A 47,788-nucleotide genomic window follows, 5' to 3' on the forward strand; every position below is an offset into this window, starting at 1 on the left:
AATATTATACAATACGCCATACACTCGCTTTAGATAATCTTCATTTTACCCCGCAAACCGGTTCCCCGGATTATGTTATATTTATAGTAATCAAAATAATCTCCCATGGCAAAACAAATGTCTGTCCTTCCCTTTACGGGAAAACTCGGTCCTCTCATCGGCTATAAGCGCAATGGCAACTACTTCCTGCGCTCCATGCCTGAAAGCGTGCAGCAAACGGCTGCTACCCGCCGCGCATCCCGGCGCTTTGGCATCGCCAGCAGGAAAGGCGCTTTTATCCGGCATGCTTGCTATCCCCACCTGGATATCCATTGTGACGGTGGCCACATCAATCGGCTCAACAGGGTACTCATTGCTGCCGGCGATCATCATGAAGCCATCACAGGCTTTCGCTTCAATCAGCATACCGCGGTAGATCGTTTCTTTCCGGTGGCTCCCCGGCTGTTCGGTAATGGAATATTAAATATTCCCGCACAAACGATCGTACAACATAAAGGTATTACTGCGCTGGAAGTAAAAGTGATCGCTACGCGTATTGATTTTATATCACGCCAGGTGGCCGGTAGCGAAACGGTTACACTAATAATAGACCCCGATACCACTTTCCAGGAAACAAATGTTTCACTGGATGTACCCGGAGAAGGTTCACTGGTGGTAGTTTTCCAGGTAAGAGCCCTATACAAAGATGGCCCATCGCGCAGCAGACAATACATGGCTGCCGATATTATTGCAGTGGCAGCCCCACAGGTACTCAAATATGCTCATAAACGCAGGTATCCAAAGCGGAAGATATTGCTTCCCGACCTTGCCTGTACACACGTATATCCGGCTATCATTCAACTGGAATAAAGCTAATTTGCCCCCGGAGATATTTTGATAAATAAACCCTCTATACCTGCTTCCTTTTAATAGTCTATCTCTTTCTGCAGCTACAGCCTGACACTGAAGCAGCCCTGCTATGGCCAGTTCCGACCTCCATCCATTTGCTGATACAATTTCACCGAGGTTATACATCCGGAACTCACCCCCGCATCAAGTCCACCTCTACTGCACTACTTCTGTAGGTACTAAGCATAGCCTCGGCGGAGCCTACATAATCACAATACACTTTTGCAGCTAATGATATGCAGCATATCTTAAAAGCCTATTTAACGACAACGCCGCTTACATCATATGATGTAAGCGGCGTTGTATTAATAAGTATTTATTACCGGGTCAGCAGGCTGACACTTCTTTTTTACTCAACTTAGGTTCCAATCCCAGGGTTTGCAGCATCTTCATATCTTCTGTTACACCTGGATTAGGTGTTACCAGCAGGGTTTGACGCTCTCCTGTAAAGATGGAATTGGCGCCTGCCATGAAGCACCAGGCCTGTTCAGATTCAGTCATTTCTATGCGGCCGGCTGTGAGGCGCACAGTAGATGCAGGCATTACAATTCTGGCAGTAGCAATCATACGCACCATATCCCATGCATCTATCTTGGGATTATCTTCCAGTGGCGTGCCTTTCACTCTTGCCAATGCATTAATGGGCACGGACTCCGGGTGTTTAGGCATGGTAGCCAGTGTGAGCAACATGGAAATCCGGTCGCGATGCGTTTCGCCTAAACCGATAATACCACCGGAACATACGGTAATACCTGCTTTGCGCACGTTATTGATAGTATTGATCCGATTATCGAATTTCCGGGTAGAAATAATTTCTTTATAATATTCTTCAGAAGTATCGAGATTGTGGTTGTAGGCATACAGACCTGCTTCCTGAAGGCGAATTGCCTGCTCTTCTGTGAGCATACCCAATGTACAACATACTTCCAGGCCCAGATCATTCACTCCTTTTACCATGTCTATCACGCGGTCGAAATCCTTGTTATCTCTTACTTCGCGCCACGCCGCCGCCATGCAGAAACGGGTAGACCCGGTTTCTTTGGCTTTTCTGGCGTGCATGAGCACCGTTTCGGTAGACAACAATGCCTGTACTTTAATATCCGTATGATACCTGGCAGCCTGTCCGCAATAGGAACAGTCTTCCGGGCATCCACCGGTTTTGATGGATAAAAGGGTACATACCTGTATTTCTTTGGCGGAATGCCGTTCCCGGTGTATGGTAGCTGCCTGGAAAACCAGTTCCAGCAAAGGCTGGTCGTAGATGGCCTGGATTTCTTCCAGCGTCCAGTCATTTCTGATAGCTGATGTCATCGTGCGTTATTGAGTGGATTATAAGTAGTGTATGAATATAGTTATGCGTACTGGTGCAATTCCTGGCCAATAGCGGCCATCCATAAGTCAAACAGCTGTTGTTCCAGCGTTTGAACGTGTTGTGCATGCGCTTCCCAGTCCGTAGCAAACCTGTTGAGCTGATTAATCATTTCTTCCAGGTGGCCTTCTTCTTCTACAATAATGGAACGTACCATCACTTTACTCTGCGCTTTGTCAAGGGCGGCCTGGTATACCGGGTAAAGCAGATCGGCACGGACTTCTATCGCATAGGTTACAAAGAGGTAGGCGGCATATTTCAACTGCTGCCCTTCCAGGCCGAAAGCAGTTTTCAGGTAACGGCAGGTTTGTACATCCAGTTGATGCAGGTAATGCCTGGTCTGGTTAGGTGCCAGCAGTTCCTGCAGCTGATAGGTTTTGCAGCTTTCTGCATCTATTTTTGCAATTTGCTTTTTCAGGTAATAGGCGTGGCGATGTTCTTCCGCCGCATGTTTCAGCTGGATAAGGTCTACCGTGGTAGGATGCTCACAGGCAGATATTTTCCTGGCGCCGGCATTCTCCATAAAGGAAAGGGTATTTAACCACCTGGCGTGCAGGAAATCGCTACCAACAATCTGTTGCAGTAAATCTTGCATATTTAACTTGTTTCGGTTCAAAAGTAGTCGCTTACCGGATGGTTCCACTAGGCCAGTTTTTATATTCCAGCTAGTCCGGTTGTTTTTACTTCTCTCCAATAACAATATCTATAGAGCTGTATTCGATTCACAGTGGCTCATCTTCCTGTTACAAACTTTAATTTCCCTTCTTTATATATTATATTAAAAACAATACAAAAGGTTTTTCCAGCAAATAAAATATCTTGCCGGACTATTAAACCGTCTTATTAATGATATCATGAGTAGTCCGCTTACTGTTCCATATAAAAGCTTTGTACAGATAGACCGGCAGTCAGGCACCGCTATCTATTTACAGATCGCCCACCAGTTGATCAACGCTATTCAGCGGGGCTTCCTGGTAACCGGCACCCGGCTTCCCGGCACCCGGCATTTCAGCGAACTACTGGAAGTAAACAGAAATACCATTGTAGCAGTATATGAAGAACTGGACGCCCAGGGCTGGGTACAAACAAGGCCCAACAAAGGCACCTTCATTATCGGCAAAATAGATCCCAGGCCCCAGAAGATCCGCAACGCCCAGGAGAACCAGTTGGCCCATTACCCAAAGGCAACCGGATTTTCTTTCCAAAAATCCAACCTGCTGGATAATCCCTTTGAACACTCTTCMTGTGAGTATGTATTCAATGACGGTACACCCGATATCCGCCTTACCCAGATCAGTCATTTATCCAGTCTATACAGCGCCAACCTGAAAAGAAAGAGTAACCATAAAAAACTAGGCTACTACAACCATGATGGCAGCGAATTTTTTAAGCAGCACCTGTCTAACTACCTGAATCAGTCACGCGGCCTCCATATATCCAAAGACAATATCCTGATTACACGCAGCACAGAAATGAGCGTATTCATTACTTCCGAAATATTATTATCCCCTGGAGATATTGTATTGGTGGGCTCACTGAGCTACTTTTCCGTGAACATGATTTTCCAGAAATCCGGCGCCACCATTATGTCTGTGCCCATCGATGAAGATGGTATTGATGTAGCAGCCGTACGTGATATCTGTAAGAAACATAAGATCCGGATGTTGTATATCACACCGCACCACCACTACCCTACTACAGTGACATTAAGTGCTTCCCGCCGGATTGCCCTACTTCACCTGGCCACGGAGTTCGGATTTATTATCCTGGAAGATGACTACGATTACGATTTTCACTACGACAATAGTCCCCTGCTACCCCTGGCCAGCGCCGACAGCAATGGCATGGTAATCTATATTGGTGCATTCGGCAAATCGTTGGCCCCCGGCTTCAGAACAGGGTTCATAGTAGCTCCGGAAAACCTGATGACAGAAATGAGAAAACATCTCGGCATCATCGACCGGCAAGGCGATGTGCTGATGGAACAGGTATTGGGAGAAATGATCGAAGCAGGAGAAATTCACCGCTACCTGAAAAAGTCGCTTAAAATATACCAGGAACGGCGGGATCATATTGTGGACATACTACAGGACCAGCTTCACGAATTCATTGACTTTAAAAAACCTGCCGGCGGACTCGCCGTATGGACCCGGTGGAAACAACCCATCAACCTCATGAAGCTAAGTAAAGCCTGCGCCAGGAATAACCTGTTTATTCCTAAAACCTTACTATACCAGCACAAAGAGCTTACGGCGATGCGACTGGGGTTCGGACATTTCACACTCCAGGAAGCAGAGAACAGTGTTCAGATATTGCGACAAGGAGTACTGGAACAATGGGGAAGCTGATTTCGTAGCTTTTAGCCATTAGCTTTTAGCTTTTAGCAAAATGCAGCGGAGATAAACATATATTATTGCCTGAAAGATGGGCCCCTTTCTCTTTTATGGCAATCTGGCCACAAGCCTTTCCGGCATATATTTCAGTATCCGGTAAATAACTTTCCATTTGATACCCGGTACGATGGTAAAACTATTACCGGCATTAACGATGGTACGGGCAATAAACGAAGGCTCCATCAGTAACGATTCCGGGAGGTCTAGTCCGGCTGTCATTTTGCTACGGATATATCCTGCAACGATCACGTTAACAATAATTTTCCGGGAAAACAGGTATTGTCTTAGTCCTGCCAGGTACTGCGTAAATGCCGCTTTCGTACTTCCATAAACGAAGTTGCTTTTACGTCCCCGTACGCCGGAAAGAGAGGATAATCCAATGATCCGTTCCAGGTGATCGTTGTTGCTATCTTTTATAATCAGATGAATAATAGATACGGCGCCTGCATAATGTACCTGCATCATCCGGTAGCTGCCTTCCCAGTCTACCAGCGCCTGTTCATTCGTTACCTGGAAACCGGCAGCATAAATAACAATGTGCGGTTTGGCAGGTAATGCAGCATAGAATGCAGCATGATCTTCAAAAGCAGTAGCATCAAAGTAGCAGATGGTCAGCCGGTTTCGGGGCATATTCCTAGCGTCCATAAATGACGCTATTTCCGTCGTGCTGCGGGAAGCTGCTATAACATAATATCCCTTTTCCAGGTACAACAGGATCACTTCTTTTGCTACATCGGAATTGGCGCCGAGAACAAGGACTGTTTTGGTATCGTACAGACTCATAGACCGTAAAAATAGTCAATAGATCTACAGCTTACAATGCCGGAGTGTAAAAGTGGCTATTTATTTGTTTCGTTGGAAAACGGGATAGTCGTGAACCTTAGTGCATGTTCGCCTTCTCAATGGTATGGATAATGCTGTCAGCATCAGCCTCTGCTGGCTGTATATTATAAAATAGTATATTAGGGATCTACTAACAGCGTAAGTATGAATATAACAAAGATCAAGTTAGACTGTCAGGACAGAACTTCTGTTGCATGGCAAAAGCTATGTGAATATGTGACCATTGTTGCTGAAGAGAGTAGAGCCGAATTTTCCCCGCTGGAGTTTCTCGGACTGGAGCTTTTCACACAGATATATACGCTCCCGGAAACAATTGCTACACTGAAAAGCGTAAAGAAAATGCGGTTATATGGGAGCCGGCTGAAAAGAATTCCTCCGGAAATCGGCCAAATGACCTCACTTGAAAATTTTGATCCGTATACATCCTATGACCTTTGCTGGTTTCCCTTTGAGCTTACTCATTGTAAAAATCTTAAAGACAGCAGGATAAGTACAAGAGCTTTATACGGAAATTACAAGAATAGAAAACCTTTCCCTTATCTGAAAGATAATCCTGTCAGGTATTTTGGTGACAAAGTCCATTGTAGTATTTGCAAAAAGGAACTGGCATATAACCAGACAAACCAAGTTTGGATAAGCCTTAAGATAGGGACGGACGTCGTCCCGTTATTGGTAAATTTGTGTTCACCTGAATGTGAGCAATCTTTACCAGTACCTCCACACGGCTATATTCCCCACCATCACAAAGGGGGAGCGGATTTGAAACAATCAAACGTAAACCCTTTTTCGCACGTAAAAAATCAATAACATTTACGCATTCAGGTAACATACCAAACAGACTAAATCCATCACAATATAAATAACTACGAAACATTCGTAGCTATTTATTATCTTGGGTATCGATAGGGAATTACCCTGTTCGAAAATGCCACGAAAAACACTCACCGTCTAAAGCTTTTAATACAAATGATTTACTTCATCAAGAAGCTTATCAAGCTATGTGTGCCCGTCACATTTGTCTTGTCCAGCCTGAATGTGAATGCACAGGAAGCTTTGCGGCAAGTGCAGCAAACAATTGATAAAATTGAAAGCTATAACAACTTCAGCTATCAATACATTCTTAAGCAAAAGGAATATACCAGTGATACCCTTGTAATACAATACAACGATATTTTTTCAAAAGCGCCTGAAGATAAGAATTTCGGTTATTTTTTTAACCGGGAACTTACCCTTCAGGACAGTAAGTTTCCTTCGGCGACTTTATACAATGGGAGAAAAGTAATGAGTATAAGTTATGCAGACAGCACTTATACCATGAAAGAAATCAATGCCCAGGCTATCCAGGGCTCACTGCTTGAATTCCTGAAAAATATAAAAGGTTTCATATCCAAAAGACCATCTGAAATGCTCAGTGATACCACCATCAATAATGTTACCTGTTCTCATTTAATTGTTAATACCTACGACACTATCATCAATAAAGAGCATCTTTATACATCTTTCAACTTATTCTTTGACAAGTCATCGGATATGCTAAACAGTGTAGTCATCAAATCAAGAAGTGCAGGTATTGGAAATGGCATCTCTGACTATTATTCGGCATCCCAATACTCCAACTATAAATTTAACCAGGACAATATTGATATTGCGTCCATGACGATCCCGCAGGGATTTCAGCAAGAGAAAAAGCGGCCAGCCTTGTTAGGTACAGGCGAGGTGGCGCCCAACTGGACATTATATGACGCGAATGGTAAAAAGATGTCTTTAACACAACTGAAAGGTAAAGTTGTAATGATGGATTTCTTTTTTATTGGTTGTGGGCCTTGCATGCGGTCGCTAAAGCCATTGAACAACCTTCATGAAAAATATAAAAACCAAAACGTTGCAATGGCCAGCATCACCGATAGAGATAGTAAAAAATCAATCCTGGAGTTTCAGCAACAATACAAAATCAAAAACCCTATTTATATTCATGCGGATGATGTAGTCAAATCATATCACGTAACTGGTTTCCCTACTTTCTATTTTATCAACAAAGAGGGAAAAATCGCTGCAATAATTGAAGGGTATGAAGATAATTTCGAAGAGAAAGCCATTTCGATCATTAATGATTTGCTTAGCAAAAAATAAATCCTGACAATTCAAACATTACTTAATGAACAAGTATATCGTACTGATATTTATAATTACTGCCTGCAATACGCCTGCGAGAGAAAAATTTAACACGATTGACTATGTTACCGTAGGTAAAATGATGGATACCATCAAGCCGCCGTATGTGATAGACCTTTCCAGGAATCACAAGCGGCTCGTGTTTATAGGCTGCGATCACAACAGGGATAGTACCCACCCCCAGTTTAAAGTGATAGAAAAATACTTTAACGATCTTCAGCCGGAGCTGGCCTTTAATGAAGGCGGACAGGTAGCCGACAGCGTACATTTTACCTCCCTGAACGAGGCCGCCTCCCAGAAAGGCGAAATAGGCGCATTGAAGTACCTGAGCGACAAAGCGGGTATCCATATGATGAATGGCGACGTGGACGACAGCACAGAGTATGCTATTACACTGAAACAGTATCCGCAGGACCAGCTATTACTTTATTACCTGATGGAACGCCTCGTCATCCCTTATCTATACGGCGCATATGGAAACGGATCGTTTGAGGAACTATACCACAATGCCATCGATAAATGGTTTATAAAAAATGGCTTCCCTATATCCGAAAAACAAAAATCCATTGATTATTTCAAACAACTATATCAGCAATATACCGGCGTGTCTTTTGAACTAAAGATCACGTCAGAGGTGGAGAAATTTGATTACATCAACGGCGGTGATTGCAGGTTCTGTGCCATTGGCAGTGGATCAAAAATGATAAGGGATAGCATATTGCTTCATAAAATAGATCAGGCCTTAGATAAATATAACAGGGTAATTATCACTTTCGGACATGGCCATGCCATAGCATTGAAACCCGCCTTAAAACAGCTGCTGGATAGAAAATAATTGTTACACCCATTTCAAAACACCAATGCAGTATCCGAAACGTTTCGGATACTGCATTGGCTTCAGTAATTCCAGCCTATCGCTGATGTTCAGGGACGGCAATCCATTCCGCGTATTTTGTGGCACCCAGGTAAACGGCCTTCTCGGGTGCCAGGGAATCGGTGTCCAGTGGTGCACCGGAATACAATGCTTTGGCGTCTGTTTTTACCTCATTATTTTTCCGGGTGGCCTGTGCATATTGACTGATCCATGCCCTCATGTCAAACTTTTCAGGTCCGCCAATTTCCAGGATGGTATTCACCGGTTTGGAAACAGCTGTTTGTGCCATGAAGGCGGCCACGTCTTTACTCGCAATCGGCTGAATATTGGCATCCGGTAAACGCACTACCCCGTCTGCCAGGCTCATTTGAAAAATGCCACCGGCAAATTCAAAGAATTGTGTGGCATGGACAATGGTGTAAGGTATGCCTGATGCTTTGATCATATCTTCCTGCACTTGTTTAGCCCGGAAATAACCACTTGCCTGCAACTTTTGGGTGCCCACTACCGACAAGGCAATATGGTGCTGCACACCAGCGGCTTTTTCGGCAGCCATCAGGTTTTCATTGGCAGTTTTGAAAAAGTTCATCACAGCCGTATCTTCAAAAGATGGCGAGTTGGATACATCCACCACTACCTGCGCGCCCTGTAATACTTCGGACAAACCTTCGCCGGTAAGCGTGTTTACACCATTATTGGGTGAGGCCGCAATAATTTCATGCCCGGTATCCTGCAATAAGGCGACTAACTGGCTACCAATAAGGCCGGTACCGCCGATAACTACTATTTTCATCTTGCATTTTTTTGAATGATCTGATGATGCAAAGATGAACAACCCAGTACCGGAAAAACTTAAGCTGGTTTAAGAAATGTAGGTATCCTGCAGTATTTGTAATGTTTCGGGCGAAACGCCCATGTATGAAGCAAAAATGGGATCGGGAATTCTTTGGATAACGGTAGGATAAGTTTTACGGAAATGATGGTAAAAGTCTTCTTTAGATATGGTAGCATATGTTTTTTGTTTGAACAGGGCGGCGCCATAGGCGCGCTCATGAATCTTATTGAAATACAGCGCCATCAAAGGGAATTGCAATAACAGGGTTTCATAGTTTGCCCTGCTCAAACAGGTGATTTCTGAATCTTCCATCGCGGCAATGGCATATACCGCCGGCTGCCCATCACAAAAGGTTTTGTAGTCTGTTAACCACCAGTTTTCCAGAGCAAAATGGACTACCTGTTTTTGATCGTTGTGATGATAAAATAAGTACAGGCATCCTTTATTGACAAAGTAAATGTTGCTGCAAGCTTCCTTTTCATTTAACAGTAAGGCATCTTTTTTTACGTTTATTGTTTGAAAGAAAGCTGTCATTTGTTCCTTCGGTATAGTAAATCCGGGAAGAAGTTGTTGGATATGGTGGTGTAACTGTTCGGTCATATGTGTCTGTTTTCCGTTCTTTTTTTTCGCAACTCACTTAAATATTCCGGCGTGAAACCCAAAAAGGAGGCGAGTATTTTTTGTGGAATCCGCTGAGCGAATTCCGGGTATTTGGATTCGAAGAGTTCGTAAAATTCGTTTTTCGGCATCCTGGATATCATCCGTACCCGATGCAGCGATGCAGCGTAGGCACGCTCGTACACCAGGCGGAAATATTTTTCCATTAAAGGAATTTCCTCCAGCAACAAGGCGTAGTTTTTAGCACTCAGGGCTAATACTTCAGTAGCTTCCAGCGCCTGGATGCTGTATACCGATCTTCGTCCGGATCGGAAAGCATCGAGGTCGGTCATCCACCAGTTTTCCAGAGCAAACTGCAATGTTTGCTCCAAACCGTTGTTATCGGTGAAAAACAAACGCAGGCAACCCTTTACCACGAAAAAGTAAGCCGTACAAAGCTTGTCTTCCTCCTGCAGCAAGTCTTTTTTCCGGAACGAGGGTGTATCAAAAAACGACAGGATCTTTTCTCCGGCTATCTCCCGGCAGCCCGTCATTACCTKGATATGTTGTATCAGTGGATGCATGTGTATGACAAAAATACCAATATATTAAAAATGCGGTTTGCCTCCTTTTTCATCTCCCATAAAAAAGAAAAGAAAAAGAATGAAATACAACAATTAATTATCGATTTACAATAATTAATTATTAAATTTGGACTATCAATCTAAAAATAACAAAAATGACCCGAGTAAAAGCAGTTTCCAAAATACTGCATTATATCAGTAAAATATTCGCGTTGGGGTATCTCATCACCATCCTGTATTCCATTATTTGTTTATTGACCAGTTGGGGCATACAGTACTACGGCGAGGGAAAATACCTGCATATCCTCTATATGTTTACGGATACGCCTTTCCTCAATATAGACAATACCTCTTCTTATATTATTTTCTCGTTCCTATTACCGCTCAGCTTATACACTTTGTTCTTCTGGCTGGCAGCCAATGTGTTTAAAGTATTTTACCAACCAAAACTTTTCTCACCGCAAAATATTGTTCACCTGAGAAGGTTTTACCTGTTTAATATCATTGCACCGGGCGTATCTGCTGCATTCTCCAGCATTTTCGTGCCATTGGAAAGTATCATCTGGGCGCTGATCACCGTGCATTTGTTCCTGGGCATTTTCGCTTATTTTCTTGCGGCTATATTTAAACAAGGATTACAATTACAAAACGAACAGGAGTTATTCATATAGTTATGCCAATTATCATAAATATTGATGTGATGCTTGCTAAGCGCAAAATGCAAAGCAAAGAATTGGCGGAAAGTTTAGGAATTACACCGGCCAATTTATCCATACTTAAAACCGGCAAGGCTAAAGGTATAAGATTTGATACCCTGGAAACTATTTGTAAAATTTTGCAATGCCAGCCCGGAGATATTATAGAATATAGAGAGAACGAATAATCCATCCATATAACAGGTTGTAAAAGCAATGGCTAACCATTGCCTGGAATTGTATTGTCTAAACACGCCATCAAATGAACAAACTTTCCATCAATCAGCTTTCCCTCACGTATAAGAACCGCGTCAAAGCCCTCAGTAATGTTTCACTGGCAATCACCAATGGCATGTTCGGCTTATTGGGGCCAAACGGTGCGGGTAAATCATCTCTCCTGAAAACTATTGTGGGCTTACAAAAACCCGACAACGGGGAGATCATTTTTAACGGAGTAGATGTGATAAAAAATCCGTCATTCATCAGGAAACAGCTTGGCTTTTTACCTCAGGACTTTGGTGTTTACCCTAAAAACTCCGCTTATGACCTGCTGCAACACCTCGCCGTACTTAAAGGTATTAGCCATGCCGCAGAACGGAAAGCACAAATTCTAAGCTTACTCGAAAAAGTGAATTTATATCACGTAAAAGACAAAGAAGTACATACTTTTTCTGGCGGGATGAAACAACGTTTTGGGGTTGCTCAAACACTACTGGGAAACCCTCAGATTATTATCGTGGACGAACCCACCGCCGGACTGGACCCGGAAGAACGGAACCGCTTCAATACCCTTCTGAGTGAAATAAGTGAAAAGGTCATCGTTATCCTTTCCACCCATCTCGTCGAAGATGTACGAAACCTTTGCTCGCAAATGGCGGTAATAAAAAATGGTGCGTTAGTCACTATCGGCAGCCCTGCGGAAATGATATTGAGGTTGCGTGGGAAGGTATGGACCAGGCAAATCCATCCATCCGAATTAGCATCCTATCAGTCTTCCTGTCAAATCATCAGCCAGCAGCTCATAGAAAGAGCCATGCATATTGCGGTTTACTCCGCGGAGCCACCTGCAGGATTCTCTGCATTGCCTCCTACACTGGAACATGTTTATTTCCACACCCTCTATCACTCATAACATATGAAAGCTATTTTCCTTTTTGATATCACAGGATATGCCAAAGGATTAACAAGCTACCTGGTAGCTGCCTGCCTGCTGGGTATTGGTATATTCACAGGTGCGCAGTTTCACCTGAATATAGGCGATGGCGTATATCTTAATTCCCCCTATACTATCGGCTTTATGCTGGGAATGCTAAGTCTTTCCATCATTTTCATCGCTATCGTTTTTGCGCAGCAATTGCTTTTTAAAGAGTGGGATACCAATTTTGATCTTATACTATTTGCCACACCAGTTGGCAAAGGCAATTTCGCTGGTGGGCGCTTCCTGTCGCTATTAACGCTTACACTTATCAGCTTCTTAGTATTAACAACCGGGTTTGCCATAGGACAGCAAACAAGAACAGATGCGACCATGCAGCCGGGTATGCACCTCCTTCATTACATATATCCGTTCATTTTGTTCGGCGGCTGCAACAGTCTGTTCGTTTGCAGTTTCCTGTTCTTCATCGCATGGAGAACAAGAAGCAAACTGCTGACGGCCGTGGGAGGCTTACTTTTATACGTGCTGTACATGGTAATTTTGCTGTTCTCCAACTCCCCTTTCATGGCGCAAGCCGCTCCCCAGTCTTTAGCAGCACAGCAAATATCCACCATCGCAGATCCTTTCGGGCTATCCGCTTATTTCTACGCCAGCAGAAATTTTTCTGTGAGTCAGCGTAATACTGTTCTGACGCCGCTATCGGGATACCTCCTGGTAAACCGGCTAATAACCCTGGCAGTATCATGGATCTGCTTAATGCTCGGCTACATCAACTTTTCCTATACCCGAAAAAGGCGAATGAAAAAGGAGACCACATCATCTGCAGCAGCATACACCTTCCATCCGGATCTTTCTATAACAACGGCATATAATCTCCGAACACAACTACAATCGATAGGGTCGTTTATAAAAATGGATTTAAACCATACCCTCAAAAATATTCCTTTCACCGCTGCCGCCGTGCTCCTGCTTTTCCATATAGGAATGGAGATGTATGCCGCCATAGAAAAAGGCATCCGCCTGCCACAACAATATGCCAGCTCAGGATTAATGGCAACTACCATTTCTAAAAACTTCCATCTGATAGGCGTGCTGCTAATGGTGTATTTCGTGAATGATATGTTCTGGAAAAGCAGGACGGTAAAATTCTCTCCCATAGAAAGTACGACCACTCACCATTCATCCAAACAATGGGGACACTGGTGCAGCAGTGCGGTGCTACTATGCTGTTATACCATACTGGTGATTATGCTCGGGGGGATCTTCCAGGTAGCTTACCAATATCCACGGATAGACTGGCCAGCTTACGCAGGCGTAGTGATCTTCTGTACCTGTCCGCTGTTGCTGCTGACCGGAGGACTGTTGTTAGTCAACCAACTGATACGTAGCAAGTATATTGCCCTAGGTGTGTGCATATTGGCGGCGCTGACAACCGCCAGCCCCTTATCAAAAAAGTTCATCGCCACTCCTCTTCTCCGCTTCTTTTCCGGATTTAATGGAACTTATAGCGATTTCAACGGCTACGGCGCATATTTACCTTCCTTTGCGGAAAGACTGGTATTCGGCGCCGGTGTGGTTGGTATGCTGTGGATGGTTTACGATGCCGTAAAAAATAAGCGGTTAAAGATAGCTGCTCTTTTCAGTATACTGGCTTTAGCCGCTACCAACCTGTTCTCCGGGAAAGCGTTTATGCGGGAATACCTTCCTGAAGATAGCGCGACAGAGATGGAGGCAGCGGCCCGCTACGAAAAAATGTACCGAAAGTACGAGTCTCTTCCACAACCTACTATTACAGCGGTAAACACCAACATTGATCTATATCCCGGCAAAAGGGCGTATGTAATTACCGGAAGGTACATTATCAAAAACCTGACAAACCAATCCATCCATAAAGTACTCATCAATTTTGATGATGGATTCAGCATCATGAATACCAGTTATACTTCGGAGAATGAGGTAATCCCAATTCATGATGCCGTTTCTGAACTTGCATTAACGCATCCATTACAGCCAAACGACAGTGCCTGTATTCGTTTTGAGATGTCGTATCATTGGGCGGCTGTAAACGGCCATCAGCCGTTCAACGCCATTATTGAAAATGGTTCCTTTATGCGCATCAGCCGTTACTACCCTCAAATTGGATATCAATCGCAAAATGAAGTAGCTGATAGTTTGCAAAGAAAACAGTTAGCCCTGGGAGCACCTACCCCAGTTAAGCCAGTGGATGCACCAAAGTCTTCTACCCCCGATTTTATCGATTTAGATATGGTCATTTCAACGGAACATCAACAGACTGCTATTGGTACCGGGGAGCTCATAAAGCAATGGCAGCAGGGCGACAGGAATTACTTTCACTATCGGACTAATACGCCCATTCCTTTTCGCTTTGCCGTTTCATCCGCTCATTACAACACGCGGCATACCACACACCATGGGACGGAGATCAACGTTTTTTACCAGCCCAAACATGATGAAAATGTTGACCATTTAATTTCCTGCGCGAAACGCACACTGGATTATTGCCAGGCAAACTTTGGCCCGTATCCGTTCCGTGCCATTACCTTTGCCGAGATCTCGTCCTCCACCAGCGGTTTTGCTGCCACCGCCTATCCTGCAAATATTTTTATGGCAGAGAACATGCTTTTTCATGCAAATATCAAAGCAGATCAACAACAGGATGTGATTAATGAACTGGCAGGACATGAGCTCTCTCATTTATGGTGGGGCAATAATCAGATAGATCCCGACAACAGGGAGGGCGCTGCTATGCTCACCGAAACGCTGGCCATGTATACAGAGATGATGCTCTACAAAAAAATGTATGGCCGGGAAAAAATGATGGAGAAAATAAAAGTCCACCGGCAGCTCTATGATATGGAGAAAGGGTTTTCGAAAAATCAACCCTTGTATAAAGTACTGGATCAGCAAACGCATATCTCTTATTCAAAAGGGGCCATCGTCATGGTGAAGCTCAGCGAGATGATTGGAGAAAACAAAGTAAATGAAGCATTGAAAAATTTCCTTCAACGAAATAAATATCCTCAGCCCAAACCGGTTTCTACTGACCTGATTACGGAGATATTAAAGGTGAGTGAAGAAAAGTATCACCGGGAGATTGAACGCATGTTCATGGAAATCATCTGATCACATCAAAGCAACTCCATATCCAGGTGCTGGTAAGGCGAGAGGAAATGATTATCGGGCTCAAGTTCTGTGATCAGGTAATTGATCAAATTAAGATCACACACTTTCATGCGTTGGGAAGAATTCAGTTTTTCTGCGATGCTGATGATCGCCAATTTTTTGGCGGCGCGGATCATCGCTCGTTTTACCTGTACCACTTCCCAATCTGAGTCTGTCATCCCGTCCTGTACGGAGAAACCGTTGGCGCCTAACAGGCAAAGATCCACTTTAATGTCTGCCAGCTGGTTGATCACGCTGGCGCCCAGATGAACATGTGAGCTGGGGGAAAGCTGGCCACCTATGCTGATAACGGTCAGGTTGCGGTGTTCTACCAGTTCCAGTGCCACCAAGGGACTGATAGTAAAAAAAGTAGCACGCAGGTTTTCCGGGATACTTTTGGCCAGTTCAATCATGGTGGTTCCGCCACCGGTCAGCACCACCATATCATTTTTCAGCAGCCGGATGATCTTTTGGGCAATCTGTTGTTTGGCTGACTGTGCATACACGGTGTTGTCCGCATTAAACGGGTAATGAAAGGAGCGGCCGATAGCGCCACCATGTACTTTTAATACCTTTCCTTCTTCCGCCATCTCTTTCAGATCCCGCCGAACTGTATCTTCCGAAATACTCAACATGGAGCTGATATCTGTTGATAATACTTTGTTGTGCAGGTTGATCTGCCTCATGATAAAGGCCTGGCGCTCTTTTTTCAACATTAGGGGAAGGTGTTTTTAAGATTGTACAAATTTAAAAAAAAGTAATCCAATCTGATTATGCGTGTTTTAGCGTTTTTAAAAGTTACCAAAAACGCGTTTTAACGCATATTACTATAAAATATCGTATTTGCACCTTATATTCATGCAATAAAACGCAAATAACTGCAGTAAAACAGCAGATTTGTCAACCAGAGAAATGATTCCTATTTAACGCTAAATCTAACTTATATACAATCAAAAGTCTGTAATTCAACCTATTAACTAATCAATCAATTCACTACAACCAAGATTTAAACCTTCCCAACATGAAAGAAAGGATACTTATCACTTTCGCCTTCTTGCTGTTTTATGCCAGTTCCTGGGGCCAAAGCGTCCTATCAGGTACGGTGGTAGATAAAAACAGCCAGGAGCCCATCATTGGTGCCACTATATTAGTGGGCAAATCCGGCACCGTCACAAACAGCACCGGGAAATTCACGCTGCAGCTACCTCCCGGCGCCACTTCGCTGCACATCACCTTCGTTGGTTACAAATCACAAACGATCCCTTTAAGCGGAAATAAAGAATACCATATAGCGCTTGAAGCAGATGAACACTCCCTGGAACAACTGGTAGTGGTAGGTTACGGCACACAGCGGAAGGCCAATCTCACCGGCGCCGTCACCACCGTAGATGTAGCGAAGACCATGCAAAGCAGGCCCATTACCGATCCATCCAAAGCATTGCAGGGAATTGTGCCCGGGCTGAATATCACCTATTCCAATGGAGGTCTCACCCAGGCGCCGGCTATCAACATCCGCGGCGTTGGTTCCATCAATGGAAGTGGCCGGCCACTGATCCTCGTCGACAACGTTGAAACACCGGACCTCACCATGATTAATCCGGACGATATAGAAAGCATTTCCGTACTGAAAGATGCTGCTTCTACTTCCATCTACGGCGCCCGCGCAGCCTTTGGTGTGGTACTCATCAAAACCAAAACAGGTATCCGCAATATGCCTACCCGGGTGCGTTACTCCAATAACTTCGCCTGGAGCTCACCTACTGCGCTGCCCAACTTCTCCGATCCGGTGAAAGAATTGACAGGCCTTTATGATGCAGGTGTACGCGCAGGAACTACCTCTCCTGAACTATTCGGTATGCAACTGCTGAAGCTGCGCGATGGTATCAAAAACTGGCAGGAGAAATATGCAAATAACCGCAAAGGCATTGAAATGGTGCCGGGAGAAGATTTTGAAATTGATCCCGCCGGCGGTCCCACCTATTTTTACCGGGTATGGGATGCCAAGGATATGTTGCTGAAGAAATTCACTCCCCAACAAATCCAGAACATCAGCGTACAAGGCGGCAGTGAAAAGATCTCTTACTACATGTCCGGTGGATTCAGCAATGCAGGTGGTATCCTCAAAATGAATCCCGACAACCTAAAAAAATACAACATCACCGGTAGCGTCAACGCATCTGTTACCAAATGGCTGGACATGGATGTGCGTATGATGTACCGCAACTTTGAATACGACTATCCCTACCAGTATCAGAACTACTTTCAATACATGTGGCGCTGGGGCGCCTATTTCCCTTATGGTACTTACCAGGGAAAATATTTCCATCATACACCGGGGTACCTGGCAGGCGCCAATACCAGCACTGTTACGGATAATTATACCCGTGTAAACCTGGGGGCTACGCTGAAGCTCACGAAAGATTTAAACGTTCGTGCGGAATATACGATAGGCCGCGACAACATCACCCGTCATGAGGTGGGCGGTAAAGTAATGGCGTGGGACTTCTGGGCCGCCGGCATGCCCCTCACCAATATTGGCAGCGCCTCCCAGGATGTAGTGGGCTACGCCGCCGGCAACTACAAAGTGAACACGTTTAACCTGTACGCTACCTACGATAAAAAGCTGAACGCCAATCATCAACTGAAATTTATTGCCGGTGTGAATGCGGAAGATGAAGATACCCTGAACTTCAGCGCGTACCGCCGCAACCCACTGGATCCTACCAAAGCGGAAATTCCGCTGGCCAGTGGCGATCAGCTGGTAGCAGGAGGTCACCTGGCCAATGCATATGCAGGCTTTTTTGGCAGAATCAATTACAGTTATAAAAATAAATGGTTGCTGGAACTGAATGGCAGATACGATGGCGCCTCCTCCTTTCCACCGGCCGATCGCTGGGCATTCTTTCCTTCTGCCTCTGTGGGTTACCGCCTTACGGAAGAACACTTTATGGACGGCATAAAAAACACACTGTCTGATGTGAAATTCAGGGCCTCCTATGGTTCGCTCGGCAACCAGGACATGGGCGGTAAATGGTATGTACCAGCCATGAGCACCAACAACAGTGTTAACTGGATGAATGGCGGCAACTATGCTTCCGGTGTGGGCGCACCTCGTGCAGTAGCCGCCTCCCTTACCTGGGAAAGAGTGCGTACACTCGATATAGGTACCGACATCAGCCTCTTTAATAATCATATAGGCGTTACCGTAGATTGGTACGAACGCAATACCGACAATATGCTTACCAACAGAGCAGTGCCAGCCACCTTTGGCACTGACGCGCCCCGTGAAAATAATGGCGCCCTCCGTAACCGTGGTTATGAAATAGGCATTGACGCGAATTATAGTATCACAAAAGACTGGAACTTCTATGGCAGCGTTGCTTTCTGGGACAGTAAAACAGTGTTCACAGAATGGAATAACCCTTCAGAATTATTATCGCTGAATTATAAAGGAAAAGCTCTGGGAGAAATATGGGGCTTTGAAACAGATCGTTATTTTACGAAAGACGACGACCTCAGTAAACTTCCCAATCAAACGAAACTGGCAGACGGTAACTTCGTATTTGGCCCGGGAGATATCAAGTATAAAGACCTCGACGGCAACGGCGTGATCGATGGAGGCCAGGTAACCCGCAGCAACCATGGCGACCTGAAACTGCTGGGCAACTCCCTCCCCCGCTACCAGTATAGCTTCCGACTGGGCAGTACTTATAAAGGCTTTGATATTGATGTATTGTTCCAGGGCGTTGGCAAAGTAAATTACTGGGGAACAGGTGATGTAACCATCCCCTTATACCGCGGCGGCGACATCATGTATGAAAACCAGCTGGACTACTGGACAGAAACAAATACCAATGCTTATTATCCGCGTCCATATCCCGGCAACGCCAATGGCAAGATCTCTGGTTTACTGCTCGGTGGTAATAATTTCTATCCACAATCGAAATACCTGCTGAACCTGGCCTATCTGCGTCTCAAAAATATCACACTCGGATACACTTTCCCGGCCAGTATCACTAAACAAATCCACCTGCAACGGTTACGCATATACGGCAGCGCACAAAACATTGCCACTATTTCCAATGTGGGCGTGCCACTGGATCCGGAAATCACCACCGGCGAAGCAGCTATTTTTGGCAGAACCTGGCCATTTCAGAAAACGTGGTCATTCGGATTACAGGTCACCCTTTAAACCAACAACAGATGAAAAAGCGTATATACTTACCAGTTATATTGATATGCCTGATACTAGGCGCCGGTTGCAAAAAATATGTAGACAAAGGATTACCTGATCAGTTTGACGATAACACCTTCTGGCGGACGGAGGATAATATCCGGTCATACAACTGGCCTTTTTATGAGAACTTCACCGGCTATGGTAACGGTAACAGTTTCGGTGATTTTTATTTCAGCTGGTTTTCTGATGACCAGGCCCCCACAGGTTTCGCAAAATTCACACAGAACGTACCTGCCAGCTCCAGCGCCTGGAGCTTTAGCGATGTGCGCAAAGCCAACATCATGCTGGAAAGAATAGACCAGGTACCTATTTCAGATGAAGCTAAAAATCACTGGAAAGGGATTGCCCGGTTTTTCCGCGCACTCGTTTACTTTAACCGCGTGAAAGACTATGGCGATGTACCCTGGCTGGGCAAATCGATGGATATCAGCGATCAGGCCTATATCTATAAACCCCGTGATCCCCGCACCGTGGTGATGGACAGTGTACTGGCGGACCTCGACTTCGCGGCAGCCAATATCCGTGTAAAAGACCTGGATAACACCGTTAACCGCAACATTGCGTTGGCGCTTAAATCACGGATATGCCTGTACGAAGGTACCTGGCGCAAATACCACACAAATCCCCAGTTGCCCGGCGCCGCCAAATTTCTCCTGGCCTCCAAAGATGCCAGCGAAAAAGTAATGGCCGGTGGCGCTGTATTGAACGCCGATTATACCACTACTTACAACTCCCTTGATCTGTCCGGTAATAAAGAAGTGCTGTTGTATAAGAAATATCTTCCCGGATATCTTACCCACTCAGTAATAGGATACCTTACCAGCAGTACTCCCATGGGAGGGCCCAATAAATCGGCCATTGATGCCTTCCTCTGCTCCGATGGATTGCCCATCGGGTTATCTCCGCTCTATAAAGGCGATGACAACCTGACAAACACCCGCACCAACAGGGACAAGCGACTGCTCCAATCCATTGATACGGTGCTGTGTTACAACGGCAACCTCGTAAGCGGCCGCAGCAGCAGCACCGGCTATCGTCCGGCTAAATTCCTGCAACCCGCTGTAGCTAACGCTCTGGCGCCTTACAACGATACGGACGCACCTATTTTCTGGCTGGCGGAAGTATTGCTAAACTACGCAGAAGCCGCAGCAGAACTAGACAATCTCGGTCAGTACACTTTCTCACAGGCGGATCTCGACAAATCCATTAACCTCCTCCGTGTACGGGCTGCCATCCCTGCGCTGCAATATAAGGGCGCGCAACAGGTGGCGGTAAACGGTACCGCATATACAGACCCGACTAAAGATGCCACGGTGCCTTCTCTCATCTGGGAAGTCAGAAGAGAGAGAAGAACAGAACTATTATTCGACGGCTTCCGCTTCCAGGACCTCATGCGCTGGGCCAAAGGCAGCTACATGAATACCAGCAACAAGGATATCTGGCGCGGCGCCAAAGTCCCTGACAATGGTAAAGTGTTAAGAGATGCAGAAGGCTATATCACACCATATACAGTAGCCACCGCTCAACGCACGTTCATCGATCCTAAAAATTATTTTCAGCCAATCCCAAGCGGACAAATAGCATTATACCCGGCTGGTATCCTTGCTCAAAACCCAGGCTGGTAAAAGCATGCATCCATATTAAAAGCAGCGGTTTCAGATAATTATCTGAAACCGCTGCTTTATTTTATACTATCATCCTATTAAACTTCCGGCTACCACTATCCCCGCTGCTTACATGGATAACGCCCCTGCTTCCATCATTATTGTATGTAAAAAATAAAGGTAAAATCCACTAAAATTATTTCACTCCATTATGAATTTAATATTATCTTAGCAACTAAGATATTTACCTAATAAGATATAAAATGGAAAATGACGTCCTCAAAAGTATAAGAAAACTAAGCCAGCACTATACCTACGCCTCTATTCAAATGCACGAAGCCGTTGGCCGAAAGGCTGGTCTTTCCGGAACTGACCATAAATATTTGGGATTCTTAATAGAAAAAGGGCAAATGACCGCAGGTGAGCTTTCCAACTTAACCGGTTTAACAACAGGTGCAGTTACCGGTTTAATAGATAGGTTTGAAAAGAAAAAACTGGTGAAAAGACAATTTGCTGAAGACGACAGACGCAAGGTAATCATTAAGCCCAACACCGAAAAGATCATGGCGCTGTTGGTACCCCTTTATAAAGAGTTCCGGCATAAGTCAGAAATGCTGCTGGCGTCATTTTCAAACAAAGACATCAAAATCATTGAATCCTACTTTTCAAAAGCAATTGAAATAATGGATGAAACAACTAATAAGCTCAACAACAAATAATTGCAGACAAAATAAATAACTATGACGAATCACATCAGTACACGTTCATTTGTATTTAGTCTTCAGGACATTGACAAAACAAATCTTGCGGATGTTGGGGGGAAAGGCGCGAACCTGGGAGAACTCAGCAGGATCGAAGGCATACGGGTGCCGGAAGGCTTTTGCGTTACCACCAAAGCGTATAAAAAAGCAACTGGCCATCATCGGGAATTAAATAACCTGTTGGATGAATTAACACGCCTTAAAGTAGAAGAGCGGACAAGTATCAGTGAAATCAGCGCAAAAATCCGTGTGGTTATCGAAAGCATACCCATTCCCGGAGATATAGCAGCAGAGATGGCCGGCTATCTCACCACATTTGGTAAAAAAGAGGCTTTTGCAGTGCGGTCCAGTGCCACAGCAGAAGACCTGCCCAACGCCTCCTTTGCCGGCCAGCAGGACACCTATTTGAATATTATCGGGCAGGACGCCATCCTGCAACATATCAGCAAATGCTGGGCATCGCTGTTTACCGAACGGGCAGTCACTTACCGCATTCAAAACGGCTTCGACCACCGCTCCGTCCATCTCGCTGTAGTTGTGCAGCGAATGGTGTTCCCGGAAGCAGCAGGGATTTTATTTACTGCCGATCCTGTCACGTCCAACAGGAAAATATTATCCATTGATGCCAGCTTCGGGCTTGGTGAAGCGATGGTCTCCGGCCTGGTAAACGCTGATCTCTATAAAGTGAGTAATGGCAAGATTATCGATAAAAAGGTATCGGCCAAGAAACTGGCCATTTATGCCCTGAAAGATGGCGGTACGAAAGAACAGCCAATTGAGCCGGGAAAGCAGACCTGTCAGGCCCTGACGGATGAGCAGATTTTACAGCTGGAGCACCTGGGCAGAAAGATCGAAGCGCATTTCGGAAGTCCACAGGATATCGAATGGTGCCTGGCGGAGGATACATTTTATATGGTCCAGAGTCGCCCCATTACTACTTTATACCCGGTGCCTGAAGGGAATGATCAGGAGAATCATGTTTATATTTCTGTTGGCCATCAGCAAATGATGACCGACCCCATGAAACCCCTGGGATTATCTTTATGGCAGTTACGGGCTGCTTTACCCATGTACAAAGCTGGCGGAAGGTTGTTTGTTGACGTTACAAACCGGTTGGCTACACCCGCTGCCAGGGAAAATCTTTTATACGGCATGGGACAACATGATCCGCTCATAAAAGACGCACTGACAAACATTGTAGAGCGGGGAGATTTTGTAAAATCGTTTCCGGATGATGAAAAAGGACCCGCTCTTCTAAAAAGCCATAAAGGTATGCCGGCTGCGGATATTTTGGCGCAGGTGGGAAACGATCCGGCGATCGTTTCCGTTCTGATTAATCGTAGTGAAACATCGGTAGAAACACTGAAACAAAACATCCAAACGAAATCAGGACCGGAGCTGTTTGATTTTATTATCGAAGATAACCAGCAATCCAGGATGACAGTATTTGATCCGCAAAATAGGGATGTGATCATGGCTGTGGTGAATGCAGCAGCATGGATCAATGAAAAAATGAGCGAATGGCTGGATGAAAAAAACGTAGCAGACATACTTACTCAATCTGTATCAAACAATATTACGTCAGAAATGGGCCTGGCACTATTGGATATCGCGGATGTGATCCGTCCTTATCCGGAAGTAGTTCATTATTTACAACATTCAGGGGGCGATAACTTCAGGGATGATCTGGTGAAGCTGACTGGTGGCAAAGAAACCCTGGACACCATCAACGCTTTTCTCAACAAATACGGAATGCGATGTGCCGGAGAAATCGATATTACTAAAACCCGCTGGAGCGAAAAACCCACTATACTTTTCCCGATCATTCTGAGTAATATCAAAAACTTTGAACCCGGCGCCAGCAAGCGGAGATTTGAACAGGGGCGACAGGCAGCTTTGGAGAAAGAACAATCATTGTTAGATCGGTTGAAGCAATTACCGGATGGTGAACAAAAAGCAAAAGAAACAAAAGCGATGATCGACCTGATCAGGACTTTCGCCGGTTATCGTGAGTATCCAAAATACGGTATTGTTAATCGCCTCTTCGTTTATAAGCAGGCTTTAATGAAAGAAGCAGCACAACTCGTACAAGCCGGAATTATTCATGAAAAAGAAGATATCTTCTATCTCCGTTTTGAAGAATTCCACGAAGTAGTGCGTACACAGCAACTGGATTACCAGATCATCGGCCAACGAAAAGACGAACACAAATTATATGAGAAATTAACGCCACCACGTGTTATTACATCCGATGGTGAGATCATTACGGGCAGGTACAAACGGGAAAATCTGCCGACCGGAGCTATTGTAGGACTGGCCGTTTCCTCCGGAGTGATAGAAGGACGGGCACGTGTTATCTTAAATATGGAAGATGCGGATCTGGAAGATGATGATATATTAGTCACCACATTTACGGACCCGAGCTGGACACCGTTGTTTGTATTGATAAAAGGCCTTGTCACCGAGGTAGGTGGACTAATGACCCATGGAGCAGTGATTGCACGTGAATACGGTTTACCGGCAGTGGTTGGGCTGGAGGATGCTACCAAACTGATCAAAGACGGACAACGCATCCGGGTGAATGGAACGGACGGATATATAGAAATATTGTGAGCAGGAAGAAAGCATTTGAAAAACAGACTTCATAGATATTTACGAATCAGGTTACAAACAAAAAGTATTCCTGCTCATGGATGCAGTCTTATGGCAGTGACTTACTATAGTTTTAATAAGCATTTTAAAAATTATTAAAAATGAAGACCTTCTTTTTCTCCCTGTTTATCACCGGACTGCTTTTCGCTGTCAACCCTTATTCTGTCAATGCCTCCTCTACTCCGGCTAAGAACAACAAACATGTTGAATTAAAAAGAGCAAGGGTACTGCTCTCTTTTAAAGTATCCAATGGTTCGGGTCTCCAGTACAATGCCCTGTATGCCCTTTGGAATGGTACTACCGGCACATACGGCGTACAGTTAAGTGATGGTTTCACCACACAGGTATCTGCACAGGAAGGCGATGTACTTGAACTCAGGGGGTACCAGCTAGGTTCCAGGCAAATCGTTGTCACTGCTGCTATAGTAGCAACAGGTGGAGCTACCCTCTGATTTTACAGGAATTATCAAACGCAGAAAAGCCTTCAGGTCTTATCACTTGAAGGCTTCTTTATTTTCAGTAATCCTGCTTTCTTTATATTTGCTAATATGTCTTTCGGGAACGGTTAACAAATCCGGGAATTGTACCAATGGCCCTTACCGGATCAACGCTCCATTAAACACTGATATCATCACTTATAATATTCCCTGATAAAATCAGAAAAAGGTCCCAGATTATCCGGCTTTAGCCGACCTTCCTGGTATCCAAATACAATTGGATCAGGATGGCCATCGGCTTTAAAGTACCAAAATATGTATCCCTGGTGCATCATAAAAACAAAGTCATCACCAGCAAGAAAATTCGCTGCTCCATCTTCTTCTAAAAGTTCAATAGCCCCTATGTTTAAGTCAGGATAATCATTGCGAAGGTCTGTTCCTACTAAATCGGGAGATATAGCGTAAGAACAACGCCGATAAAATTCTTTGTAAATGGGAGGAAGTACAATTTTGTTTTCCTGTTCTATTTGTGAAAGTTTGTCCATATCGGACGATCCTGTTTTAAGTCGGTGTATGAGCGGCGAATGCGACAGCAACCGACTAATCAGCCCTATTAATCTGGTCATAAAATCACTGAATGAGTTATCTCAGCCCAAAGTATATTTCTAAGCAATAGTATATTCATGACCTGGTATTTCATGTCATGAATTTAGTTGAAAATTCTTATACACAAATGAGCATCATTAAACATGTATGCAATGGCTTTTTCCATGACAACCAGAAAAACAGCGCGTATTACACGTTCAGGAGCGGATATAACTTCTCGGTAATGGCAGACAATATCTTTTCAGGGTGTTTAAAAATGAAAAAATGCTTACCAGGGAGTTTCCGAAAGTCAACAGTAGCCACCGTTTCTTCCTGCCATAACCGGATATCGTTATCGGTCATTTTTTCTTCCGTACCTGTGATAACGGTAAAGGGTAAGTTCAGCGGCAGACCAGTGGGTTTATACCGGAAAGTTTCAGTAACCCGGAAATCTGCGCGAAGTATAGGTTCAAAAAAATCAAATAACTCGGTATCCGCTAACACCTCTTCCGGCATACCATCCAGCACCCTCATCTCCTCCAGGAAGGCTCCTTTCTCCATCAGGTGTCTTTTCTGTTCGCCCCAGGTGGCTGCGGTGGGTCCGGTTGTTCCGGTAATAAACAGGTGCAGTGGTGTACGGTGACCAGCTGCTATCAGCTTCTGCGCCAGCAGGAAAGCTGTAATTCCGCCCATACTATGCCCGTAAATGGCATATGGCCGTTGATCTACCTGCCCCCTCATGATCTGATAAAGGTCATCGATAATCGCGTCCATATCCGTTAATGGCGTCTCATGTATTCTGGCGCCTCTGCCAGGATACTCCAGTGGTATGACTTTGAGATATGGTGGCGCTCCCGCCATCGCATTCACGTAAGAGTATTTGCTTCCGCCGGCAAAAGGCAGGCAATAAAGATCAATCGTTCTCATGAGAAATATCTACATGGGTTTATACAATAAAAAATAAGTGATCAGGCCTCCGCATAAATGGTAATATCCTCTTCAATCAGTTTACCGTAATCCATCCGGTATATTTTATCTGCACAATGATAGTACCTGTCATCATGTGTGATCGCAATAATAGTAATCCCCTCCTGTTTAAGCAAAGGAATGATCTCTGTATAAAACTTTTTTCTGAAGTACGGATCCTGGTCAGCGGCCCATTCATCAATGATCAGCACCGGTTTCTCTTCCAGTAGGGCTGCAATCAGTGCCAGCCGTTTCCGCTGCCCGGTAGAAAGATCGGTGGTGGAAAAACCGGTTCCCTCCATTTTGATCTTGCCTTCCATTTCAAACAACTTCAGATAATAGTGCCATTTGGCCATATCCGGATGCTCCAGACCTACCAGTTCATTGAATAGGTAAAAGTCGCTGAATACTACTGCAAAACAGGTTTTATAGGTATTGTAGTTGTCAGGTGTAATCAGGATCTCATTCAACCGGATCTCTCCTCCGGTAGGTATACACAGGCCCAGCAAAGTATGAACGAATGTTGTTTTTCCGCTGCCATTGCCGCCATAGATAAATATCACCTCTCCTTTTCTGATCTCAAAATTTACCGGACCAATGCCGAAACCGGGTGCGTCTCCTGCGTAGCTAAATTCAAGTTCTGTCGTGGTGATCTGATCAAAATCGGCGCGCCTGATATACTGTGCTGCCTCTTCCTGCTGTTGTCCGGCGGCTTCCAGTTCAGTTTTCAGCCTGGTAAGCCTGCCAGAGGCTACTCCTGCCCTGCTCAGGGTTGGTAACAATACCATGATCGTTTCTATAGATGTAAGCAGGTATAACAGCGTAAATATGAAACTTACTGTGTTATCGGGTTTTACATGCAGTACAATACTGAAGAAAAGCAGGATGGAAGATATCAAAATATAAAAAAGTATCTGCCCGGTAATCTGGTTGTTCAGGAAACCGGTAAAGGCGGCCGCATTATCACGATAGGCTTTGTCTGCGATCACAGCAATCTGTTTATTGTAAATGGCTTTCCCTTTACGGGGTTCCATAAAAATCTCCTTGAATCCATTCAGAATAGCATTGAACTGTTTGATAAAATCATCTTCCAGCCCTCTCGCCCGTTGGAAATCACCTGTATTTTTTTTGGCGGTAAAATGATAGATCGCTACACCGGTAAGCGCAAAAGCGAGTGTAATCAGGAACAGCACCCATGACACAGACGCCAGGTATACCAAACAGGAAAGCGCCATTACGGTGGCGGTGAAAAAATCAATGATACTGAGCGATGCCTGCGTAAGTATATTCACATCATTCACGATCACAGCATAAATATGTGGCTTCTTCTCCGCCATCTGCCGGTAACCGGCACCTAACATCAGGGAAAGGATTTGCTTACGCAACTTCCAGAACAACTGTTGAGAGAGATGTATGATGGCCAGCGACAATGTTCTTCTTGTCCAGATGAACAAGAGGATGATGGCCGCAAAAATAATAATATACTCCCGGCTGATGCCAGTAAGGCCACCGGCTATCAATAGCCCTATCACCCTGGTGACCATATTGATGAACAGGAAACTGCAAAGACCAGAAAAGATACCCGTCATTACATATTTCACCAATCCCCACCGGCCGGTCAATGGCAATACCATTTTCCATAGTTGCTTCATAATATTCAGTTGTATTGGCCTTATTGTGCCGTATTTGTTTCTGCTTTCATCACTTCTATCTCTTCTGCTTTTTTCAGCACATTGATATTCTTCAGTGCAAATCCATTGTATCCATTCACACGCTGTACGATCTCATACAGAAAAAAGGGCCTGTCGCTGATAGGTTTGATAAATTTCTGCAACAGATAGGTATCTTCTTCCTTGTCGATCAATATACCGTGCTCCTGCAACAAGTCGATGTCCATAGCGGCAAAGTCCGGATTCTCGCGCAACAGGGTATAATAGGACGGCGGGAAACTAACAAAGTCTACTTCCTTTTCAATGAGTGCTTTGGTAGTAGCCACAATATCTTCCGACAGGAAAGCCAGGTGATGGATGCCCGGACCAAAACGGTCAATGTTCTGCTGTACCTTGGACTTGTGAAGATACGTTTCCGCTTCTGCCATCACGAGCGTCAGCTTTTTATCGGGCGACTGATTAATGTTCAGGATCATGCCGGTCCTATTGTCTTCACTCCGCTGAATACTCTGCACATGCTGCGTACCAATGGCGTTGGTAAGATATTTTGTCCAGTAGGCAATCTCATTGATCCTCACCTCTGCGGCAATATGATCTACGGCTACCAGGTAGGCCGGCCCACCGGCTTTGCTCTTCCGTGCTTTGTAACCGGGTTTAAAGCTACCCTGATAGGAAGACCGGTCTATAAATACAATCTCGCTGTTATCATACAGTTTTACCGCCGCTTCTTCTACCTGTCCATATTCATCCGACAGGATCTCAGGAAACCTGGATGGTATAGCACCATGGGTGATACTGTGTTCGAAAGCCTTCCGTACATTGTCGGTCACCAGAGCAAATCTCCTGACACCACAGTATTGCTGGGCAATAAAGGTGGCTATTTCGTTACTGATCAGTGTATGTCCTGTTGGAAAAGAGGTGGTGAGTACCAGCCTTACATCTCCACTTTCCAGCACATAGGAAGCAGTGTTGATGGTTTCCGCCACCGCCGTGATCACAAAGCCCAATGCCTGCGTATGCCAGTAGGCCAGTGCTTTGGCCATCGGGGTGTATATCTCAACATAATCAATATCGTAACCTTTCAGAAAGTTATTAGTCATATGGAATATTTTAAAGATTATAAACGGATGCTTCTGCCATTTCAGCTTTGGAACTTACAGCTACCATGTGGTGCAGGTAATCCGCGAGTTGTTTTACGCCCTGTTCAATGGCCTGGATGGACAGGTTGGAAAAGGTTAAACGGATTTCATTCTCTCCACCTGATTTGAGATAGAAATACCGCATGGGGCAGAAGATGACATTATACCTGCTCGCGCTTTCAAATACGCTGTTGTTATCTATGGCAAAAGGCACCGTCATTTTGATGAAGAAACCACCTTCCGGCCTGTTCCAGCTAATTTCTCTGGCCCATTCGTATGCGCCGATATACCTGTCAAGGGCGTTGATCATCACCAGCTGCTTTTCCTTATAACTTTCAAATTTAGGTTTGCTCCAGGTACTCAGGCTATAATCAAGATCCAACAGCACACCTCCCAGGATGGCCTGGTTAATAGTTGGGGTATTGTTTGTCAGCTGCGCCTTTACCTTTACCATTTCATCGATCAATGGTACGGTTTCGCCGTAGGCATTTTCTATCTGTTGATCTGCTGCTATTAATCCCAAACGGAGGCCAGGAAACAACGATTTAGAGAAAGAGCCCACATAAATTACCCGGTTGAATTTGTCGAGCGATTTCAGCGTAGGGTTTTTCTTCTGTGCGTAGGTAAAACTGTTATAAACGCTGTCCTCTATAATCAGGAAATTATATTTCTCTGCCAGTTCCAGTAGCTTAAGGCGGTTGCCCACAGGCATACAGGACCCGGAAGGATTCTGATAGTCAGGGATCACATACAGCAGCTTCACTCTTTTCCTTGCACTGTTGAGCGCCAGCAGCGTATTTTTCAGCTCATGTAGATTGATACCTTCTTCATCGGTGGAAACACCAGTGATATTATAATCAAATATCTTTGCGAAAGAGCTGAGACCTATATAACTGGGATCTTCCACCAGGATCACATCATCTTCCCGCTCACATATAGCAGATACAATAATGGCAAATGCTTCCTGCGCTCCTACTGTCATCAGGATATCTTCTTCTTTTACATAAATGTTCTCATCCCTGCGGAGATATTCTGCAACGATGTCATTCACGATACCTTTCGTTTTGTTATACTGGCCGATCTTGTTAATGACATTTTTTCTTGACTGACCTGTCTTTGCTACCAGGTGATCTACGAATACATCAAATTTTGACATATGATCTGTAATGTCAAAGAAATTCTCATCCGGCTGACCGGCAACAAATGAAAGTGCTTTGGGAAAACGATATTGTATATCATTCAAAAATCCGATCACATTATTGAATCCTTTGCCGAGATGCGTATTAACGTGGTAGTTTCTCAGTACAAGATCCGGCGCCGTCAACAGCAGATGCTGTTGCAATGTAGCTTCCAGGTTCTCCAGGCAGTTGAAAAGATCATCAAATGAATTGATGATAAAATATTCATTCTGTAGTTTGAATGGATTGTAGAGGGTCTTGAAAATATGTTCCAGGTCAAATGCATACTTTGGCGTTTTGTCGCTGTAAACATTACCGATTTCCTCGGCAGAGGTGATAACTGCGCCGCCATATGGTTTATGCTGGCCATCTTCATGGATCAGCCCCATTTCATAGGTGAACCAGTATAACCGGCCCAGGAGCTCCACGGCCCTGTCATGGTTGATATACTTAATGGCGATGATGCTGTAAGCTGTGAGGAAACGTGTAAATTTTTCATTGGTCAGCAGCGGCAGATGTCCACAGATATCATGAAAGATATCAGGTTGTTCACTGAAATCCAGTTCTGCAGGCTTTCTGAGCGGCACGGTAACGGGATACTTTTTGTTGATGAGCATGTAGAAGAAATCTTTCGTGGGCAGCAGTCCGGTAACCGGCACCAGCGTCCATCCTGAAATGTCTTCCAGCCGTTTGCTTACATCTTCTATGCGTACCACTTTCTCCCTGTCTATTTCCAGGTTAATAAATCCCTGAAGGTAGTCACGGGATATTTTGCTCTGATCCAGGGCGCCCTGTCTTTGACAAAGGGTTCTCCAGGTGTGATGGTCTTCACTTGTATAACTTTCGTAGTCCTGGTTAATAATATACTGTTGCATCGATATTAATTTAAATGGGATTAAATAATTTTTCCGGGATTCAGTATGCCGTTGGGATCAAATACCGCCTTTATCTGTTGCATCAACCTGAGATGTGTATCTGAGAACTGCAGGTGCATCAGGTTTTTCTGCAATAGCCCGATGCCATGCTCTCCTGATATTACCCCACCATGTTCCAGTGCCCAGGTATATATTTCTTCAACTGTTTTTGCCATCCCCTTCTCATCATGTGCGGTTGTTTTATCCAGCAGCAGCATGGTATGCATGTTACCATCCAGTGCATGACCAAAACAAACGACCCGAATGCCATTCCTGCTGCCTATAGCCATTGCTGTTGTGATATACTGATGAAGCACCGGCAAAGGGACGCAGATATCGATGTCGCGGTACCGGCGGCTGCCATGCGTAAGTGCTGTACCTATGCTGAACCGGAGTTTCCATAGCTTTTCCATTTCGGCTGCATTGCCGGCGGTGAGGATATCTTCCTTTGTATACCTTTCCAATAGCGTCGCTGTTTGTTCCATCGCCAATACCAGATGGGGGTCGGTAGCTTCCTGCAGGTTTATCAGCAAGTGCGCATGGATACCATCTTTCACCAGTGGTTGCGGATGCCCCAGGTAGGCGGCCGTGATTTGCAGGGCATCATCACAAATCAGTTCTACAGCTGATGGTGACAGAGAAGATTGCCGGATAGCAAGTACAGCGTCAAAGGCGCTTTCCAGGCTACTGAAACCTGCCAGCAACGATACCTCCATCATCGGCTGACGAAGCAGCCGGTATACTACTTTCGTAATAATTCCCAGCACGCCTTCACTGCCAACGAATAAACGGGTGAGATTAAATCCGCTACTGTTCTTACTTACATTGGCGCCTGTCCAGATGATCTCTCCACCAGGTAATACCACCTCCAGGTTCATGACATAATCAGCGGTGCTCCCATATCTGCAGGAATTAATGCTGCCGGCATTCATCGCTACATTTCCGCCAACAAAAGAAAAAGTACTGCTGCTGGGAGCTACCGGGAAATAAAGACCATGCCCGGCTACGGCTTGTACCAGGTCGGCAGTGATCACACCCGAACCGGCTATTACATATCCTTCCAGTTCATTGATTTCATGGATCTGGTTGAAACGCTCCATCGACAACACTACGCCACCATACACCGGCAATGCCCCACCGGTGACGCCACTTCCGCCGCCACGCGGCGTTACAGGCATACCAAACCGGTTGCATACTTCCAGGATACGGGCTACCTCTTCCGGCAAACCGGGTTTAACAAGTACTTCAAATCCATAACTGAGATCAAGGGTTTGATCCTTTCCGTATTCCTGCAGCGAACCGGCATCCGTAAATACATACCGGGAGCCGCAGATATCTTCCAGGGCGCTGACCAGTGGAGTTAAAGCACTAATAGAGTTATCGGATGTCATCATTCAATCAGTTTATCAGGCTAACACTGCTTGTCTTTCATAATCGTATAACAGCTCTTTCTCTCCAAATAACCGCTCTGTCAGTATATTGCGCTTCGCGCATTCTTCTACCAGCAGGTTGGATTGCACAATGGGCTTTGACTCAGGGGTATATTTAATACTGCTGATAAATTCCAGCCATGGTTCCTGTCCCATCGCATATACATAGGCTTCTTTTGGATGAAATATATTGATCAGGTGCATACCTCGTTCATAGTCACAACCTGCCAGCCTGCGCGACTGATCATTGTCACGGGTGATGTCTTCCGTGAGTAGCGGACCATACAGCCAGGATAGCGGTGCGCCTTCACACTCCATACCCAGGAACAATACATCCACATCTCCCAGTACCCGTTGTATATGCTCATACAACTTAGCTTCCAGCACACGCGAATCTGCTACAAAAAGGAATTTGAAATGATCTAATGCCACATGAAAACAGGTCTTTGCCCGGATGTTCAGATCACAATGCTCGCCGGTAAATGGCAATCCTGTAATCACACAATCTCCGAAACGGACTTCTTCCAGTTCATCAATCTCTATTACATTGTTAAAACCCATGCTCTGGAATACCAGCTTCAGGCTGGGATCCTGTAATGCACCGCTGTTGGTAGCCGGTACGATCAGGTTCTTGATTTTATGACGCAGTGGCAGCAAGGTTTCCAGCACAATATGATCCTGGTGATTATGAGTGATCAGTACATAGTCGATTACATCAGGCAGGTCAATGTCAGAAAAATGTTCCACACTGGATTCGTATCCATAATAACTTACCAGCGGGTCCACGAGTATACTCACCTCTTTTGTTTCAATCAGTATACAGGCATGCCCGAAATAACGCATCCGGGCCTTGTCACCGGTATACTTTCTGTAGGCAGGATGATGCTTTTCTGTAAAGAAGGTATTAAACAACTCCCTGTCTTTGTCCGCTACGCCCAGAATAGCCGCTATCTCATCTACTGATCCCGGTGTTCTTCTCATCCTGCTCAGTACATCTATTCCTGCGTGATCAAATGGAATATCCAGGTGCAGTGTATCAGGATCATCCAGCTGTGGGGTACTCAGACAGAATGGACGTTCATCATTATTGGTGATCCATAAGGCGATACTCTGTGAGCCTTTGGCATAGAATTCACTCTTATACAGCAATGATTCAAATACGCGGTAAGCCGGGTTGTTATTGAGATCATATACCAGTTCAACATATCCCTTCAAAATATCAGGTACTTTATCATAGAGTGACTCCAGCGAGGAACCTTTGGCATTTGCTTTCAGCATTTTGTCCAGCTCCACGATTGCCTTTGCAAATGCAATCGCTTTTTCCTGCCTGATCTCTGTTTCTGCTTTCAGCTTCTTTACTTCATCTACGCGCTGCCCTTTATAATCCATGAAAGGACCGCCCAGCATTTTCGGATTACGCACTGCCGCCGCGTGTATCTGTGGTGACTGGATATACGAGTTCATGATTTTGAGGTGTCTCCCTACCACATTCATGGCAGCTGTAGCGGGAGAGATCAGATGGGTCCATGCATACCATCTGTCTACGAGCGGGCCAACAATCACATTTGGCTTTAGATACAAAAGCTGTGGGTTCATATATGTCCATTTTTGGGTTTAGAAAAAGTAACCATCAGTTTTCAAGCTTAGTGCCCGGAGGCGTGGCAAATACTATCTGTCCCGTAAACAGGGCTATCCCGGTAAGTAACCCGCCTACTACGCCGGCTGCAAGGATCAGGATGATCTTTGGTACGGACAGCAGCAGTGCTACTTTATCAAATACAAGTCCGTGGCCGATCATATCATAATACCAATCGCCACCAGACCATACCAGAAATCCGGCGAGCATGCCAACAGGAAAGGCGGCTATCTTCCAGCCTTTATAAGAAAGCACTACGCCCAGGATTAACACGGGTACAACAAAACTCCACCAGGGCAATACACTGAACTGCCGGGTGATGCAGATCAACAATACACAAAGTGGCAACACAATAATATTATTCTTCATGATCCTGCTTTTAGGGTCCAGGTGTTAACGGTATATTTTTTTGCTTCTGCTGCAGACAGGAATAAGTTCAGTTGATAATACTTCCCTTTATTCCAATCGCTGATAAAATTATCATAGTAGGGACTGCCGATATTACCGGACTGCCCTCCGGGATAAATGCCATATGCATGTGGTCTGTCGCCAAGTTCAACGACCATTCTCCAGGAAGGACCCCAGGTAGCCGACGTAGCATTGATGGCATCCGGGTGACCAGCTGCCGGGAGACCGGTGCGGCTTAGTGCAGGGATACCTGTCATATGCATAATGTCTACACGGTTCATTTGGCCCCACTCATTCCGACCGGTTGTTTCCAGTTCTTCGTACCGCTTTGCAGCGGCAATAAATGCGTCTGTAATGATATCGGGCGCTGCTTCTCTGCGGGCAGTAGCTATCCGGTCAAAATAAATATCACTGGGCGATCGGGTGATCATGTCTGCCAATACATATGGATCCGGTGCACGCAGGTAGAAGGAATAATTATACAATTCATCCCAGGTATCTTTTTCAATATTCTTCCACCACAATTCAAATAACCTGGCATTTTTATCCTGCAGATCATAGGTACCTTTCCAGCTATTTAATTTTTCCAGCAGTTGTTGCTGTTTACCGGATAGCGTTCCTGGCAGGATATTACTGATCAGCGCGGGCAATACGGTCACTGCTACATCATTTGTATTGTTCAGCTGTAAAGCCTCCATACTTGCGATATCAAATAAGGTATCTTTCTCCAATGCCTTCCTGATGCTGTTGGCCCTTGTTTCTGTATAATATCCATTGTAGTAATACGGGTAGTCCGCATAGGCAGGATGCTGATTGGCAGACACCACATAATTGCAGACAGGGTTAAGCAAATGCGGCAGGCTATCTTCCGGAATAGATGCTTTGGGAAGAAATGTACTATTCGTTCCATCAAGAATAAAACGACCTTCGCCCCTCCATTTCACTGCCATACTTCCCTGATGATTCACGGATATCGTATTATCCTTACCGGCAAACGTAAAGTTTTGTGCAGGGCAGGAAAAGTAGGCAATAGCCTTTTTATAGTCTGCATAATTGCTGGCTGCAGCCAGTTCTATAAAGGTTTTGAATTCATTGGAAGGGCGTTGCAGCTCCCATTTAAGGGCGTGATCATTCAGATCGGGCTGGTTTGCCTGAAAGCTGTTATTCATTACAACAGGGCCATGTATGGTACTGTAAACGGTATCATAAAAAGGCTGCTGACCTTTTCTTCTGATGGTGTCCACCCTGCTTTGCAGATCTGTCCATTTACCATCCAGCTCATACTTTTTATAGTCAGCAGATAATTTCAATTTGTACCAGTCCTTCACGTCGTCAGCGCCGTTGGTGATACCCCAGGCAATGTTCTCGTTAAACCCAATGGTAAAAGCGGGTGTGCCGGGAATAGAAACGCCATAAGCGTTCAGGCCGGGAGCAGACAATTGCATTTCCACCCAGATACAGGGTAAGGTAAGATCCAGGTGAGGATCATTTGCCAGGATAGGAAAACCTGACTTTGTTTTCTTACCGGAAACAACCCAGCTGTTACTACCTAAACGGGGATTATAGGGGCTTTTTTTGATCACGGATCCGGAAGACAGGAAATTGTAATCCAGGTAAGCCGGCTTCTTAAAAGGGGTTAATGGTTGCTGCGCACCGGTATGCCCGTTATCCACGATCGGTGTGATATGACCATTAAAATCAGGAAACAGTTTATTAAAATTATCTTCTCCCAATGCCAGTATCATTTTTGACATCACTACATCTTCATTGTATCCTGTCATCTGGGTCGCCATATATTTGAGGATCAATACACTTTTCAGTTTGGTCCAGGGTTCCGGCGTGTAGTTCAGCAGCTTATACTCAAATGGAAGATGTTCCTGATCCAGCTCCGTAATATAACTATTCACCCCGTTGGTATACGCTGTTAAAACGCTATCCGTTTCCGGATCCTGTTCCATCAGGGCCAGTGATTGCCTGGCTGCTTCCAGGATCCCCATACGGCGCTGGTTACGGTCGTACTCCAGGAAAACGGCCGGATCCTGTATTTCAGAAAGACGACCGGCAGCGGTATACGCCAGGAAATCCATCTGCCAGAGACGCAGATACGCGGTAACATATCCCTGGGTGAAATACAAATCACGCCGGTTGCCTGCATACACATGCGGCACTTTTCTATCATCAAAAAACACCTGTACCGTTGCCGACAGCTCCGGTTTATCCAGTGTTAAGGAGGGTTCCTGTAAACGTATATCTGTGCCATTCCTGACAGCTCCTGCAAACGGGTCCAATACATTCCCCAACGGAAAAACATTGAACAGTTGTAAAGACAATGCAAAGACCAGGATGATCAGCGCAAGCAATGGAAACAGCATATTTATATTAAATCTGCGCATATAATCATGGTTTAATAGTAGCTCTCTTTTTCTCTTCTTCCGCACTGTTGTTACCCTGTACTTTTTTCACTTTGCCAGTACCAAAGCGATAGGTGATGTTGAGTTTCACCACGCGTGTATCGTTCTTTGCCGTCCACTCCTCTTTCATACTTTCCAGCGTAGTATTCCAGCGGTAAGGTTCTGTCCAGAAGATATCACTTACGTTCAATACAATAGCGCAGCGGTTGTCCAGCAGCATTCTTTTTATGCCGAATCCAAGACTGCACGTAGGTTTAAAGATAGAAGGCCCTTCCTGGTAGCGGTGTTCATACCAGAAATTCAACTCCGCCGTCGTCTTTTTAGTGAGTGTAAAACTGTTGTCTGTACTAAAATAGAAAGATGGTATGCCGCTGTTGTTCAGCATATACCCGTTGACATCTCCGTTAAATAATTTGTAATACAGCGACAGGTTATTGTTGGCTGACCACCAGCTGCTGATCGAACAGGAATAACTCAGGTCAAGATTATAAGAAGATGCGCGACGGATATTGATTGGTTTAGTACCTGTTACTCCGCTGTCTGCGTCCGGGAAAGAAGCTTTAGTCAGGTAGTCCTGGTATAATGTATAACCTACTGTTACAAATAATTCATTCTGGTAAGAATAAGTGACCGCACCATTATAGGAAAGCTGCGGCCGCAGATAAGGATCTCCCTCTGTGTAGGAAATCGTATTCAGAATACGCTTCAGCGGATTTTTATCAGCATATGCGGGGCGATCTGTTCTCCTGCCCAGCTGCACATTCAGCCCTTGTTTCTCATTGATTTTATAATCAAGGAAAAAGGAAGGAAATAACTGCACATAATCCTGTTTCGTCACCTGCCCGGTAAGCACCTGTTCTCCTTTACCAATGGTTTGTTCCATACGAAGGCCCAGCTGCAGGGTTAATTTCCCAAATTCCCTGTTGAGGTTCAGGTAGGCGGCATTTATATTTTCTGTATAACGAAAATAGTTGCTGCGGGAGGAATCAGGCCGTTGCTGTTGATTTACGATATTAAAATAATCGTTGTCACTTTTCGAATCTACATAGCTTGATTTCAGCCCTGCTTCCAGTTTCATTTTGTTGGCAAGTGGTTGGGTATAGTCAGCCTTTGCCGCATAAATATGTAAACGTCCCCGTTGATCAAAAAGGATGTTGTCATGACTAAGAAAATTTCCATGCGCATCATTGGTCGTATTACCAATCTGCTGATTGGAAGTGTTGCCATAATCGTCATAATCCATATCTACGGATAATTCTTTACCGCTGGTATCCAGCTGATGTACCAGGCGCATACCGGCGGAATAGTTGTTGAGCCGGTCTTTTGTATCATTGGTAAAGTCGTATCGGTTAGTGATTGTACTGTGATTGTTATACTCATCAGAATGAGAATCTGTGATATTCGTATGCCGCTGAATGGTACCGCTGCCGGTAATGGATAAGGTAGTGCGGTCAGACAAAAACAGGTCGGCCCCTACCGTAGGCGTTGATGTGCGATAGGTGCGCAGCTGATTATTTTCAGAGGCCACCTCAGATTTCAACGCATTGTTGTTATAAAAACTAATCCGGGAAGAAGAATAGCGGATCTGTTTATTGAATACATAAGCGTTGCTGGCAAACAGGTTGACTTTATTATTTTTGTAACTGAGGTCAAAGTTGCCATTATACTTCTCCCGTCTTCCCTGCCCGGCACCTATGCCTACGCTGCCGTTCACGCCTTGTTTCCGGTTCTTTTTCTTTACGATATTGATGATACCACCACTGCCGCCGGCATCATACCTGGCAGAAGGCTTTGCCATGATCTCGATCTTCTGTACACTGGAAGCAGCCATACCGCTCAGCATACTGGCAAGATCATCAGAAGATAAAAGTGTAGGTTTACCATCTATATAAACGCTTACGCCAGCTTTGCCGTTCAGGTTGATCTGTCCATCCTGCCGTACCTGTACGCCAGGCAGCTTCTGCATTACCTCCAGTACGGAAGAACCAGCGCTGACAATGCTGTTCTCAATATTGGCAACAGTTCTGTCTATACGCCTTTCAATAAAAGGTTTCTCTGCCGTAACCGTTACTCCTTTGAGTTCTACCTGTGTTGGCTTCAATGCCAGTACCCCCAGGTCTGTGGTTGATTGATCTGCGCTGATAAGGATATTACGGCTAACCAGTTTTTCGAAACGGAGTAATCTTATTTCAACGAAATAATTTCCGTCTTTTACAAATTCAAAAGAGAAGATGCCATGCTCATCGCTGAGTGCTGTTTTATACACCACAGAATCAGCCGCTTTTTTAAGTAAAATAGTAGCGAAAGGAACAGCGCCGTTAGCCTCGCCTGTCACACGCCCTTTAATGATCCCTTTGTCAGCTACCTGGGCATAAGATAGCTGAAAAGTTAAAAGCAGAAAGGATAGTACACAGAAAAAAATAGGGTTCGATCTTGTCATAAATACCAACTATTGGATGAATTGTTTAGACATGTTTTTCACAGCCGGGAGCCATAACGCGCAATTAGCCGTTTTCACAATGGAAAAATGGTCACCTGAGGCATATGTAACGTTTACTTTCCTGAAATAGTTTGACCAACGCCTTGCAACGGGTGTATTTTTTCGCGCAGCTGTTAGTATGAGGGCCACTTCATCCGGCAATTGTTCCGGGAAATCATATCCGGCAGAAAGGGATGCTACGCACAATTGCCAGAGCCGGAAGAAAAGCCCCTGCTCTATCACCACTCCCCTGCTGTGTACTAATTTGAAAGCTTCTTCCGGGTCTTCGATATAATAATTTCCTCCATTCAACAGGTATTGCAACAAGAATGCACCACCGTCAAACCTGTTATTCATTTCTATGGAGCTATCAACTATATTCTCCTGTGGAAATGTTTCTATCAGCACAATATCCAGCACTGCTATCCTGCTATTTTTCAGCTGACGCAGCATCTCATACAATACGGTACCACCATAGCTGTGCGCATACAAATGAATACGCGTGGCACCACTGGCCTGTATAAGTGCTATATTATGTGCCGCCATTTCCGGAATAGTGGCAAGTGGGGCCTCTCCATCTATCAATCCTTTCATCTGCAATCCGTAAACAGGACCGCTGCCAGGTACCTGTTGTGCCAGTTCAACATATCCATCGCTAACACCAGGCATGCCAGGGATGATGAAAGTGGCAATACCTTCACCCGCCCTTAATGTTATCCGGTGCGGGTCTGCAGCAGGTTCAGATATTGTGATGTATGCTGCCAGCTGTTCGATGGTAGCATTTTTCATCACATCTGCCAGTCGCAGGTTAACACCTTCAGAAATACGGTTTACCCGGTTCATCAACTGTATCATCAGCAGCGAATGCCCCCCCAGGTCAGAGAAAGGAATGGTGACTCCTATGTCTTCGACACCCAGGAGTTCCTGCCAGATCTGTAGCAGCTGCTCTTCTGTTTCGTTACGTGGGGCAATCAACTCCGCATGGCCGGTGTGAAGCGACACTACCGTATCCGGTAGTTGTTTTCTATCTATTTTACCACTGGTGTTATATGGAAATTCTTCCATGAACACATAATGTGATGGTATGGCGTAAACAGGAAGTACCTGCAGCAGATGTTGCTTTAGTTCATTAAAAGGAATTTCCTGCTGACCTGTGTAGAATGCAACCAGTGTGTCTTTATGCGGTAATACCACCGCGCCCGTAACGTCTGCATGTGACAGCAGCGCATTTTCTACTTCACCCGTCTCTATCCTGTATCCACGGATCTTTACCTGACCGTCATTTCTGCCAAGGAAAACGATATTGCCATCCGGAAGCAGGCGCCCCAGATCACCGGTGCGATAAAGTCTTTCGCCCTGGCGGAATGGATTCCTCACAAATTTTTCGGCTGTCAGCGTTTCCTTATTCAGATAGCCTTTAGCCAGTCCATCGCCGCCGATACAAATCTCTCCAACGGCGCCGGGTGGCAGCAGTTGTTCCTTCTTCCCAAGGATGTATAACTGCGTATTCCAGATAGGGCGACCTATAGGTACCCTTATATCCTGTGGTGAGGTACTATAGTGAGAAACGTCAACAGAAGCCTCCGTTGGTCCGTACAGGTTTTGTAATGGTATGGTGGTGCTGCCATACCACTTTTTCACCGTTTCCAGCGAAAGAGCTTCACCACTGGTGATTACATGACGCAGGCTATTCAGGGAAAGAATATTGTTTTTATCATCAAATAAGGCAGTCATAAAGGCATTCAGCATGCCGGCTACAAAGTGTACCATAGTTACCTTATGCTGACTGATCAGGAACAGAATATTAGCGGGTGCAGCCACATCCTGCTTTTCACACAGTATCATTTTTGCGCCGTTGCATAAAGGCAGGAAGATCTCCCAGACAGATACATCAAAGGTAAAGCTGGTCTTCTGAAGGATCACTTCAGATCTGGTACATCCATACTGCTGCCACATCCAGGCCAACCGGTTGACGATTCCTTTCTGCGCAAGCATGCAGCCTTTGGGCTGCCCGGTAGAGCCGGAAGTATAGATGACATACAACAAGTCAGATGAAGTACTTGATGCTGGCAGATTGCACGTTGTATATTCCGCAGCGGTTTTATTGAAATCTGCCAGCATCGCGGCGTTGATCACTATTTTACAATTACTGTCCTGCATGATGTACTTCACCCTTTCTGCCGGATAATCCGGATCCAGTGGCACATAAGCTGCACCGGATTTAAGGATACCCAATATGGCTATGATCAGCCATTCGCTGCGTTCCAGCTGGATACAAAGCAGATCGTTGGGTTTGACTTTAAAATTACGTTGCAGGTAATCCCCCAACTGATTGGCCCGCTGGTTCAGTTCCCGGTAGCTGAGTGTCATATCCGCAAAGGCGATGGCTATATCATCCGGGTGACTCGCCGCCTGCTCTTCAAACAGAGAAATGATCGTTCTTTCTGCCGCATAGTCTGCGGTCGTATCATTAAACCCGGATAGTTGCTGCCATCGCTCCTCAGCCGTGAGTATATCCAGGTCTTCCAAAGAAGTATCCGGCTGCGTGGTTACTGCATGCAGTAACTGCAACAGGTGGGCAGACAACCGCGTTATCGTTGCTTCCCTGTAGATATCCGTATTGTAACGGATAGTGGTATGTAATTCTCCGTTGGTTTCTGCAAAATCAAACAACAGATCGAACTGCGCAGATCTGCTATCCGCCTCATATGCGTATACCTTCCATTGATCAGGCGCCTCTTCTTTTACAGCGTCACTATTCTGCAATATCACCATGATATTAAACAGGGCATTCCGGCTCATATCCGCAGGGAGATCGAGTAATTGCACCAGTTCATCAAACGGATAAAGTTGATGCGCATATGCTGCCATGGCCACCTCTTTCACCCTGGATAGTAAGGTGCTGAAATCTTCTTCTCCCCTGAATACGGTTCGCAGTGCCAATGTATTTACATAGCAGCCTATCTGATCTTCCAGGTCGGCATGTTCCCTCCCTGCCACCGGCGTGCCGATGATAAGGTCTTCCTGAGCCGTATATTTAAACAGGAGTGCTTTTACAACAGCCACCAATCCCATAAACAACGTACTATCTGTTGCGCGGACCAATTTACCGAGTCGTTCTGTGAGCGGTGCACTGATCACCGTTTTAACCGCCGCGCCATTATAGGTTTTGACAGCCGGACGGGGATAGTCACCGGGGAGCTCCGTCAATGGCAACTCACCCTTAAATTGTGACAGCCAGTATGCCCTGTGGGGAGCCATCTCTTCCTGCTGCTGCCACACCGCATAATCCTTGTATTGTATTCTTAAAGGTGTCAGTTGTAAACTGGCCTGTTTATATAGCAACAACAGTTCCCTGAACAACAATGACATCGACCAGCCATCGCTGATAATATGATGCATCACATAAGCAAATACCCATTTTTCTTTTTCCAGCTGATATAATCTTACTCTCAGCAACGGGCCTGCGGAGAGGTCAAAAGGTTGCGACAGATATGCTGTGATCGATTCTTCCGGATGTGAGCCGGTTACTTCTATTTCAAATGGCGCTGCCGGTAAAATCACCTGTCTGATGATTCCTTCTTCATCTTCCCGGAATACGGTCCGCAATATCTCATGTCTTTTCAGCAGCGTTGTAAATGAGCGGGATAACAAATCAGTATTCAGCGCTCCTTCAAACACATATACTGCAGGAATATTATAGGCCACATTTCCACCATCGAAATGACTCAGCGCCCATAACCGGCGTTGTGAAGCAGACAGTGGATAATATGGCTGTTCAGTAGCAGCAGGGATGGTAGCAAAAGCTGCCGAAGCAGTGGCGTCGATCAATGCCGCCTGATCTTTCAGTATGGGAGTAGTAAACATTTGTGCCAGCGTCACTTTGACTTCAAACACTTTATGTATACGGCTCACCAGCCGGGTAGCTTTCAGACTGTGTCCCCCCAGGCGGAAGAAATTATCATTCCTTCCTGGTATATTGACACCTAATATTTCCTGCCAGATAATAGCCAGTTTTTCTTCTGTACTGCCAACCGGCGCCAGATATACTGCCGCTGTTTGTGCAGGGGCAGGCAGCAGCCTGCGATCTGTTTTGCCGGAAGCCGTAAGCGGCAATGCTTCCAGTTGTACGTAACGGGCCGGAATCATATAAGCGGGTAACGATTGCCCTAACCAGGCGTCCAGTATAGCCGTATCCATCACAGACCGTCCTACCAAATAGGCCACCAGCTCTTTATCGCCATCTGTTGTATCCCTTGCCACCACTGCGGTTGCAATAGTATCCCGATATCCCAGCAGCGCATTTTCTATTTCACCGGTCTCGATCCTGAAACCACGGATCTTCAGCTGTCCATCATTTCTGCCGGTAAAAACTATATTACCGTCTTCCAGCAAATAGCCAACATCACCGGTCCGGTATAATCGCTCGCCCTGATGAAAAGGATGTGGTACAAATTTCGCCGCTGTCAGTTCCGGCAAGTTCCAATATCCTTTTGCGAGTCCGATTCCTCCGATGCAAATTTCTCCGGGTACACCCAATGGAAGTAACTGTAATCCTTTTCCAAGAATATATAACGAAGTATTCCAGATAGGTTTGCCTATAGGTATGATGGCATCTTCCGGAGCGGTAGGATAACAGGATACATCTACAGATGCTTCTGTAGGACCATACAGATTATGCAGGGGAATGGATGTTTTACTATACCATTTCTTCACCGTTTCAGGCGAAAGCGCTTCTCCACTGGCCATCACTTTATTCAGACTCGTCATCTGTCGGAGGTATCGCTCATCATCCGTTAAGGCCGCAATAAATACATTCAGCATGCCCGGTACAAAATGCACATAGGTGACCTGATGCCTGCTGATCAGCGTCAGCAACCGTTCAGGTGCAGCCACATCTTCTTTGGCACACAACACCATTTTTGCCCCAAAACATAAAGGCATGAATATCTCTACTACTGATACGTCAAAAGTGAAATTTGTCTTTTGTAAGATGACATCTGCGGCAGAGAACCGGTAATGTTCCCACATCCACTGCAACCGGTTTACAACTCCCTGTTGCATTAACATACAGCCCTTGGGTTTACCGGTGGAACCGGAAGTATATAGCACGTAAAGCAGGTCTTCAGGTATACCCACCGGCGGCAGGTTAATAGCTGAACAATGAGCTATCACTTTACGAAAATCATTTAACACTGATGTATCGATCAGCAAACKGCACTGACTATCCTGCAGAATGTAATTGATCCGCTCTTCCGGATAATCCGGATCTATGGGTACATAGGCGGCTCCTGATTTCAGCACACCCAGTATGGCAATGATCAGCCATTCGCTGCGTTCCTGTTTGATACAGATAAGGTCGTTGGGTCTAACTTCGTATTCACAGCGCAGATAATCCCCCAACTGGTTGGCCAGACGATTCAGCTCAGCATAGGTAAACTCCCGCTCTTCAAATACCAGCGCAATCCGGCCTGGTGCACGACGTACCTGTTCTTCAAACAAAGAAATGATGGTGTTGTCTGCACGATAGGTAGCAGCAGTATCATTAAACCCAAACTGTTGTACTTTTTCTGTTTCACTGAGGTGATCATTTTGATCAATAACCGCCGCAGGCTGTGACACCATATCTTCCAGTATGCTGGTATACAATGCACCTATACGCGCTGCTGTTAATCCGGCTTTCAGGGCCCTCGTCATATGAAAGCCGAAGCTGTAAACGCCGCCTGTTACACTTACGGTAAAGTCGAACCAGGTATTGGTGCTGCCATTACCTTTAATATCCAATGGCACAAAAGCACTGCTGCCAACATCTTCTTTCACTGCACTCAGTGCATGAAAATCTATATAGTTGAAGAAACTGTCAAAGAATGGATTGCCGCCGGCAACCTGTTCCCCGGTAAGCGTAGCGATTTCAAGTAAACTTAGCTTTTCAACATCTTTCAACGTAATCAGCTTTTGTTTTACTTCACTGATCAGCGAAGCATAACTACCGTCTCCGGCTACCGTCATCCTGAATGGAATGGTGTTCAGGAAACATCCGAGTACTTTTTCACTGTCATCCTGGCCTGGTCGTGTATTAGTAACTACTCCTGTAACAATGTCTTCCTCAAATCCAAGTATTTTAAGCAAACAGAGATATGCACTTAGTGAGATGGCTTTAACAGTCGTTTTAAGACCTGCCGCTACCTGTTGCAATGCCTGCAAGGTAGCAGGTTCCAGCAACTGCGAATAGTTGGTGAACTGTTCTGTGGCAGTAAAAAGATGCTGCCTTTTATAACCGGATAATTCTTCTCTCCAGAAGCTCCTGATATTTTCATCCCGTTTGTCAATTTCATGCTGAATGACAAAATCCTTGTACCCAGATCTGAGGCGGTCAGGCACAAAAGAAGGATCATGCGCCAGGTAGAGATAAAGATTATTCAGCTCTGTCATAAACTGTGCATCACTCCACCCATCCATGATAGCATGATGATACTGGCACACAAATATTACATTCCCTTCGCCCAGGTTGAAGACAGCAATGCGCCACAGCGGTGCAAGGGTAGTATCAAAAGGACGGTTTAGTTCAGCCTGCACAAAATCCTGTATGACCTGTTGCTGTTCAGACAGCAGCAAACCCGATAGCTCCTGGTAAGGAATAGATACCGGGATCTCCCTGCTCACAATCTGTACAGGCACTTCAAAATCATTGACATTAAAACCGGTTCGCAGGATATCATGTTTATCCGCCAACAGTTGTACTGCATAACGGAACCTATCTATATCAAACCCCGGGAATACACGCTGATGGATAATCTGATCATGAAATACACCTAGGCCGTTGTTCAGTGAAGAAGCGAATACCATTCCCTTTTCAATATCACTCATAGGGAACAGATCAGCAATATTTTCTGTATCGTCCAGTGAAGACAATACCCGTTCTTTCAGTTGTTCTATTTCTTCATTTACCTGTATGGCCAACTCCCGGCGGATACTGTTCTGTTCATTTACCACCGTATTGTTTACGGTTAACCAATCAAACAATTGTTCGATCGTATTATACTTGTAAATATCCGCGACCGGTACATCCAGCTGTATTCTTTTTTTCATTTCACTCACCATGCGCAGGATGCGGATGGAGTCACCACCGAGTTCAAAAAATCCTTCCCGGATACCTATTTTTTCTTTACCCAATATTTCCTGCCAGATGAGCACCAATTGTTCTTCCGTAGCATTACGAGGCGCCACATAGGCTATTCCTGAATCCATGCTGCCCGCTCCCGGAGCAGGTAAACGTTTCTTATCTACTTTACCGTTGGGTGTCAGTGGCAATTCATCCAATTGTATATAATCTGCTGGAATGGCATATGCCGGCAAAACAGTATTCAGGTAATTTTGTATCGACGACACATTCAACCCTTCATTACCTACAAGATAGGCCACCAGCATACCCTGATACGCCAGCACTACCGCAAAGGCAATGCCTTCATATTGTTGCAATGCCTGTTCTACTTCGCCCAATTCTATCCGGTAACCACGGATCTTTACCTGGTCATCCTTACGGCCCAGGAAATCCAATGTACCATCCCGGAACCAGCGGGCCAGATCACCGGTACGATACATCCGTGCGCCATCCCGGAACGGATGCTGCACAAATTTTTCCGCTGTCAGCGCCGGCTGATTCAAATAACCTGCCGCCACGCCATCGCCAGC

32 protein-coding genes are annotated in these 47,788 nt (G+C 45.3%); 14 read left to right on the forward strand and 18 right to left on the reverse strand.

Translation table 11 applies throughout. The features are described 5' to 3' along the window. The first annotated feature begins 105 nt into the window (after window positions 1-105). A complete protein-coding gene (locus AC1DCV_RS35000) occupies window positions 106-849 on the forward strand; it encodes a hypothetical protein (RefSeq protein WP_477027547.1) in 744 nt (247 codons plus the stop codon). Between the two features lie 366 nt (window positions 850-1,215). Here AC1DCV_RS35000 and bioB read toward each other — a convergent pair whose 3' ends face one another. Further along, on the reverse strand, window positions 1,216-2,199 hold the full coding sequence (gene bioB, locus AC1DCV_RS35005) for a biotin synthase BioB (RefSeq protein WP_441576806.1): 984 nt from the start codon (window positions 2,197-2,199) through the stop codon (window positions 1,216-1,218). 41 nt (window positions 2,200-2,240) lie between these two features. Next, window positions 2,241-2,852 carry a hypothetical protein gene (locus AC1DCV_RS35010; RefSeq protein ID WP_477027548.1) on the reverse strand — a complete coding sequence of 204 codons (612 nt, stop codon included), beginning with the start codon at window positions 2,850-2,852 and terminating at the stop codon, window positions 2,241-2,243. A gap of 259 nt (window positions 2,853-3,111) precedes the next feature. Between AC1DCV_RS35010 and AC1DCV_RS35015 the strand changes: the two genes are divergently transcribed. Beyond that, window positions 3,112-4,605 (forward strand): aminotransferase-like domain-containing protein, encoded by a 1,494-nt coding sequence (locus AC1DCV_RS35015; RefSeq protein ID WP_477027549.1) that lies wholly within the window; start codon window positions 3,112-3,114, stop codon window positions 4,603-4,605. A 93-nt stretch (window positions 4,606-4,698) separates the two neighbouring features. On the opposite strand, the gene AC1DCV_RS35020 is transcribed toward AC1DCV_RS35015, so the two are convergent. Beyond that, window positions 4,699-5,433, reverse strand: a complete 735-nt coding sequence (locus AC1DCV_RS35020) for an SDR family NAD(P)-dependent oxidoreductase (RefSeq protein ID WP_477027550.1) — start codon at window positions 5,431-5,433, stop codon at window positions 4,699-4,701. 204 nt (window positions 5,434-5,637) lie between these two features. Between AC1DCV_RS35020 and AC1DCV_RS35025 the strand changes: the two genes are divergently transcribed. The 3 genes from AC1DCV_RS35025 to AC1DCV_RS35035 all read left to right on the forward strand — a co-directional run bounded on the left by AC1DCV_RS35025 (window position 5,638) and on the right by AC1DCV_RS35035 (window position 8,500). Beyond that, entirely contained in the window at window positions 5,638-6,300 is a 663-nt protein-coding gene (locus AC1DCV_RS35025; RefSeq protein ID WP_477027551.1) for a hypothetical protein, read from the forward strand. A gap of 159 nt (window positions 6,301-6,459) precedes the next feature. Next, window positions 6,460-7,623 (forward strand): peroxiredoxin family protein, encoded by a 1,164-nt coding sequence (locus AC1DCV_RS35030; RefSeq protein ID WP_477027552.1) that lies wholly within the window; start codon window positions 6,460-6,462, stop codon window positions 7,621-7,623. A 25-nt stretch (window positions 7,624-7,648) separates the two neighbouring features. After that, entirely contained in the window at window positions 7,649-8,500 is an 852-nt protein-coding gene (locus tag AC1DCV_RS35035) for a hypothetical protein (RefSeq protein ID WP_477027553.1), read from the forward strand. Window positions 8,501-8,576: 76 nt separating this feature from the next. On the opposite strand, the gene AC1DCV_RS35040 is transcribed toward AC1DCV_RS35035, so the two are convergent. The 3 genes from AC1DCV_RS35040 to AC1DCV_RS35050 all read right to left on the reverse strand — a co-directional run bounded on the left by AC1DCV_RS35040 (window position 8,577) and on the right by AC1DCV_RS35050 (window position 10,555). Then, complete coding sequence (locus AC1DCV_RS35040; RefSeq protein ID WP_477027554.1) at window positions 8,577-9,332, reverse strand: SDR family oxidoreductase; 756 nt, start codon at window positions 9,330-9,332, stop codon at window positions 8,577-8,579. Window positions 9,333-9,401: 69 nt separating this feature from the next. Continuing rightward, window positions 9,402-9,974, reverse strand: a complete 573-nt coding sequence (locus tag AC1DCV_RS35045) for a Crp/Fnr family transcriptional regulator (RefSeq protein ID WP_477027555.1) — start codon at window positions 9,972-9,974, stop codon at window positions 9,402-9,404. Next, a complete protein-coding gene (locus AC1DCV_RS35050) occupies window positions 9,971-10,555 on the reverse strand; it encodes a Crp/Fnr family transcriptional regulator (protein ID WP_477027556.1) in 585 nt (194 codons plus the stop codon). The genes AC1DCV_RS35045 and AC1DCV_RS35050 overlap by 4 nt, the downstream gene beginning before the upstream one ends. 155 nt (window positions 10,556-10,710) lie before the next feature. On the opposite strand from AC1DCV_RS35050, the gene AC1DCV_RS35055 reads away from it, so the two are divergent. From AC1DCV_RS35055 to AC1DCV_RS35070, 4 genes are all read left to right on the forward strand, one after another. Continuing rightward, on the forward strand, window positions 10,711-11,226 hold the full coding sequence (locus tag AC1DCV_RS35055) for a hypothetical protein (RefSeq protein ID WP_477027557.1): 516 nt from the start codon (window positions 10,711-10,713) through the stop codon (window positions 11,224-11,226). A 2-nt stretch (window positions 11,227-11,228) separates the two neighbouring features. Next, window positions 11,229-11,438 (forward strand): helix-turn-helix domain-containing protein, encoded by a 210-nt coding sequence (locus AC1DCV_RS35060; RefSeq protein WP_441576796.1) that lies wholly within the window; start codon window positions 11,229-11,231, stop codon window positions 11,436-11,438. A 74-nt stretch (window positions 11,439-11,512) separates the two neighbouring features. After that, entirely contained in the window at window positions 11,513-12,382 is an 870-nt protein-coding gene (locus tag AC1DCV_RS35065; RefSeq protein ID WP_477027558.1) for an ABC transporter ATP-binding protein, read from the forward strand. Window positions 12,383-12,385: 3 nt separating this feature from the next. Then, entirely contained in the window at window positions 12,386-15,550 is a 3,165-nt protein-coding gene (locus AC1DCV_RS35070) for an ABC transporter permease/M1 family aminopeptidase (RefSeq protein ID WP_477027559.1), read from the forward strand. Window positions 15,551-15,555: 5 nt separating this feature from the next. On the opposite strand, the gene AC1DCV_RS35075 is transcribed toward AC1DCV_RS35070, so the two are convergent. Continuing rightward, a complete protein-coding gene (locus tag AC1DCV_RS35075; protein WP_477027560.1) occupies window positions 15,556-16,305 on the reverse strand; it encodes a DeoR/GlpR family DNA-binding transcription regulator in 750 nt (249 codons plus the stop codon). 305 nt (window positions 16,306-16,610) lie between these two features. Here AC1DCV_RS35075 and AC1DCV_RS35080 point away from each other — a divergent pair, with 305 nt between their 5' ends. From AC1DCV_RS35080 to AC1DCV_RS35100, 5 genes are all read left to right on the forward strand, one after another. Next, window positions 16,611-19,781 (forward strand): SusC/RagA family TonB-linked outer membrane protein, encoded by a 3,171-nt coding sequence (locus tag AC1DCV_RS35080; RefSeq protein ID WP_477027561.1) that lies wholly within the window; start codon window positions 16,611-16,613, stop codon window positions 19,779-19,781. 11 nt (window positions 19,782-19,792) lie between these two features. Next, entirely contained in the window at window positions 19,793-21,451 is a 1,659-nt protein-coding gene (locus AC1DCV_RS35085; protein WP_477027562.1) for a RagB/SusD family nutrient uptake outer membrane protein, read from the forward strand. A gap of 242 nt (window positions 21,452-21,693) precedes the next feature. Continuing rightward, window positions 21,694-22,149, forward strand: coding sequence for a MarR family winged helix-turn-helix transcriptional regulator (locus tag AC1DCV_RS35090; protein ID WP_477027563.1), 456 nt, complete (start codon window positions 21,694-21,696; stop codon window positions 22,147-22,149). 21 nt (window positions 22,150-22,170) lie between these two features. Continuing rightward, window positions 22,171-24,804, forward strand: coding sequence for a phosphoenolpyruvate synthase (gene ppsA, locus AC1DCV_RS35095; RefSeq protein ID WP_477027564.1), 2,634 nt, complete (start codon window positions 22,171-22,173; stop codon window positions 24,802-24,804). A gap of 140 nt (window positions 24,805-24,944) precedes the next feature. After that, on the forward strand, window positions 24,945-25,295 hold the full coding sequence (locus AC1DCV_RS35100; RefSeq protein ID WP_477027565.1) for a hypothetical protein: 351 nt from the start codon (window positions 24,945-24,947) through the stop codon (window positions 25,293-25,295). A gap of 179 nt (window positions 25,296-25,474) precedes the next feature. Here AC1DCV_RS35100 and AC1DCV_RS35105 read toward each other — a convergent pair whose 3' ends face one another. The 11 genes from AC1DCV_RS35105 to AC1DCV_RS35155 all read right to left on the reverse strand — a co-directional run bounded on the left by AC1DCV_RS35105 (window position 25,475) and on the right by AC1DCV_RS35155 (window position 47,776). Beyond that, on the reverse strand, window positions 25,475-25,825 hold the full coding sequence (locus AC1DCV_RS35105) for a hypothetical protein (protein WP_477027566.1): 351 nt from the start codon (window positions 25,823-25,825) through the stop codon (window positions 25,475-25,477). A gap of 250 nt (window positions 25,826-26,075) precedes the next feature. Continuing rightward, window positions 26,076-26,792 (reverse strand): thioesterase II family protein, encoded by a 717-nt coding sequence (locus AC1DCV_RS35110; RefSeq protein ID WP_477027567.1) that lies wholly within the window; start codon window positions 26,790-26,792, stop codon window positions 26,076-26,078. A gap of 41 nt (window positions 26,793-26,833) precedes the next feature. Next, window positions 26,834-28,483 carry a cyclic peptide export ABC transporter gene (locus tag AC1DCV_RS35115; protein WP_477027568.1) on the reverse strand — a complete coding sequence of 550 codons (1,650 nt, stop codon included), beginning with the start codon at window positions 28,481-28,483 and terminating at the stop codon, window positions 26,834-26,836. A 20-nt stretch (window positions 28,484-28,503) separates the two neighbouring features. Next, on the reverse strand, window positions 28,504-29,601 hold the full coding sequence (locus AC1DCV_RS35120) for a 4-hydroxyphenylpyruvate dioxygenase family protein (protein WP_477027569.1): 1,098 nt from the start codon (window positions 29,599-29,601) through the stop codon (window positions 28,504-28,506). A gap of 10 nt (window positions 29,602-29,611) precedes the next feature. Further along, window positions 29,612-31,693 carry an aminotransferase class I/II-fold pyridoxal phosphate-dependent enzyme gene (locus tag AC1DCV_RS35125; RefSeq protein WP_477027570.1) on the reverse strand — a complete coding sequence of 694 codons (2,082 nt, stop codon included), beginning with the start codon at window positions 31,691-31,693 and terminating at the stop codon, window positions 29,612-29,614. 20 nt (window positions 31,694-31,713) lie between these two features. Continuing rightward, window positions 31,714-33,126 carry an FAD-binding oxidoreductase gene (locus AC1DCV_RS35130; protein WP_477027571.1) on the reverse strand — a complete coding sequence of 471 codons (1,413 nt, stop codon included), beginning with the start codon at window positions 33,124-33,126 and terminating at the stop codon, window positions 31,714-31,716. A gap of 12 nt (window positions 33,127-33,138) precedes the next feature. Beyond that, window positions 33,139-34,758, reverse strand: a complete 1,620-nt coding sequence (locus AC1DCV_RS35135; protein ID WP_477027572.1) for an MBL fold metallo-hydrolase — start codon at window positions 34,756-34,758, stop codon at window positions 33,139-33,141. 34 nt (window positions 34,759-34,792) lie between these two features. Continuing rightward, window positions 34,793-35,167, reverse strand: a complete 375-nt coding sequence (locus AC1DCV_RS35140) for a hypothetical protein (protein WP_477027573.1) — start codon at window positions 35,165-35,167, stop codon at window positions 34,793-34,795. Further along, the gene (locus AC1DCV_RS35145; RefSeq protein WP_477027574.1) at window positions 35,164-37,599 is read right to left on the reverse strand and encodes a penicillin acylase family protein; all 2,436 of its coding nucleotides are present in this window, start codon (window positions 37,597-37,599) and stop codon (window positions 35,164-35,166) included. The genes AC1DCV_RS35140 and AC1DCV_RS35145 overlap by 4 nt, the downstream gene beginning before the upstream one ends. Before the next feature lie 4 nt (window positions 37,600-37,603). Next, complete coding sequence (locus AC1DCV_RS35150; protein ID WP_477027575.1) at window positions 37,604-40,057, reverse strand: outer membrane beta-barrel protein; 2,454 nt, start codon at window positions 40,055-40,057, stop codon at window positions 37,604-37,606. Between the two features lie 9 nt (window positions 40,058-40,066). Continuing rightward, window positions 40,067-47,776, reverse strand: coding sequence for an amino acid adenylation domain-containing protein (locus tag AC1DCV_RS35155; protein WP_477027576.1), 7,710 nt, complete (start codon window positions 47,774-47,776; stop codon window positions 40,067-40,069). Window positions 47,777-47,788: the final 12 nt, after the last annotated feature.

It is taken from the genome of Chitinophaga sp. 10T418 (assembly GCF_056394125.1).

Coding starts and splice junctions, on each gene's coding strand:
- AC1DCV_RS35000 (WP_477027547.1), top strand. CDS start 106: ATGGCAAAACAAATGTCTGTCCTTCCCTTTACGGGAAAACTCGGTCCT.
- bioB (WP_441576806.1), bottom strand. CDS start 2,199: ATGACATCAGCTATCAGAAATGACTGGACGCTGGAAGAAATCCAGGCC.
- AC1DCV_RS35010 (WP_477027548.1), bottom strand. CDS start 2,852: ATGCAAGATTTACTGCAACAGATTGTTGGTAGCGATTTCCTGCACGCC.
- AC1DCV_RS35020 (WP_477027550.1), bottom strand. CDS start 5,433: ATGAGTCTGTACGATACCAAAACAGTCCTTGTTCTCGGCGCCAATTCC.
- AC1DCV_RS35025 (WP_477027551.1), top strand. CDS start 5,638: ATGAATATAACAAAGATCAAGTTAGACTGTCAGGACAGAACTTCTGTT.
- AC1DCV_RS35030 (WP_477027552.1), top strand. CDS start 6,460: ATGATTTACTTCATCAAGAAGCTTATCAAGCTATGTGTGCCCGTCACA.
- AC1DCV_RS35035 (WP_477027553.1), top strand. CDS start 7,649: ATGAACAAGTATATCGTACTGATATTTATAATTACTGCCTGCAATACG.
- AC1DCV_RS35040 (WP_477027554.1), bottom strand. CDS start 9,332: ATGAAAATAGTAGTTATCGGCGGTACCGGCCTTATTGGTAGCCAGTTA.
- AC1DCV_RS35045 (WP_477027555.1), bottom strand. CDS start 9,974: ATGACCGAACAGTTACACCACCATATCCAACAACTTCTTCCCGGATTT.
- AC1DCV_RS35055 (WP_477027557.1), top strand. CDS start 10,711: ATGACCCGAGTAAAAGCAGTTTCCAAAATACTGCATTATATCAGTAAA.
- AC1DCV_RS35060 (WP_441576796.1), top strand. CDS start 11,229: ATGCCAATTATCATAAATATTGATGTGATGCTTGCTAAGCGCAAAATG.
- AC1DCV_RS35065 (WP_477027558.1), top strand. CDS start 11,513: ATGAACAAACTTTCCATCAATCAGCTTTCCCTCACGTATAAGAACCGC.
- AC1DCV_RS35070 (WP_477027559.1), top strand. CDS start 12,386: ATGAAAGCTATTTTCCTTTTTGATATCACAGGATATGCCAAAGGATTA.
- AC1DCV_RS35075 (WP_477027560.1), bottom strand. CDS start 16,305: ATGTTGAAAAAAGAGCGCCAGGCCTTTATCATGAGGCAGATCAACCTG.
- AC1DCV_RS35080 (WP_477027561.1), top strand. CDS start 16,611: ATGAAAGAAAGGATACTTATCACTTTCGCCTTCTTGCTGTTTTATGCC.
- AC1DCV_RS35085 (WP_477027562.1), top strand. CDS start 19,793: ATGAAAAAGCGTATATACTTACCAGTTATATTGATATGCCTGATACTA.
- AC1DCV_RS35090 (WP_477027563.1), top strand. CDS start 21,694: ATGGAAAATGACGTCCTCAAAAGTATAAGAAAACTAAGCCAGCACTAT.
- ppsA (WP_477027564.1), top strand. CDS start 22,171: ATGACGAATCACATCAGTACACGTTCATTTGTATTTAGTCTTCAGGAC.
- AC1DCV_RS35100 (WP_477027565.1), top strand. CDS start 24,945: ATGAAGACCTTCTTTTTCTCCCTGTTTATCACCGGACTGCTTTTCGCT.
- AC1DCV_RS35105 (WP_477027566.1), bottom strand. CDS start 25,825: ATGGACAAACTTTCACAAATAGAACAGGAAAACAAAATTGTACTTCCT.
- AC1DCV_RS35110 (WP_477027567.1), bottom strand. CDS start 26,792: ATGAGAACGATTGATCTTTATTGCCTGCCTTTTGCCGGCGGAAGCAAA.
- AC1DCV_RS35115 (WP_477027568.1), bottom strand. CDS start 28,483: ATGAAGCAACTATGGAAAATGGTATTGCCATTGACCGGCCGGTGGGGA.
- AC1DCV_RS35120 (WP_477027569.1), bottom strand. CDS start 29,601: ATGACTAATAACTTTCTGAAAGGTTACGATATTGATTATGTTGAGATA.
- AC1DCV_RS35125 (WP_477027570.1), bottom strand. CDS start 31,693: ATGCAACAGTATATTATTAACCAGGACTACGAAAGTTATACAAGTGAA.
- AC1DCV_RS35130 (WP_477027571.1), bottom strand. CDS start 33,126: ATGATGACATCCGATAACTCTATTAGTGCTTTAACTCCACTGGTCAGC.
- AC1DCV_RS35135 (WP_477027572.1), bottom strand. CDS start 34,758: ATGAACCCACAGCTTTTGTATCTAAAGCCAAATGTGATTGTTGGCCCG.
- AC1DCV_RS35140 (WP_477027573.1), bottom strand. CDS start 35,167: ATGAAGAATAATATTATTGTGTTGCCACTTTGTGTATTGTTGATCTGC.
- AC1DCV_RS35145 (WP_477027574.1), bottom strand. CDS start 37,599: ATGCGCAGATTTAATATAAATATGCTGTTTCCATTGCTTGCGCTGATC.
- AC1DCV_RS35150 (WP_477027575.1), bottom strand. CDS start 40,057: ATGACAAGATCGAACCCTATTTTTTTCTGTGTACTATCCTTTCTGCTT.